Origin of the sequence: Acetobacter conturbans (genome assembly GCF_011516755.1) — a bacterium.
Lineage (GTDB): Bacteria > Pseudomonadota > Alphaproteobacteria > Acetobacterales > Acetobacteraceae > Acetobacter > Acetobacter conturbans.
Genome location: NZ_WOSY01000020.1, coordinates 1 through 43,031, shown reverse-complemented (window position 1 = coordinate 43,031; position 43,031 = coordinate 1). Strand labels below are relative to the sequence as shown.

The following is a 43,031-nucleotide window of genomic DNA, read 5'->3' as shown; positions in this document are numbered from 1 at the left end:
GCAGCGGCTGTCAGAGGATCGAGGTCGGCAGTCCTGGCGATCGCCCCAACCTCTGACCTTGCTTTCAACAGGGTCGCCCATCCGACCGTGGCATCCAGAGTTTCCATAGGATCTCTGCCGTCGCTGGCCGCCTCGGCCAAGGCATCGATGGTCGCCTGAAACAGGCGCATCAGGCGTGCGACGTTCTTCGATGTTGCCGAAAAGCTGCGGGCCTTTGTGTTCCGTGCCCGGGTAAAGATGCTGCCGACCAGCTTGTCAGCCATGTCCAGGGCGCTGTCCGTCAGACGTTCCTCGGCATCGATCAGGAAAGCGACGAGCGTGGCGTAACGGCGTGATGGCGTGTAGCGCTCGATCATCGAGGCCGGAGATATCCGGCCTTCCCGGACGTATTGGTGAAAGCGGTCGATGTGAATGCGCTTGGCGACGACGGGATCAATCCCGATCTGTCGAACCTGTCTCAACAATTCCAGAATGCGCTTGATGTGATCCGGCTTGACGGCAACCGGTATGGTCTTGAGCGAGGCAAGTTGGCTGATGCTCCCTTCAGGCGTTGTGGCGAAAAGCCGATCCAGCGCCGTGACCTGATCGCCTGTGAGGCCCTGCGTTAACGCCTGCGCGGTCTTCCGTCGGGCCCGCGCCCGTCCCGCAATGCTGGCGCGTTCGATGGTTGAAATCGAAGGGAGTGCGATTTTGGCATGGCGTAGCGCGTCCATCACGGCCCGGACGATTACGATGCCGCTGTCCGTGGCCCAGGCTGCGTTTGCCGCAGCCTCGATCATGAACGGGATATCGGCTCTCTGGGGCGCGCGCAGGCCAAGGATCGTCATCAGATCGCGGGCATGATCGGTCATCGTCTGCTCCCGCGCGGCGTAATCGGCGAGGTCGCTGCCGGAAAGCTCAAGTTGGTCTGCCACGAAGGCGACCAACGCGGATGGCGTCGATCCGACGTCCTGCACAAACTGAGCCAGTGTTGTTCCCGGGTGCCTGAGTAACGCCAGTTGCACGGCAACGCCCATCTGGGTGCGTCGCCTGCGCCGGGAACCGATGATATCCAGATCCGATGGCTCGAAAGTGTAAAGGCGGACCAGACTGTCCCGGTCTGTCGGGATGGCGAGCATCTGATCCCGTTCCTGGGCTGTCAGCAGGTGATGTTTGAGCCTGGTCACGCTGTCATTCCGTCCACAAAAGGTCAGTCTCGGCTATGGACAGCGGAGAGTAAAGAGACGCATTATGTGGACGGATATTGTCGATCCGGAATGGTCATTCACTCAGTGTCCACAGAACGGTCGTTTGGGAGACGGCGCCATGGGCGGCATTCTGGGATACGCGCGTGTCAGTACCGGTGATCAGGATGTGGCCGGGCAGCGTATGCGATTGGAAGAAGCCGGTACGATCCGTGTGTTCACCGATGTGATGTCGGGCAAGAGCATGGAGCGACCAGGACTGGACGAGCTGCTGGAATACGCACGCAAGGGCGATACGCTTGCGGTTGTGCGGCTCGACCGCCTCGGTCGTTCACTGGGAGAGTTGCTGACAACGGTGACCATGCTCCGCTCACGCGGAATAGCGTTGCTCAGCCTGGAGGAGAAAATCGACACTTCCTCCGCAGCCGGAGAGCTGATCTTCCACGTCTTCGGCGCCATTGCGCATTTTGAGCGGCGACTGATCTCAGAACGTACACGCGACGGGATTGCGGCGGCGAGGGCAAAGGGCAGGTTGCCGGGGCGGCAGCCGCTCGACAGCGACAAGGTAAGCGCGGCGCTGAAACTTATCGCGGCGAGCGTGTCGCCGGCTGAAGCGGCGCGTCAGCTCGGGATCGGGCGATCGACCGTCTATCGCGAGATGAAGCGACTTGGCGTCGCGCGGCCGACACCATCGGCTGTATCATGACAACAGACGATCAAGTGGTTCTCAGCGCGCGAGAGAAAGAAGCGCTGCGTCTGCTTCTGGTCGGCCATGACGCAAAATCCATTGCCAATACGCTTGGTCTGTCGGTGCACACAATAAATGACCGCCTACGCGATGCACGGCGCAAGCTGGGCGTTTCGAGCAGCCGTGAAGCTGCCCGACGTCTCGCCGAGATGGATGGGGGCACCCCCAATTTTGTCGGCCCCAAGGAAATTGGGGGTGTCGAAGCAGCTTCTTCGGTGGATAGGGCCAAAGAGCCAGAATTGCCGCGATCATCGGGGCATCGCCTGGCGTGGCTTACCGGAGGAATGCTTATCATGTCTCTTATCATTGCGGCCGCAGCGCTTTTGACCATCAGCGGGCAGGACGACGCCCGGGTTTCCGCCCAGAATATTTCGACAAGCATTGCCCGTCCTGCCGAAACAAAGGCATCGGCGGATGCCCGCAAATGGGTCGAATTGCTTGATGAAGGGCAGTGGGATGCAAGCTGGCAAGCCGCAGGCACACTGTTCAAGGCAAAGATCACCTCGGCGCAGTGGGCCACTACGATCCAGTCTGTACGACAACCGTTGGGACGCCCGTCATCACGCACCTTCCAAAGCGTGATGCAGACAAAAACGCTGCCGGGCACGCCGGCGGGTGACTATCAGATCATTCAGTTCCAGACGCGTTTCGCTAACAAACCCAACGCGGTTGAAACCGTCGTACTTTCTCGTGAACAGCCATATTGGCGCGTTAGCGAATATTTCATCCGCTAACTTCCGTGCTGCTTGCCGTTGTTCAACAAAGAAACAGCGACTTGCCCTCAGACAAGATCACGCTACCCAGACGTTCTTCTACTGTTCATGCTAAACGTTGTTTAGCGTACTTTCCACACGATGGCCTCAAATGCACTTTCGTGTAGTCAACCCCGCTTGGTGGAGATCGCCAAAGGAGACACGCACCAGTCCGGCCTCGTTTCGGGCTTTCTACTGGCATGGTGGAACGCCGAGGAATGCGGAGGATATGACCTTACGTGGGCCTGGGCGCTTGATCCCGAAATTGCCGACGACATAATTGCCGTTTTTTCTTACGTCACTCGTCTCCGGAAACATCCGGATCAGATTACCCCCGAACTCAACGCGCATTTTCGTTCGATCATCAGGGTTTGGCGGCCGGAACTGGCAAGGTGATGCAGTCGGCTCCGGGCCGGGATCACTGGCAGGAAATCCGGCCCATATCAATAAAGGTCGTGGTTGGCGCGACCGGGGCAGGGGAGGGCAGTAAACGGAAGCCTGTGCGTATCGCCCCTGTGCTGACTTCTTCAATTCGCGCGGTAGGGTAAACCTCCCGCACCTGTCTAAGCGCCACGTTAAACGCCTTCTTAAAGTCCTTGTCTGCTTCCCGCCCTTTGTATTCCTGACCAAACTGCGCCCGCATATTTGACCATGTGATGTTTTCACCTGATGGCCGTTTAATCCGGTGAAGACGATGTGCGAGCCAAGTATAAATATCCAAGGCAAGGCATGAGTGCTGCAAGCCTTCTAAGGCTCTGCTGTCTAAGGGCACGGCGGCTTCGCGTAGTTCTTCCCAAAACTTTTCGGACAGTTCTATAACGCTTTCCTGACCGGGCGCTCCGTTATTGGTCCAAGCATCGTATAATTCTACCGGCTTGGCATTGATATTTCGGGGGCCATAGGCAAGCTGCATCTGGCACGCGCAAAGGGCGTTCATCTGCTGACGAAACGCGGCCATGCTGCGCCCATTGGTATCCAGATTCAGACGGCGCATGAAAGAGCGAAGCGACCGACCAACCGGAATCGTGCGGGATTGCAGCCGGACGGCTTCGCTGCTGATGTGGAACAGGGCAAGACGTGGTTTCGTGCCATATGGCACGATCTGTTGCACCCAGGCATCCCCGTCATACATTTTCCCCGCCGTTATCAGGAGCGAGGCTTTGCCATTCCGGCGCTCAAAGAATAGTTCGGACGGGCGGCGACGCGGCAATCCGACCTGACACAAAACCGTATGCAAAAATTCCGGCCGCTCGGGCGGCATCGTTCGAATTTCTGCCGATAGCCTAATAATCTTCGCGGAAATCGGGCTAAGGTCCAATGACCCTTGCGCGTCGTCGTGCATGGTCTGGCCTTTCATACCCGGTTCTGCCGCTGTGCGAGCCGCGCGGCTCCGCTCCGGGCGGCTGCTTGCTGGCGTGTGTATCGCGCTACCATTGTGGGGCTTTTCCACCCGGCCGCCAGCATGATTCCCGCCATGCTGATGTCATAGGCTTCCATGTCCTGTGTGGCTCCAATCCGTGGGCTATGCGAACTAAGCCGCGCGGTAATGTCCGGCGCGAATCCGGCCTGCTGTGCAAGCCGCTTGATGATCCGCGTTACATCGTAGGGTGACAACCCTTCTCCGATCTGGCGGCCGCCTTTTCGGACGGAACGGAATAGCGGGGCATCGCCTGTTCCATCCCCCAACCCGGCGCGCGCGATCCATTCTTTCAACAGTGCAGCGGTATCCGGCGCGACATATCGGAACGTGCCCTCGCCTTCCTGATCGGTCTTACTGCGCCGGATGCGGATAACCGCATCGCCGTCCGCGTTGAACTGTAGGTCACTCTTGCGGATCGCCACCAGTTCGGAACGGCGGGCCATAGTGTCATAGGCTGTGGCGATTAGGGCTTTATCACGGGCCATCAGAAGGCTTGATCCCGGTATGTGCAAAATCAGGTCGATATAGCGCCGTGTCGCACCTAGTGCCTGGGCTTGTTCGGTGCCGCGCTGTCGAGCATGACGGGACAGGGCCAACCGCACAATTTGCTTATGGGTCGGTGTCTCAAGGTCGGCCGCTATATGCAGGTGTCCAATGCTGGCGATGTACCGGCGGATAGTTGCCGGGGCCTTTCCTTCTGCGGCCATAGCGTCAACGAAACCGGCGACGGCCTCGGGCGTGGCGGGCAAAGGCGTGATGTTGCTGACTCCGCACCAGTCAAAAAAAATCCGTGTATCGGAACGAATGGCCCGGATCGTCTGTTCAGAGAAAGCGCCTCGGGCGTGCGTGGCATATCGCTTCAACGTCTCGACGATGCGGGGGGAGATACTGGCGGGCGGGTGACTAGCTAAAAGCCCGGCCGTCTCGAAGGCGAACGAATCACGGGGACGTGATAATGATGCGGGAGCCATATCGTCACTTTCTCGCCCATATTTATGTCATATAAATCATATTCAACGCCGTTCTATGGGGGTTAGTCAAGAGTGATAATATCAGTTATCGCACATAATGGGGGTGAGAGTCGGAATTGAGATAAACTGTCCGCCATCAGAATGAGGGAAGGCGAGGCGGATGGAATCTCGGAGAACGCAACCTGTTAGCTGTCGAGTAACAAATGACAGATAATGATTTGGCGACAGAGCATGTTTTGCATTGTCTAGGTATCAATGTACGGAACAAAAGGAAGGCTCTCGGCTTCACTCAAATAGAACTGGCTGAAAAAACAGGTATCGGGCAACGCAATATCTCCCTCATAGAGCGGGGCCAAGTCAATTTGACTATCAAACAGATGCAGCGGATCGCCTCTGCACTAGCAACCACGTTGCCGATTCTCTTTGAAGGCATTGATAACAAAGAAGAATAACGGCCCAACTTTTTTAATCATAAATCCTTGCCTTTGGCGCGCAATATGATCTAAAAATCATAAAGCGGCATCGTAATGCCGTTTGGCGTTACAAGGGGCGAGCTTATGATACTGAGTGCGCTACTCTTTTCACAACTTGTCACACAATGCGCGCCGGGTGACGCGCCTCAAACGCTGGCCGCTATCGCCCGCGTGGAAAGCGGTTTCAACACTCTCTCGATTCACGACAACACGACCAGAACTCGTTACCTGCCAGAAACACCCGGCGAAGCCGTGGAATTGGCGCGTCGTCTTTTGACTGACGGTCATTCGCTCGATCTTGGGCTAATGCAGGTCAACAGTAAAAACCTGCCAGCCCTCGGCCTGTCGGTCGAGAATGCGTTTGACGCCTGCCGGTCCATTCGTGCCGGAGCGCAAGTATTGCGCGACGGCTACAAGTCGGCGTTGCGGGTAGCGTTCTCCCGATACAATACTGGCGACGACATAAAAGGTTTTTCCAACGGGTATGTAAAAAAGGTTCTCGCTGCGGGCGGGATTCCGGACATGCAGGGCCACGCGCAGGCCGGAGTAAGGGTTGACCCTCTCCCGGCGACCGCGCCGCCAGCGCCCGCGCCTGCGGGGCCGCATGTCGTCAATGACATACTCCACGGAATTGAAACGCCCGAGGAAACCGCGTCAGACGGTGCCGGGGCGTTCAACCTGTTTTCGGGGGTGGCTGTCCCAAGCGACACACTTCCGAAAAACACGCCCCTTTCCCGGGGTTGATAAAACACACGGAAGGAAAACCATGATGATCCAGAAGGATGAAACCCCCGCCCCGGTGCTCGCGCGTGTGGCGGCTGTTTGCGCGTTCGTCGCGCTCGGGGTGCTGTCGGCCAGCCCGGCAATGGCGGCCGTGTCGGGGTCCGTCGATCCGTCAACAGGTCTTACGACACTCGCGCCGTATTTTCTCGGACTTTGCGAAGCCGCAATCATCATCATCTGCATGTACAAGGGCGTCCATGCGGTCGGTGAAGGGCGCAGCCTCGGGCCGATCCTGATTGGCTTCGTGTCGGGCACGCTGCTGTGCGTCGGCGGATATTACGGCCTCACGCATATGGGTGTCACCACAAGTTCAATCTAAGGAAGGTCTATATGGCGTCGCGCTTCGATGCGGAACGGCTACCAACCGACAAGATTGCCCTGGCTGATACCCGCCCGGTTCTTGCCGCTGGTATGCCGTTACTGTGGCTCATAGTTACCATGTTCGGACCTGCCTGTGTCGTGGTCATTACCATGTTCACCGGGCATCCGAACCCGTGGTTTCTTATCATGTCGGTGCCAATGGCAATCGCGGGCCGCGCTATCGTAGCGCGGGACGTGAACCGGCCGCGCATTCTCTATCTGTGGTTCATCACGGGAAGCGCATTTGCACACCGGACAAAGGGGCGGGGCGAAGTCCTGCCCCTGCTTTCCACGAAATCCGATGCTTGGGCGGGGTACACGCATGACTAAACTTGCAAGCCAATACCTGCCGCAAATTGGTTACTGGAACGAACAGACGGGCATCATGCAGGACGGATCATTGTTCGCCATGCTGCATGTGACCGGCTTTGCGTCCGATTTGGCTTCGGCCATAGGGCTGACCAATATGCGGAACGCCATCAACATGGCGATAATCGGGGTCAGTGCCCCGGGGGTCGAAATCTGGCACCATTTCGTGCGGGCAGAACACCAAGTGCCGACCGATCTGCCGCCTTGCCGTACGTGGTTCGGCCAGCGTCTCGACGCGGCCTATCGTGAGTGCATGGTGGATGATCTATACAGGAACGACCTGTTCCTGACGATTTTGGTGAAGCCAGACTTTCAGCCGTTTACGCAACTGAAAGCATTTCTGACGGGGGCCAAAAAACCGGCCGCTAATCTGCCGTCTGCTGACGACAATTTCTTGCAGGATTTCGAGGAAATTGTTGCCCGCGTCAGCGGACAGTTAATGGGCTTCGGCGTGCGCCGCCTCGGCATCCAAACTGCCGAGAACGGCATACAATATCAGGAGATTGCCGAAGCCCTTTACTATATCATGCACGGCTATTCCCGGCGTATTCCTATGACGGCCGGGGCGTCCCGCATGGGGCGACAGATCATGACCTCGCAACCGGAGTTCGGGCATAATGCCTATGCGCTCCGAAGCGACTTAGGCGACGTTTATGCGTCGCTTCTGTCCTTTTTCGACTATCCGAAGACAGTAAGCCCGGTTCTGTTCGACGGATTACTGCGTGCGCCGTTTGGTTTTACCATGACCAATAGCTTTTGCTGCGTCCAGCGGTCGCAAGCATTGGACAAGCTGGACCGGCTGCGCCGCAAACGCATGTCCTCGCAGGACAAGGCGACGAAGGCCACGGAAGACCTGAACCGGGAAATGAACGAACTGGCCGACCGTGAGCATGTGCGGGGAAGTCACCATTTTTCCCTGTCCGTCCGGGGCCGCAACATGGAGGAAATGGATAGGGGCGTCGGCCGGGCGGTCAACCTGTGTGGTGGGCTGGGCATTACTCTAGTGCGTGAGAACGAAGCACTAAAGGCGGCGTTTTTTGCTCAATCGCCCGGGAACGCACATCTGCGGCCCCGGCCGGGCGGAATCAACAGCCGCAATTTTGCGTCGTTCGCCAGCCTCCACAACGTGCCGTATGGCCGCCCGTCATCCCGCTGGGGTGCGCCGGTCATCATGCTCCGTTCGTCGGCCGACACCGAATACGCAATGCACATGCAGGCGCAAGGGCCACATGCTCGCCCAGGCGAAGACGTGGCGAACATGCTGATTTTTGGCGGGATCGGCTCGGGCAAGACCACCCTCATGGGCCTGCTTCTGACGGCGCAAGACCGTTTGGATGTACAGCGCGTGGTGATCGACAAGGACAAGGGCCTAGCGCCCTGTGTCGAAGCGAACGGCGGCGAGTATCTGGTGCTTCCGTCCGGCGTGGATACCGGCATTGCCCCGCTGCGGGTGGCGCAGAATAATCCCGATTGGGTGTCGCACCTGCAAAAGCTGTTTATCGACCTGATTAAGAGCGGGTCGCCTTACGAACTGTCTCCCGCCGAAGACCAGTTGTTGCAGCGGGCGATTGAAATGCAAATTTCGATGCCCCCTGAAAATAGGAGCATTGGCGGCATTGCGGCGATGCTCGGCCAGCGCGACACTACGGGCGCGGCCGCCCGGCTCCGGCGCTGGTGCCGGGGCGAACGTCTCGGGTGGGTGTTCGACGGCCATTTTGATCGCCTGTCAGGCGACAAGATGCTGACCGGCTTTGATACAACGGATCTTCTGAATGCCGGATCGGCTAAGGAAGTCGCTACGCCGCTGCTGCGCCATATCTTCTATCGGACAAACCAGTATGCGGACGGAACACCGCTAGAGTTTCTGATTGATGAATTTTGGCAGGCTGGCGGTGTCGATGTGTTCACCGAGACAGTACAGGACAAGTCAAAGACGGGACGAAAGCGCGAAATTTCTATGGTTCTCGCGACACAAAGCCCGCGCGATGCCGTCGCCAGTCCTATCGGATACACTCTGAAAGAACAGTATCCGACAAAGATTTTCTTTGGAGATGCAGAAGCGTCTTTCATGGACCTGTGCGGCGACGACGAAAAGAACCCGCATATTCCGCACCTCGGCCTAACGCTCGCGGAATACAACGCCGTTACCCAAATGCTTCCGCACATGCGCCATGCGTTCCTGATGAAGCGCCCAGGCGCTTCCGTGGTGCTGCGGAACGACATGCGGAAGGCGCTCGCACAAGTGGCGGTCCTGTCGGGTCGCGACTCAACCTATGGGCTGATGCGCGAATTGCAGGAGCAGTACGGAACCGCCCCCGAACAGTGGGTGCCGCATTTCGAGCGACTGGCTCCGACGCTGGCGAAGGAACCGAAAAAGAGAGAGAGAAAGGAAGCGGCATGAGACGGTTAATGCTCCCCGTGCTGATGGCTGTTTCAGCCGTCAGCCCGTTCGCTCCTGTTCCTGCACATGCACAATGGGCGGTTATTGATACGGCCGCCATTGCACGCATGGCCGATCAGGCGAAAATTATGACAAGTCAGCTTAATACGCTGAGCGACATATCGGGTGTCTCGTCAAATACTCTGACCCAACTGCAAGGGTTTTATGGGTCTATGGCCCAAATAACCAATGCGGCCTCGGTAATTCCGACGCTCTTGCAGTCGGCACAGACGTATCCATTGCAGGACTTGGCGACGGCGGAAGGGATTTTGCGGTCGTCAAATAGCGGATTTACCGGAAACCTTGCTACATCTGCATTGCAGGTCTTGCAGCAGACACAATATTTCCAGTCGTCTGGATCATATTTCGCCGCCACGGAAATGAACGCAAATGCGCGTTCTACTGCCGGGCAGATCGCGGCCGCGCAAATCCTCTACCAGTCTTCGCAGGATCGTATTGCCGGGCTGCAACAGATGCGGGACCAGCTTGCCACGGCGCGCGATCCAAAAGTGACGATGGACCTGACGGCCCGGGCGCAGATTGAAAACAACATCGCGCAAGAGCAGGCGAACCAGACAGCGGCACTCCGGATGATGCAGGAAGCGCAAACGGAACAGGCGGCGCAACGGCAGGCCCAGGCAGATCGGTCCAGTACCGAAGCACTGGAAACAAGCCTGACCTCGGCCGGGGCGGAGTAAAGGCCATGACGACGACTGTGAAAGCACTGGCGCCGATTGGGTCTTTCGTCACGAATTTTGACACCCAAATCACCAATGCACAGACCACGGCCGTCTCGGGAGTTGTGGCGGCAATGGGCCAGCCATTGCTTGCTTGCGCCGTGATCTATCTGGCGATTGAAGGATGGAAAGTCGCGGCCGGAGATTTGGACCGCCTGAATAGCCTTACATTCAATTTCGCGAAAATCCTTTTCATATTCTACGTCGCAACAAACTTGACCGTTTTTAATCAATGGGTGGTCGGTGTTTGGGAGCAGGGTTTTCCTACGGCCATCAGTAACGCGGTCGTTTCAAACGGTAGTCAGGCCAGCACGGTTTCCGGCGTGGCCGGAAGTATTGATACGCTCTGGAATGATATGTGGCTCCGAGCGGTAAAAATCCTTAAAAACGCCGGATATACTGACATTGCATCACGTATAATCGCCGTCCTTACGGTTCTGGTCGGCGGTTTAGGCTTGGTTTTGATTGCGGGTGTCTATCTGATTGCCCGTCTTCTATTTGCCATTGTTGTTGTGTTGGGGCCGGTCTGCATCGGTTGCGCCATGTTCCCGACCACCCGCCCGATTTTTGAGCGGTGGATCGGCAAGGGCGTGTCCATGATCGTGCTGCAAGTCGCGGCCGTCATTACGATGCAAATGGTTCTGACAGGGGCGGACGGATGGGCGCACGATAATAGCCCCTTGGACGCTGCGGGCGTGGCTGGTCTCGTTCAAAACGAGGTTTCCTTTGTCGTGTGGATTTGCCTCGGGGCCTTTGCCATCTATTCGCTGCCGACGCTGGCCTATTCGATCGGCACTGGAATTGCCGTCTCCTTCGCGCCAATCGTCGCGGCCGCGCTCGCTGCTGCAACGGGCGGCATGAGCCTTTTGAGTGGGGGCGGTAGTGGGGGCGAGGCCCCTGTGCCTGCCGCCCTGCCGGGCGGCTCTGGCGCGTCAGGCGAAGGCGGCGGATCGGACGGATTCGGCGGCTATAGCCTCGATCTTGGACAGGCCCGACTCGAAAGCGCCGCCACCACGTCAATGCTGGCTGGGGGTGGTGGGGATGCTGGGTATTTGCCCCCGCCCCCGCCCGCCCTGCCGCCGCCGCCGATCATGCTCCCGCCACCCGCATAAGGAAGGAAAATACATGCGTCGTTTGGCCTTGGCCTTTCTTGGCCTGTCACTCTCGGCATGTTCCGAAATGCCGAAACTACCGAAGGCGAAAGGGCCGCAACTGTCATGGAACACCGCCATGCAGTCCATACCCGCCCCTGCGCCGTCCGGTGAGGTTCTTCCGCCCGGTTCGCCCTGGCCCCCCACTGCAACCAGCACGGAAACAAAGAAATGAACGCTTCTTCGTCAACCACAACCACAACCCTTGACCAGTCCGGCGCACCCGAAGGCATGGTGCCGCGTCCGGAGAATTATGAAGCCCTGCGCCAGCATCAGAAGGAAGTCTATTCGCTGGAACGGGAACGGCGACGCTCCGAATCCTTCCGGTTCTATACCGGATGGGGTCTGGCGGGCGTGTTCGGCCTGTTCGCACTGGTCGAAGCCGTGCGCTCTTTGACGTGGCCGCATCCCCGCGACCATTTTCAAATTGCCATCATAAATAATGACGGCACTTATTCCGCTCCGGTGGATGTGAAAGACCTAACGCCGGTAGAAAAAAAGGTCGTTCTTCAAACGTCACTGGTCAATTATGTGACGTATCGTGAGGGATATACTTTTGCGAGTTCGCAAAAGGCGTACGATATTGTTTCTGCCATGACGGCCGGGAAAGAGCAGGCGCGTTATCAAAAGCAGATGCTTGACCAGAACGACCCGGATAACCCAATCGTCAAATATGGGCTGAACGCTCAAAAGACGGTGCTGGATGTGCGGCTTGATGCCGACCCGAACAGCAAGAACTCATGGAATTTCACCTTTACGCTTCGTCTGATCGAAAAGGACGGTCAGCCGGTCGATACCCCCATGCGTGGCACCATGACCTTTGTTCCGGCCCCGGTGCCGACAAAGGTTCTCGTGCCGTACGATCCGGCCAGCGTTGCCGTGATCCAGTATGAATCCCATGAGGTGACGACGCGATGAAAAACACATTCGCTTTTGCGCTCGTGGCTTGCTCCGTTCTGTCGTCTCCGGCGTGGGCAACACAAGAGCCGGTGCCTAGCAAGGCCGATTCTCGTATCCGGACGGCCAGCTACACCATAACCGACATGATCCATGTCACCAGCACCGACTTAAACCCGGTGCAAATCGTCTTGGAGCAAGGCGAACAGGTGGTTTCATTCGCGGGCAAACTGGTATCCAGCGCCACGAAGCCGGAACAGATGAAGACTGTTCATGACTGGTTCCTGATCGCGTCCGGCAATTCGGTTGTGCTGCAACCGTTACAGCCGGAACCGAAATCATATCTGTTTCTGAACACGCAAGCGCCGGATGGAACGCCCCGGCATTATCGTTTCCAGCTTGATACGCGCAAGGAATCAGACGCGGAAGGCTCGGAATATGAGGCCGTCAATATGATCTACCCGGACGTGATCGCGGCCAAGCGTCGCGCCGCGTGGGAAGCCGGGGCGGCCGCCCGCGCGAAGGCGAAGGCCGAGGCAGAAGCGAAAGAGGCCAACGCTCTCGCTGAATGGAAGCTGAAACAGGAACAGGGGCCATACGCGGAAGGGCGTAACTGGCACTACACGGCGCAGAACATCAATGAATCGGATAATTCCTGCGACGTGATCGGGCCGGAGAAGTCAGCGGGCATTTCTGATGATGGCGTGACCACCCGCCTGCTATTCGCCCCGCATACGGCCATTCCGATGCCGTATGTGCTGGATCAAGACGGCTTGGAATCGGTCGTCCAGCACTCGCAAGTCGATACCAAGGACGGAGTTGTGATGACGCTGCACACGGTCACGAAGCGGGTAATCCTGCGCCGTGGCAAGCGCGTGTGCGCGCTGAACAATATGGCTTACGACCCTATCGGCCATCAGCCAGGCACCGGGACGATTTCAACGCAGGTTGTGAGGGAGGCGGCGCAATGAGCGATACGACCACCAATCTCCCGAAAGGGCGGGATGTGACGCGCGGCCGGTCAATCATGACCCGGCAAATGCGTTTCTCCCTGCTGGCGACCGCCCTGCTCGTGATGGTCGCCATTGCAATTTATATGTTCGCCTTCGGGAACAAACCGACGCAAGAGGAAGCGGAATACAAACCCGCTCCCGGCCGGGCGTGGATCGCACCCCGGCTTCCGCCTCTGGTGGCCGCCCGGACGGCTCCCCCGGCGAATAGCCTCCCGCCCGTCACCGGCAAGACCACAACGGCCGCTGTGGCCGCTCCTATGGGGTTTGGGGCGCTGGAAGACACCACGGCCGGGCTGGGTGCGCCGCCCCCTCGTCCGGCCGCTGCTCCGGCATCCTCGGGCGGCCCGGCCGGGGCCGCGACTGATAAGGACAATCCACAAATCGACGGCACGGCGGAACAACAGAAAGCCAATGTCGGCCGGGCGGTAATCGGTAAACCCTTCAACATGCACCTGCTGCTGCGCCGGAATACAATTTTTCATTGCGTGGTTGAAGAACCGATCAACACGGCCGTTCCCGGCCCTCTCTCCTGCGAATTGGCGGATGACGTCATGAGCGCGGACGGGACGGTTGTTCTAATCGAAAAGGGCGCGACCGTGAACGGCGAAGTCATGGACAGCCCTGTTGACGGTGAAGACCGGGTTTTCGTCGCGTTCGATGAAGTTGTAACGCAAGACGGCTTGCCGATCTATTTTGGCAATGCTTCGGGCGGTGACGAATTGGGAACGTCTGGCGTGCCGGGCGTCGTCAATGAACACCTGTGGCGCAAGCTGAAAGCTACCCTCCTGCTGGCCGCGATTCAGATTGGCGGTCAGGTGGCGCAGAACGTGACCGAGAAAAGCAGCACCGTGAATATGAACATTGGCGGTTCTTATGGCACGTCTCTGGCACAAACGGCGCTGGAACGCGATCTGAATATCCGCTCCACGCTGTATGACCCGCAAGCCAAAGTCATCACGATCACTGTCCGGCAGGATATTCCTTTCGATAAGGTCTATCGCCTGCGTGCAAAGGGTTATTGAGCCATGAATGAGATAACCGATATTGTTGCTCGTCAGCTTAATTGGCTTCTGCGCCCGCTGGATCATCTTTTGTCCGATCCAGCGGTGACGGATATTCATATCAATGGCCCCGGCCCAAACGGGCAAACGCCCGTTTTCATAAAGCGGGGCGCGGAACGGTCTGTCGAGACTGTTCCCTTGACCATGCGTGATCTGGAAAACATTGGCATCAACGCGGCCGCCTTGAACCGGCAGGACATAGCCGAGGACGTGCCGTTTTGCTCGACCAAGTTTCCAGCCGGCCAGCGCGTCCAGTTGGTCCGCTCGCCGGCGTGCCCGCCGGCACAATATGCAATCGCTGTGCGCCGTCCGAGCGCCCGCACGGGAACCCCGGAAGAACTCGAACGTGCGGGGGTTTTCTCCCGCACGCGCACGTCCGAGTCTGTGCGGAGCGCGCCCCGCAAGGTCATTGCCGATATGCTGGAACTCAAGCGGGCGGGCCGGTTCCGTGAAATGCTGGAACTGGCGGTTTCCAACGGTTTAACGGTCATTTGGGCCGGGATGGTCGGGACCGGAAAGACTTACAATCTCCGGGCCTTCATTCACGCGATTCCCCTCGATCGTCGGATTGTGACGGTCGAGGACATGGAGGAAGTGATTAACCTACCGCACAAGAACGTGGTGAACCTGCTCTATCCAAAGGGCAAAGGACAAGGCTTGTCCAAGCATACCGCCGAAGACTGCACGGAAGCCGCGTTGCGCCTTGATATGGATGTGCTGATAAATCAGGAACTCCGTGACGCGGCTGCCTGGGCTTTCCTGCGGGCGATCATTTCAGGACACCCGGGCATGTCCTCGTGCCATGCCGAGAGCGCCGAGGGCGCTTATCGGGCTATTGCCCTCATGGCTCGCCAGCATGTGGCGGCACAAACTCTGTCCAACGATGATCTTGACGCCATGCTGCGCGATCTGATCCCGGTCGTCGCATATTGCGAGACGATAGATGGCAAGCGGCGCGTGACGCAGGTTTATTTTGAACCCGAAGCCCGCCACGAAATCACGGCCGCCGCGTCGGCCGCGCTCGTGTAGGAGATCGACCATGAAATATGTCTTTCTCGGATCACTGGTGATCGTCTGCCTTGGGCTGTTTTTTGGCTATCCAAGCGCCGATATGCTTTCGCACCCGAACGCCCCGCATAGCGGGCTTGGGGGCGTCGTGGTCCTGTCGTCGTTCATCTGCCCGGTAACGGGCCTTCTCTTGCTTATCAGGGGCTATACGCGCCTGCTCGTGCGTCTTCATAGGCGCATGAGTACGGACGGCCTGTGGCACAAGGGGGAACGCTCATGACTCCCCGCCAAAAATTCTGGAATGTTGTCGGCTTGCTCGCCTTTATTGGCGGAATCGAGGCGGTTGCGGTGATCGCAACCGCCTCTCAACTTTTCATCTGGTGGCACGCCATTCCCGGGCTGACGCCGCCCGTCTCTCTCTATTGCTGGTTGCCCTACTTCATGACCTATCAGGGCGACGCCGTGATCCGGTCGCACCTGCTGATCTGCCTTGGCGTTCCTGTGGGGCTGTTCGTGCTGTTTGACACGTCCCTAGCGTGGGCTTTCTTCAACGGGCGGCGTCAGCGTCGGCTTCGTGCAGCCCGGCCGGGACAGGTGCCGGACGCGCCCGTGCGGGCGCTGTCTGATTCGTTCGGCAATGCTGACTGGCTACCGATAGACAAGCTAAAGGCCCTCTTTCCCGGGCCTGCCGAAGATTACGGCGGCATCGTCGTGGGGGAAGCCTATCGGGTGGACAAAAGCCCCGTGGCACGAATCCGGTTTGAACCGGACAAGCCCGAAACGTGGGGCCAGGGCGGGAAGGCTCCCTTGCTGATAGACCCATGCAAAAGCGGCTCCACACATGGGGCGGTTTTTGCTGGATCGGGCGGCCTAAAAACCACGGCCGTAGTGATCCCGACCTTGCTGCACTGGACCGGCTCGGCTGTGGTGTTTGATCCTGCGTGCCAGATTGGCCCGATGATCGCTCGGGCACGCCGGGAAATGGGACAGAAGATTGCCGAGGTCCGGCCGGGACGTGGCATGAATGTGCTGGCGTGGATCGACCCGGCCGACCCGCTCGCGGAAACGTATGTGCAGGAGGTTGTCGCCCAGCTAGACGGCGGCAACGAAGGGCCGGACAAAAAGAAATCCGAAAACGAAATGTTTGAGACGCGCGGCCGCGAACTGATGACGTGCCTTCTGGCTGATTTGCTATGGAGCGAAGCACCGGCCGAGCTGAAGACCCTAAAAGAATTTCGCCGCCGTCTGACCACGCCGGAAAAGGAGATGAAAAAACTACTGCAAGAAATCTATGGCGGTTCCAAAAGCGCCCTTGCCCGGCAGTTAGCCGGGTCGCTGATGGGCGTATTTTCGGAAACCTTCTCCGGTATCTATTCGCACGCAGCGGCGGCAACCCAATGGCTGGGCATCGCCGCATATGCCGATATGGTCTCGGTTGGCGACTTCGATCCGCTGGAACTACGCAAAGGCAAGCTGACGGTCCTTGTGCAAATCCCTGACGGCTCGTTGCGTAACACTCCGGCGCTCGGGCGGCTCGTGATCGGCACCTTGTTGAGCATCGTCTATCTGGCGGACGGGGCCATTAAGGGCCGCGTCCTCTACATGCTTGATGAAGTCAATCTGCTCGGCCGTCTCAAAGCACTGGCCGACGCACGGGACGGCGGCCGGAAATACGGAATCACAATGGTATTAGTCTGGCAGTCAGTCGGGCAGGTAGAAGGCACATGGGGAAGGTCCGGAAAAACGGACTGGTACACCAGTACCTCATGGCGGCTTTATGCCGCTCTGGATGATCCAGAAACGGCAAAGGAAGTATCCGCGACCTGCGGAACATACACGATCATTACGCCGAACGAAGGCGAAAGCAGGTCTTATAATTCGGGAACAAATAGTGCCGGTTCACGTTCCGAAGGCCGAAGCCGAGGCATTTCGGAACGTCCGCGCGAATTGATCCGCCCCGAGGAACTATCGACTACCATGCGGGCGGATGAACAGATTATGTTTGTTAAAAATGCCGCGCCGATCCGGTGCGGTCGCGCCGTTTTCTTTCGTCGCCCTGAAATGGCCAAACTGGTTGACGATGATAGATTTACGGCCAGTCAGACAGAAACAGCGGCATAGGAGGAACGATTATGCGGAACTGGTTGATCGGCGGTGGAATCGCTATCTGCACCCTGACAGGCGGTGCGTTCTATGTGACGCACCATACCGGCCCGGCCGCCACGGCCGCCACCCCCACAACAGTAGTGGTCAAGCCAGAGGGGTCGGACCTGCTGGAACGGGAAGCGGCCGCCTACAAGAAAGACATTGGCAATATGGAGAACCAGCTAAAGGCGGCCGGGGCGGAATAAAGCCCCGTACGATCGCCCTGGGCCTCGCGCCTCTGTTCAACGGATCTGAAAAAGGCCGCTTACGCGGCCTTTTTGCTGCTCGGGGCTTGACCCTGTATTGACCCTGTTAAGACCCTCTCGCGACCCTGTTAAATCCGCTGCAAATGCGTAAGGTGCGCCAACAGATGGGCGGCTAGAGCCTTGCCGCTCTCGGCGCTCACCTTGGCGGTAAACAGAGGACGCCGAACGTCCGCCACCATCAGATTCAGGTCGGCCGCCGTTCGTGTGTCTGGCCGGGGGCTAATGTCAAAAGACGTAATCTTGTCAAAGGGAATGATTACGCTCTCTCCCATAGCCCGAAAGACAGCAAGGCGCTCTTGCTTATCGTCAAAGAATAGCCACTGAAAATAACCTAGTGGCACTGTCTTGTTCGGAGACAGATTGCGAGAAACCGCCCATCGGACTCCCTTTTGTTCAAAATGATTCCTCAATGCGAACATGCCCGCCGCTGCTGATACGCCAAGGGTCACGGCTGTTCCTGCTACGATAGCCGGTGTCATGAGTGCCTCTCTTTGATGTGCGATATGATTTTCATATCATATCAGTTTTGCGGGATTAGGACTTTTTCGGCCGCCGGGATCACGCTTGCGTCGTCTGGTGGCGATACGTCCTCTCCGTCTCCGCAACAGTCACCCGCATGGGTAACTCTCCAATACACTTCCCGGTCCTCGCTGCCGGTCGGCCCGGGTGCAAAGCGGGTGCAAAAGCCGCTGTCTGTCCACCAGTCGGCCGGTTTGCCTTGCCCGTAAGCTGGTGACGGGGGCTTATCGTCCGGCCGCCACCAGTGCAGACAATTCCCACACGTCACGGGCTGCTCGCCGGTACCGTCGCCCACGGCCGCCCCTTCGCCACACCGATCTGTGCGGCGAACCAGCGGCCATTCGGTTGGCTGGAACTCCTCCCCGGTCGTGCCCGGGGCATGACGATGGCAAGTCTTGTTCCCGGATCGGAAATAGACGCACCCGGCGCAGTCCTGCGGTAATGGGCTTTTAGGCATGATCCTACCCCTTTGCCTTTGTGCTGGCCCGGCTGCTGTCCTGCTCGGCCGCCCTCGACCGCTGTGCGTTCTGCTGTGCCCGGCTGGCGACGGTCTTATTTGGTCCCATGCTAATATCCTTTCAAAAATCGTCGGTAAGAGCTTTCCGCATCCACTTCATGCGGCGCTGCAAATCATTCAGCAGGTCCATGGTATTCATGACGGCGTTCATGTTGGCGACGACCGCCTTGCCGTCATGGTTCAGCGTTCCGATCTCGTGGAGCGCTTGCCTCAGTTCGACCAAAGCACGCTCGATGCGAGCCTCAATTGCGCTCTTTGTTGGTTCAAAATCGGTCGCCTGTTCGTTCCGGTCGCTCATGGCTCTGTCCTTACGCTCTTGGTCCCTTGGGACGTGGTTGTGTCGGGCGTGCCGTGGGCCTTTCGCTGGCCCGGTCACTGCTACGGGGCTGCTGGTGGGCGCGGCCCCTGCTGCGGGCACTGTCTCGGGCCGCCTGATCCACGGCGGCCGGTATGGGCTGCTTCGTGATCTGCTCTCCTAACGTGGCTCCCAGCGGTTGCAGCAATAATGCTGCCCTCTCGCGGACGGCGGCTTTCCCGTTCCCGGCCGCAAAATCATTCCAGTCTGTGCCCTTGTCAGTCGGCGCAAAGCTGGGCAGCAACAGAACGCCATCAACGGCCTTCGCGGCTTCGGTGGCTTTCTCCATGCCGACATTCGGCAGGGGTTGGACCTCACGGCGCGGCAAATGGTGATCGTTGTCACCCGCCACCACAATGAGCCGTTCCGGGTTCCTCTCCTTCAAACTGGTAACAACGGATTTCAGATTGCCGGAATCAAAGGCGGCCACTGTTGGCAGGCCGGTCGCCTCCTTCATGGTGGCGGCTGTGGCATAGCCTTCCGCCACCACAATCGGCCCCTTGCTGCCAATCTCACCTAGAGGCGCGGACGTGCCTGCTTTCCGGCCGTCTTTCATGAAACGCTTTTGTCCGTCTGCTGTGATCGTTTGCAGGTTCCAAAGTTTACCGTCTGGCCCTCGCATCGGAATCAACAAATTGCCCCGACTGTCGATCCGCAACCCGTGAGAAAAAACGTCCTTCTTCGCAAGGTAAGGGTGCTGCATGGCGGGCTTCGCCCTGCGCCAAATGGCAGCGGCTTTCAGAGCAACGGATTCCTCTCGTGCCAATCGTTCCGCTTCCCGGGCCGCCCTGTTCCGCTCGATCTTCTCGCGCAATGCCGCGCGTTCTTCTTCGGACTGGCCGGTAAACGGCTGCGATGCCTTCCAGCGGATTTCCTCGCCGGTTTTGTGGTTGTGGATGTATCCGGCCGGGTAATCGTCCAGGTGGGCGATATACATGCCACTACGGCGGCCGCGCTTCTCTCCTTCAACGTCCACGCGATGCCGTCGCCCGTCCATGATCGGGGTGCCTCGCACGATAAGGCCCGCCTGTCGTAGCGCGTCGGAAAATTCGGCCAGCACCTCGGCTTCACTGAACCGAGGCCGTGCCTTGAAATTGGGATTGCTTTGTCTGTTCTCGGGTCGGCGCTCTGCTTTCTGCTGCTCATACATTGGGCCTCTGGCGTCCTTCCCCTCTCGGGATGGTTTCGCCCCTTTCGCTGTGGTTGGTGTGTCTGTGTCGGTTTTAGTCTTTTCGGATTTCCCTTTTGCTGTCTTGGCCTTTGACTTTTTATCATCGGCCTTTTTCTTGCGCGCCTTTTTTGCGGCCCGCTTAATATCAGTATCTTCCGGACCTTCGATAAGTCCAGCAACTTTCTTGATTGCGTCCGTGTTTCTTTTTACTGCCTCCTTTATTTCGTCTGCCGCTTCCGAAACGGTCTTTTCGTCCCGCTTCTCCTGATAGCGGCGATGCAGGTTAGTCGGTTCAGCGCCGTCCGCCTCGCGTTGCTGTACCTTCTGAAAACTCCTGCTCATACTGGCCGATATGTCTTCTTCCGCCTCGTTGGCTTTTTCCAGAAGGTCAACGGCAAGGGCTTTTTCCGGCTGGCGTGACAGGTTCTCGGCTATGTTCGTCCACACGTCGTCTTCGGTAATCGGGCGCTCACTCCCGAGCGCGCGCTTTTCCATGATTTCGACGCGCTCCCGGCCATCAGAAACAATAATGAATGTCGTTTCCTTGGCGCGTGAAACTCCCACATAGCCCTTGTAAGATTGAACGGCGCTGCTTCCGTCCGGCATGACGTGCATGTGTGCCGTGGATGTTGCTGACTGGATGGAATCAAGGGTGATCGCATCACCATAGGTCAGCAAAAAGGGGTCGGTTTCCTTGTTGTTGTCAAAGTCCTTTAGGGATTTCCATTTTACAAATCCCTGAACACCTTTGGCATTTTTCAGGATAAGGCCGTCTTTATGAACGCCGACCAATTCGACAACGGAACCGTTTACGCCAATGACCCCGGCCTTACCCTCGCCAAAGCTGGCCCGGGTAACACGGTACAGACGCAAGCGATCTCCACGGGCAAGGGTAATGTCATATTTCTCCGTTCCTTGCCGATCCGTGCAGTTTAGCGTGAGTTCATCCGCCCCCAGCACGCCTAACGAACGCCGCCGTTCACGGATGGCCCGCGCAATATCCCGGGCGTCCCTATTCGTCGGGGCGCTAATCGTCAGTTGATAATCTTCCCTGTCTTTGTTTGCGGTTTTGAGTTCGACCCATTTATCTGCGGTCGCCTCGATGGCTTCGGCTCGCCCCCCCGCCACCAGCAGCGCGGTGCCGTCCTCTCGAAGCCGCTTGATACCTTCTGCGGCATTGCCAGACCGGAAAATGAGAGATGTTTCCCGATCACGGGCACGTTTCATCCGCACTGTCGAGTCCAGCACTGGCACTTGATCTTCGCCCAATGCTCTTTGAAAAAGCCTAATGCTATTACCGGCAGATATGGATTGCGCCTGTTTGTCGTCACCAATTCCGACAATGCTGAAACCGTGTTCCTCTCGCAATTCGAGCAACCGCTTTATGTGGGCTGTTCCGACTTGTGAGAGTTCGTCCACGGCAAGAACTGAATCACGGTCTAGGGTAATTTTACCCTCCCCGTAGTCGTACAGAAACTTGTCGATTGCCATTGTCTTTTCGGCATCTATACCCGCATCTTCCAGCAGGTCAGATTGCCGGTGCGCGAGGGCGACACCATAGATATTCGTCCGCCCTTGTGCCTTCCAAGCCTCTATCAAAGGCCGCAAAAGGGTGGTCTTACCGGCCCCGGCCACGCCAATAGCAATCCCCAACCGGCCAGACATGCCGAGTTTGTTCATAACCTCGCGTTGCTTACGGCCATGCTCGTTCGTGAAATCAAGCCCATCTCGTTCGGAAACAAACGCCACGGCTCTATCAATTTCGGAAATCGTCAACTGACCATCTTTGTCAGCCGCCGCCTTTTGGGCCAACTCGATAACTGTTTGTTCGTCGTTTAGGTGTGCCTGGGTCGTGACCTTTTGAGAGTCACGGCGCTCTGAAAGGTTCTCGGCTTCACTATCCCCCTCGAAATCCCGCACAATCAAGGTTGTGCGCTCTCCGCTCTGGATCACGCCGTTTTCGCACATCAGGTTCACCACGGCGTCAATGTCCGCGGTCGTGTGGGTGCCTGTGGCGATAAGGCCGCGGGCGGCCGCCACCCGCAACGCGCTGCCGCCAATCACGGCTCGCCGTTCAAACTGTTCCTCCACAAACGGCAATGCAGCCTCGTAGGCGGCCTGCAACTGTTCGGCTGATGCAGGGGCCGGGGCCTCCTTCTGCCGCTCGTCTGGTGTCACCTCGTCCGCGTTTTCACGGATCACGGATTGATGGACGTATCCGGCTGCTTCGGCTTGCGCGCGCCACGCGGCAAGATCGGACATATCGTCACCTTTGCCGACCCGAGTAGCTTTCGCGCCCCCTTTCAGGAAGGCGACTTTCTGTTCCGGCGTCAGCGAATCCCAATCGGTGCCCGTCTCCTTGGCATACTCCCGGGCAGAATCTTCCCCGCCCCGTGTCCGCTTAGAGAACAGGTCCACAATCTCATCCGGAATGGCCGTCAACTTGGCCGTGCCGGTTTTGTTGTCTAACTCCACCTCAACCCCAGCTTCCCGCAAGCGGGTCGCTAGTCGCGCTTGATAGAAGGCCCCGACCTCGTGGACCCGCTCGTGTAGGGCCAGCAGATCGAGCGCCCCGACCGTGCCATCCTCGCACACCACGACATTAGGGACGGCAACATGAGTATGGGTCTGCATGTCGCCCGGGGCCGCGTTGTTGGTTTGGATGACGGTTGCGGGGCGTCCCTGCTCGTCCAGCATGGCGATTTCAACGGTCGGCCGGGACGTGTAGTGATCGAACGATAGCCAACCAATCTGGCCGGGTATCCGGCCGCCGCTGCCGCCCTTTCCTTTCCGGGCGTGCCCGACGATGCTTTCCACATGGGACATTGCATCTTGCCATGCGTCCCGGTGTGCGCGGGCCAGGACGGCCCATTCCGCATCTGTCGGCGCGAACGCCATAGCCACGCTAAGGGACTTCGGAGCGGAAAACGTGAAGTCCGTATAGGTGATCCGGTCGCGGGTGGACTCTTTGACGTTTCGCCATGCTCCGGGCAGGTCGCTACCGTCCGCCGCCTTGCCGCATAGCAAATTCACAATCTCGTCCCGGGTGGCGCTGCGCGTCTGGTCGATCTTGAGGACGTTAGCAACGGACACGTCCATATCGTGCCGAGGACGGGCCGCTGTCCCGGCTGTCGAACGCATCACATCGTGCAGGTAGTAGTCCGCCATAGAGGCCAGTTCGTCCGGCAAGGTCTGCTCAAGTAGGTGGTCGGCCATTGCGGCCGCCCCGGCCTTGAAGCTGCCGGTGCCCTTCCGGAAGGTGAGCATGGCCTATTCCTCGTCGTCTGGCTCGTGCCATGCGGCCGGGTCGGCCGGTTCACTTTCCGCGTCCTCGTCCTCATGGATGGCGGCCGCCAGTTCGGCCGGGAGCCGGGAAAGGGTTGCGTGCTGCTCGGCCAGCGCCGCTAAGATCGCCTCCAGCATCTTCGCCACGGGGCTAGGACCTGGCTCTTTCGTCGCCGCCTCAATGAGCAAGTCCGCCTTGTCATTGATGACCGAAAGCATGGTGATGATGCGTTCCCCGACGACGACGAACCGCTCTTGCGCTTCCCTCATCTCCCTCATTTCGGCGCGCAGGGCGGCCAGATCGGACGTGCCCGCAGGAGCGGATTTGCGGCCCGTTGACGCCGTTTTGTCTGCCGGTGGCATGGTTCATCCCCTTCTTTTCTTGAGGCCCTTCTACGGGCTTTAGCCCGATTATTATGCACCAAGTGGGTGCAATGGTCTGTAAAAATCTTCCCCCTCTACCTCGTCCCTTTTCCATCCCTGTTTCGACCCTCTCTTGACCCTGTTTATGACCCTGTTTCGACCTTGACATGACCCTGTTTGCGACCCTATCGTGACCCTGTTCCGGTCGGACTGACCCGGACAGACAGAGGACCATTCGACCCTATGAGCGAACCAGACGAACCACGTGAGCCGCAGGTTGCGAATGCGCTCGTGTCGTCATCCGGCCTCGTGCGGTGGCTTCACCAGCACCGGGCCGAACTGCACCAGCGCCAGCAAGCGGGCCGCATTAGCTGGCGGATGCTCGCTGACGTTCTGGAACAGCAGGGGGTGAAAGACGACGCGGGCAAACCGGCCTCGGCCGACGCGATCCGGCGGGCATGGTACCGAATCAGAAAGAAGCTGCTTGAGGTGCCCTCGCCCGCCCCGGCCCCGGTTGCTGCGACGCGACCACGGGCCGAAATTGGATTGCACAATACAGAGAAAGAAACTGTATTGCACAATCCAAAACCAACCCCGGAGCCAGCCCCCGCCCCTGCGGAACAGGCTCCGGCATTTCCAGAACAGCGCACCCGCCCGCGTCGTGCGCTGGCAACACTACGCGGGGCCACCCCGGCCGCCCCCGCCCCTGCCCCGTCTTCCGGCTCGGCGTCGGCAGCGCCCCCGAAGGACGATCAGCAGACCGTGGACCCTGACGCGGTGCTGCGGGATGCGGGCTTCAATTTCTGACAACCACAACGAAAGAGAATCATCCGATGACGACACCCCGGAAAACCCCTGCCCCCTCCACCACGGAAACACCGGCCGCGAAGCCGAGCGTTTCCCCTATCTTCGCCAGACGGCGGAACCGCTGGGAGGAAGAACCGGAAACCGATGTTTCCGCAATGAGCGCACCCCCGGCAGACAATGGCGCGGCTTTGCCCGTCGCCAAGAAAAGCGGCATCGACCTGACGGACAAGCCGAAAGCCATTTTCCTGATTGGCCCGGGCGGGACCGGCAAAACAATGGTGGCGCGCTGGGCCGGATGGAAGATGGCGGAAGCCGGTCGCGCGGCCATGCTCTCGGCCCTCGATCCGCAAAACCGCTCGCTCGCAACGTGGTTTGATGGGGTCCAGCAGCCGCCTACCACGGACGGGGCGCAGTCGGCCCGCTGGTTGCGCGAAACCCTCATGTTCCAGATGGAAGACAAGGTTTCCGGCATTTACGACTTCGGGGGCGGCGACGTGGCGCTAAGTCGCACAATCGAGGCGACGCCCGATCTTGCGGGCATGATGCAGGAAGCCGGGGTGGAGCCGGTGGCGCTCTATTTCGTCGGCCCCCGCCCGGACGATCTGGCGGTGATGGACCAGCTTGAAGGGCTGGGTTTCCGGCCGCGTGCAACCGCCATCATTATGAATGAAGGCCGGGTGGACAGCACGATGACCGTGGATGAAGCGTTCGGCCGGACGCTCCGCAACAGTGCATTCCGCAAGGTTATTGCCCGGGGTGGCCTCCCGATCCTCATGCCGCGACTGGAACAGGAGGTCGCCAGCGAAATCGAAGGCAAGCGCCTGACGTTCGGCATGGCGCGGGACGGACAGGTGCCCGAAGGATCGACCGTTTCCCCGCTCGGGCCGTTTGAACGGTCCATGACCCGGCGCTGGCTGGACAAGATGGAAACGCAATTCGCCCCGATTGCGTCCTGGCTCCCGTGAGTGAGGAAGAAAACAGCCCGGCCGATCCGGCCGGGCACGACTTCGCGGCCGCGATAGCGGCCGCGCAAGGCGAGATTGAATCAGCGGTCGAACGGGGCGGCTTGCGCGATGATCCGTTCCGTTACCCGCTGGCCGCGCTCGCTACAGTCCTCGGCACGTTCCCGGCCTTAATTGAGCAAGTCAGGAACGCGGCCGCGTCCGGCTCGCAAGTGCTTTCGCCCGAATCACTGGAACGGATCGAGGCGGCCGCCTCGGATCGGGCAAGGCGGGCAATCGAGCGGGAAGCGAAGGCAGCGGTGCAGGCCAGCCGCTGGCGGTCGATCATGCTGGCGTCCGGGGCGATCATGCTGGCAGCGGCTCTAGGCGGCGCTGTGGGCTACTGGCGCGGATATGACAATGGATCGGGCCGGGCATTAGCCACGGCGAACGGGCTGCAACAGGAAATAACCCGCGACCCGCACGCGGCGGCCGACTGGCTCCGGCTGATGCGCGCGAACGACATAGAAAAGGCACTGGCCGCCTGTCACGGCGAACGGATCAACACCACACCAGACGGACAAACAGGGTGCGCCCTGCCCGTGTGGATCACGCCCGCCCCGGTATCACCTCCCCCGGGATAGGAGAACGGCAGGCGCAAGCCTGCCGTTTCCGTTTTTAGGGGGCTGGCATCCGCCAAGCCTCATTCTTCACCCGCGCGGGCAAGCCGGGAAAAGGATCTATGCCCGTGTTTCGGGTCAGCGTGGCGACCGTCACTTGATCGCAATGCGGATGCTGTTGCGAGTTCTTGCACACGTACACGCCCGCCTTTTCCCGGGCTGGGGAATAAACGGCCTTCCATGTCGATGACGGCACAAAAACATGATCCGGCCCTATGGTCTCAACCGGGCGAAGATGAAACGCGGGGCCGGTCACGACGTATATTTCCCCTTCTTGTTCGGTCATCTCCCGCACGCGGCGCTCTATCTTCGCCCATATCCCTTCATTAAGGCTCGCGGTTTGGGGCACGACATTGGACAGCATGAAGGTTTCGGCTTGGTCCTGTGGGGTCGGCTGATCCCCGCTCGGGGCCATATGGCCCCGGTCGTAAGCCGATCTGCGATAATCGCCCAGGGCGGCGGATGCGGGCCAGCGCGGATCGGGCGTGAATTGCCCATGCCGCGCTAGGGTCCAAGCTGCTTCTATATCGTCGGACCAAAGGTGTTCGGCCGCCCAAAGCGGCCCGTGCGTCACGGGTGAGGCCATCACGACATAGCCTCTATTGCAAAGCGTCACGGCACCTCGGCCAATCTCCGGGCGAACAACCTGCGGAAGCTGGTTGCCGGGACTGAAAGCCCGGCAATCGGCTTCCTCCCCGTAGGCTGGTGACAGACAAGACACAACGGAAACAAGACAGGCGAAAAAGGCGGCTTTGTAAGTCATGACGCACGATACCCGAAATCCGAAAGGAACGACCGCCCGACCGACTACGGCGGGCGGGAGTGCTGGCAGGAAGTGGGGGCCTATGCCCCCGCAACCATGAATCGGCTCTGTTCAACATTGGCCTGACGTTCCCAGTACCGGGCGTCATCAAAGTTCACCCCCAAACGGGTGACGATCCCGGCTTCTCCGTTGTCCCGCCTGTCGATTTTCAGGGTGTTTTCCGGCAAGCCCTTGCGGATCAGCCGGGCCATGATTTTTTCTGCGAAAGCCGGGCTGATAGTGCGGCTCGTGAAGACAAAATCAGCCCCGAACGAAACCAGCTTGCAATCGGGGTCGGGCATCCATTCGCGTTCTGCGGCAATGTATCCCATGCTTCCCTGTGTGCCCGGATTACTGGCAACCCGCACGGTCCCATCCGGCAAAAGCCAGTGGCGGACACTGATTTTCATATCAATGGAGCCGTCAAACCGACCGCCTGCATAGCTTCCGACAATGCTTTCCACCAAAGTAGCGGCCGGGCCGTCCATCCATTTCACCCGGACGGACCCGCCCCCGGAATAGCTATCGCTGCGGACAGAAAACTTTGTGCGGGGGAAAGCCTTTTTGAGCCGTGCCCGGATAAGTTTTGCAGTTTCGGCAGGGGAAAGGTAGTGAGTGTTCATTGTATTGTCTCCGTTGTGGTTGCGTTCCCAACTGGTTGCCGCCAGTTCTTGGGAACACTTAGACAATACATAAATACCGCCATCTAGTCAATAGCGGTCAATAGATTTATGGTGTTTTTTATTCACGAAATTGGGATTTGAGGGGGGGGGCCAAACCTGGCCCCGCCCCATCCAGATTATGCGGCCACACCTACCAGTGCCCGCGTTGCCGCGTTATCGCTGCAATCCGCGACCAGTTCGGACCCGTCCGGCGCGTTTCCATAGATCAGCAGCGCCCACCCCACGCGGGTCGGCTTCACGTCCGGACTGGCGGCCGGACGGATGAAATCAAGGCGATCCTGCCCGGTGCTTCCAAGGTTCTTGAGAATGTCGCTTTCCTTGTCACTCCGCCGGATCGCGAAGTCTTCGCCCTCCCATACACTGACCAGATAACCGGCCGCCCGGGCCGCCCTGACCAGCTTACGCGCCGCCGTCTGTTCTCCGGGTGTCAGAAATTCCATTGCCTTGCCTCCTGTGTGGGGGCCGTCACCGGCCCCCTTGTTGCGTTATCCTTGAAAGGTGCTTCCCGCATTCCGCGCCCTGATCTGGTCCACCATGTCGAGAACCCGGGCGTCACGGGCCGCGATTGCTGCTTGGCGCTCCTGTTCTATTTCCTCTGCAAATTCTTCCAGAAGTTGCCGGTGCAGTTCTTCCCGTTCCTCGTCCGTGGGGTCATAGTCTTCGTCAGCGTCCAGTCGTTCGCACCCGGCCGGGCAGCAACCCCATTCGATCCCATGAGAACAGTAATCGAGGAACAGCGTCCTTTCCTCGTCCGGCGTCATGTAATCGCCTATCGCCTGCGCTGCTGCGATAAATGCGCGGCGCTCGCCTTCCGGCAAGCTGCCCGCCTTGTAATCGACGGCGCGGGAAAACTTGACACAAAATAACTCATAAGAAGTCCCGCAACCGAACATTACAGAACGGCGGATTTCCTCGATCATTGTGGTGTATTTTTCTGACATTCTATTGTCTCCGGTGCGGTTTCGTTCCCTGCGGTTGCCGCCACGTCTCGGGAACAATTACAAGATACACACTAGCGCCCATGTAGTCAATAGCAGTCAATAGGTTTAATAAAATAAATATCTCATTTGTTCACCTCGGCTTCGTAATAGGCCGGGCGCTTCGCAAGTTCTTGCTCTATGAGCAATTCAGCCAAAAGCGGATACTGCCTTTCAAGTCGCCGTTTTAAGCGGCCCTTCCTCACACGGGCCTTTGCCTCCCGGCTCCATCGCTTCACCGGCCGTTGTGTGACCAGTTCCCACGTTATCGCGTAACCAGCCCCAGCAACCCATTTATCCATAACCTCGGCCGGGCATTCTGTGCCCACGGGCACAATTACCGCCGCCATTACCCTGGGTCCGGATGGTGCCGTATTGGGGTTTCGCCATGCAAGCGACCAGCGCACCATATCGGGCATTTGTCTTCCTCCCTCACGGAAGCCCCGGCCGGGGCCGGGGCTGGTGGTCAGTCGATCGCGTCCAAAATCTGCTCGCGTTCGGGATGCTCAAGGGCGTAATCCCGCAACTGGTGAAACCGCTCTATCACCAGATCGCACGCGGTCGGGTTTTCGCCATAAAGCGCAAACGACAGGTGAGACAGGACGAACAGACAGCACGCAATCCCGGCCGCGTCTGGCGTCATGAAGCTGCTGTGAAAATTCTCTGGAACGGAGAACCTGACGCGCGCTTCTTCCATCTCTGGCAACATGACATGGCCGCCGTTGCTCAAGATGCCATATTTCCAATATCCGCCGGTATATTCGGCGCAAAACTTGGTCATGTGGTCGTACACCTGCGCTTCGCCTTGCAGGTAAACACTATTCCCGAACATGGCAGGCAGGAACGCAAACCGCTCGGCCTGCGGAACAATGGTGAGGGTAATCTTTCCAGACATTCTATTGTCTCCGTTGTGGTTGTGTTCCCGACTGGTTGCCGCCAGTTCTCGGGAACACTTGTAGAATATCCGGATACGTCCTCTTAGTCAATAGTAGTCAATAGATTTATATAGTCAAAACTGCTCTTTTATTTTGTCATCTTCTAGGACCAAGGCCAGAAATTCAGCCACACCCCGAGGCGTTCCCGGGTATAATCTCCGCGCCCCCGGCGCTCGCCAGACGGTCAAGAAATCCGCCCGTTCCTCGTCCGGCAGGGCCTCGACCATCCGCCGGACCTTCCGCCATGCCTTTGCCCGCCGGGTCCGGCTGTAAGCCTGCTCGCGCGTCCACAATGCCGCCCGCTTGGGCGTCTGGTGGATTGTGTCGGGAAACAGCGTCATAGGCTCCAGCGCCTCCCCACGCGCGGGAATCTGTGGGGTCTGCGTGAGGCGGGCCAGTGTGTCCGCATCCGTCACGCGCTCGCCTAGCGGCCATCGAACAAATCTCACGGCTTCCGCTCCCTGTGTGCGGGGTCGGCCGGGGCGTCGCCCCGGCCTTCCTCCTTCGGTTAGATGACTGCGACGAACAGGCAGAACAGGACGGCAAAGGCCGCAAATGCGATGCCTTCCAGCACGAAACCGCCTATTTCTTTGGCGGCCGCCCAGGCAGGAACGGGAGAGGGATTTTCATGGGTTCTGATGTGTTGGGTTGACATTGTATTGTCTCCGTTGTGGTTGTGTTCCCAACTGGTTGCCGCCAGTTCTTGAGAACACTTAGACAATACATAAATACCGCCATCTAGTCAATAGCGGTCAATAGATTTATGTTGTTTTTTATTGCGCCTCTGCGCTTAACGCCTGACGCTCGCGTTCCTCAATCGCCTTAACTTCCCGCGCGGCCGAGGGAGGCAACCACACTTCAACCTTCGTCCATCCTGCCGGAACGTCAGCCCGCGCCAACATCATTCGACGCATGATCTGCGAAAGACGCTGCTTTGTCAGGTTATATTCCTGAGCAACATCTTTTTGCTGCCGTCCATCGACCAGAACAGCCCGGGCTATTTCGAGGCTTTCAGGTTCCATACGGGTGAGTTTTTTAGCCAGAGCGGAAAACTCTGCATTGGTCATGGTTGACATGATCTTGCCTGCCGTTGTGATGACTGATCCGGTCCAGTCATATACTTATGGTCAATAGCAGTCAATATATTTTACGGGTGGCCCCGGGACCGGCAAGCCCCGGGGCCTATTTCGTCAACCACAACGAAAGCGGCCCGGTGAGCCGGAGCCGCGTGTGAGTCTTAGCGTACTTATCCATTTTCCTAAAAATTTAATTGATTGCTGTTGTTGTGCCGGTGGACTTGTGGATAGAGGGCGGCCCTGCCGCCCGGCCCCGCAGGGGCTATCCACAAATCCACGGGCTTGCTCTGCCAGCTACAGGAAAAATCTATAGGTATTTTTAGAGGTTAAGCTACCGGGTGAGTCTATCGGTTTTAGGGGGGGGGTAATGGCCCGTATCGTCCGGGGGGCGATTGCCCGCATTAGGGGGGGGTAATGGCCCGCACTAGGGGGGGGTAATGGACCGCATTTAGGGGGGGTAATGGCCCGTGGATAAATTGTTTATCCACCGACAGGGCCTCGATCTGGTGCCGGGAACATAGGGGGGGCGATTGCCCGCATTTTCCTTGCGATGGATTGTATTGTGCAATACAATTTGTATTGCACAATACAGGAGCGGGCCATGCTGAAAAACAATCATCCGACCGATACCACCTATCGCGAATTGCAAACCGCATACGATCATTTCAACGCGGATTTGTTCGATGGACAGTTGCCGCCATGTCTTATCACTCTACAGAGAGAGAAAAAGACTTATGGATATTTCTCAAGCGAGCGGTTTGAACATAGAGATAAGACGATCACGGACGAAATCGCCTTGAACCCCGCGTTTTTTGGCGTGCGTAGTATTGAGGAAAGCCTGTCAACGCTCGTGCATGAGATGGTCCACTTGTGGCAAGCCCACAACGGCAAGCCGGGACGTGGGCGATACCACAATAAAGAGTGGGCCACGAAAATGATTGATCTGGGGCTTACTCCTACGGATACGGGCGAGCCGGGCGGCAAAATGACCGGCGACCGCATGACGCACATTATCAACCCGGACGGCAGGTTTGCCGTGTCGTGTGGCTCGCTTATCGGGTCGGATTACACCCTGTCATGGATAGACCGCTTTCCGCCCCGCGTTCCGGGCGCTGCTGGCGGGAGCGAGGGCGGGGAAGGTGAGGGCGAAGGCGAAGGCGAAGGCGCGGAGCCAAAGAACAAAAGCAACCGCGTTAAGTTCGCGTGCCCGATCTGTGCGGCCCAGGCATGGGGGAAGCCGGGCTTACGGCTTCTATGTGGCGGTGAGAACTGCGAAGCGGCTCCGCTGGTCCCGGCGGACTAGAAGGCGAGGGGGGGGTGATTGCCCGCATCTCCCCCGGACATAACGAGGGGGGGGCGATTGCCCGCACTATGTTCTTGCATCGTGTAGCGTTACGCGATACAGTAACGCATGATTATCAGTTTCCGACACAAGGGGCTGGAACAATTTTTCCGTGCAGGATCAATGCGCGGGATACAGCCAGCGCACGCAAAGAAGCTGCGGAACATTCTCGGCCGCCTCGATGCGTCGGCAGGGCCGGACGACATGAACCTCCCCGGCTTCAAACTCCATGCCCTTCGGGGCGACCTGCGGGATCATTGGTCCGTGTGGGTCAATGGAAATTGGCGCGTTACGTTCCGATTCGTCGGCGCGGATGCGGAATTAGTTGACTATCAGGATTATCATTAGGAACGCGGCAATGATGCACAATCCTCCCCACCCCGGCGAAGTCCTCAAGGATGAAGTTATCGGCCCGCTTGGCTTGTCTGTGAAAGACGCTGCCGACCGGCTCGGAATGTCTCGCGTGGCCCTGTCGCGCGTTCTGAACGGGAAGGCAGCTATCAGCCCCGATCTGGCCGTGCGGCTGGAAAAGGCAGGAACGGGAACGGCCCGTAGCTGGATCGTCATGCAGGCCAATTATGACCTGTGGAACGCGATGCAGCATGAGCAACCGCCTATTCAGGCGTTGCAATCTGCGGCCCGATAGTAGGAGGGCCGCCCCGTGACCTTTGAGACTTTTAGCGAAGTCAATGGCGTCCTGTGTGGTCGTCGTTCCGACAAGTTCGGTTCCAGTTACGTGGTTGCCGATAGTAATTTCAGGAATTTCCGGCTGACGTTCGATATATCTCGCGATCGGACGCGGTATTGCATCAACATTGATGCCGAATGGAGCGATGACCACCCCGGCGAACTAGCAAGCATCATTCAGGGCGACAGATATTTTCCTTTCTCGCCGGACGATGCTGTGTCGATTACCGATGACGGCGTGCTTACCGCATGGGCGCGGCAACTGATTGTAAAGGCCGGGCTTGATATTCGAGCCGGGTTTACTGCGCGCCTACCGCCCGAATTTGTGATGCCTGTCCGACAGGCTCTTGAGCGCGTCAAGGCTGACCTCCAAGCAAAACCAGAAGGCAACCGTACATGACACCCCCCGGTTATGACGCTCTGCTCCGCTTGGGCTGACTACACGAAAGTGCGTTTTACGTACGCTTAGGGTGAACGCCTGAAGAACATCCCGTTCGAAGTCATGCAGCCAGCAAGGAAGCAGGCATCCGGAGCGGCCGCAGCTTTCCGGTTTCCGGTTGTTCCTCGACGTTCCACCGATAGTCGCCCGTCAGGGAGATATGCTCCCAGCCGAGCGGCGCGATATGCCGCGCCAGATCATCGGGAATGCCGAGTGACTGGATGGCGGCTTGCAGATAGCGCGTGTTCCAGAGAATGATTGCCGCGACCAGCAGGTTCAGGCCCGATGCGCGGTAGGCCTGATTTTCAAAACGCCGGTCCCGCAATTCACCTAACTGGTTGAAGAACAGCGCCCGGGCGAGCGCATTGCGGGCCTCGCCCTTGTTGAGACCGGCCTGGGTCCGTCGGCGCAAATCCAGATCCCGCATCCAGTCGAGCATAAAGATCGAGCGCTCTATCCGGCCGATTTCGCGCAAGGCGACCGCCAGACCGTTTTGCCGGGGATAGGATGCGAGTTTGCGCAGCATGGCCGAGGCCGCCACGGTACCGCTGCGAATGGACGTTGTCAGACGCAGAACGTCGTTCCAGTGCACCGCGACATGATCGGCCGCAATCGGATCACCGGTCATGCCGCCCAAAAGATCACCCGGGATCTGGCCGGGCAGCAGATGCAGCTTGCGCTCTTTCAGATCCCGCAGTCGGGGTGCGAACCGATAGCCGAAAAACGGCATCAGCCCGAAGACATGATCCGAGGCGCCGCCCGTATCGGTATAGTGTTCCTCGATCGATACACCGGTCGCGTGATACAACAGGCCGTCCAGCACATACGGCGCTTCCCCGGCCGTTGCGGCAATTACCCGGGTCGCAAACGGATCATACTGATCGGAGACATGGGTGTAGAAACTCACGCCCGGTTCACTGCCGTTACGCGCGTTGATGTCGCTGATCGCAGCACCCCGGCCACCGGCAAGAAACTGCTGTCCGTCGCTCGACGATGATGTGCCGTCGCCCCACAATGCCGCCAGCGGCACGGTGCGATGCGCCTCGATGAGGCGGCCGAGCGCTTCGGTATAGCCGGTCTCGCTGATGTGCCAGTCATGCAGATGGGCCAGCTGGCGCAGGGTAGCACCCTGACAGGTATCGGCCATACGAGTCAGCCCGAGATTGATCCCGTCCGCCAGGATCACCGTCAGCAGCGCGTTCTTGTCATCAGCGATACGGCTGGAGCGCCGATGGGTGAAACAGTCGGTGAAGCCGGTCCAGGAATCGACCTCCAGCAGAAGATCGGTGATCTTGACCCGTGGCAGCCGATTATACGCAGCCCGCCGCAGATCCTCGACGACTGAGGGCGTGATCGCTTTCAACGGCGAAATCACGAGGCCACTTCCGTCCAGGCGCACCTGCGGCAGTTTCCCCTGTCGAGCCAAGTCCGATACTTGCATCAACGCGGTATCCAGCGTGGCGCGCCGTTGGGAGAGGAAGGCCTCGGCTGTTCCGTTGATCGCCAGGGGCAGCAGACCACGGGTACGCATCGCTGCAAAGGTAGCCTCCGGCAAGAGATAGCTGTCGAAGGCGCGGTACTGACGGCTTTCCGTCAGCCAGACGTCACCAGCGCGCAGGCGCTCGCGTAGCTGGATCAGAGCGCATAGCTCGTAGGCTGGGCGCACGAGCACCCCATCCTGCCTGACGAAGGCGCGCCAGGACGGCGGGATGAACCGGGTCGGGCACGTTTCCGGCAAGCGACGTTTACCGGTGCGGTAGAGATCGCCAATGAGCTGCACCGCCTCCAGCAACCCCTGCATGGCATGACCACCCCGAAACTGGAACGCGTTGAGGAATGGCCCGATAGCCGGACGAATGGACCGGTGCCGATCAATGAGTTCAGCCGTGCGGTCGACCGTTTCCGGCGCCGTCAAGGTTTCAGCCTTGCCAATTGCTTCGTCCAGACGCGGCCAATCGATCGCCGTGATGGCCGACAGCGAATCAATGCCTCGGGCGCGCGCCTCGATCAGGTGACGGCACGAGGCCATCAGCAGGCGCAGTTGCGCCTGCAGTGATCGCACCGTGACGATCGCCTTGTCGCGCGTGCGGTTTTCGGCGCGACGCATCATGCTGCCGAGCAGCTTATCCATCATCGTCAGCGCGGCATCAGTCAGTATCTCTTCGAACCGGATCCCACCCGCCACCAGAATGGCATGGCGTCGACCGACGGGAAGCTCGGCCAGATGCTGGGGGGTGATCCGGGCGGCCTCGTCACTCAGGCGGTCGAACGCCATGCGCGGGATGGTCGCGGCGCGCGAGGCGTCCAGCTTCAACGCCCTCACATGATCAAGGCGTTCCAGCAGACGCAGCACATTGCGCGATGCCGGTGACAGAGGCGGATTGCGCAGCCACGACAGCCAGGAGGCACTGCGGTCGCTGCGGCGCTCCAGTATTCCGTCCAGGCGAGAGCGGGTATCGGGCGTCAGGTCGGCTGACAGCACATCCTGCACAAGCTGATCTGCCTGTTGTCGTGCGCGGCGCACCAGCGCCTCGATCACCGTCACCGACGGCAGGAGGATCTTTCGGCGGCGCATCTCGTCGATCAAGATCACGGCCAGACGGGATGGCTGCGTCACGTTCTGCGCGATCGGCATCGCGAAGAGGGTGAGATCCTGAAACGCCACCCGGTCGAAGGCACGGTAGCTGTGACGCCGCATGAGAGCGGCCAGATGCGACCGGCGCGTTTCGTCACGACGCGCACAGTGCTGCCAGATACGCCCGCTGCTCGACCGACAAGCAGGACCTCGCCGTGCAGCGTGAGACCCTGCTCAACCTCGGGATCGCCGCTGAACGGATCTATACTGACAAGGGATTCACCGGAACGACCCGGACCCGCCCTGGCCTGGATCAGGCTCTGGCAGCTGTGCGACGCGGTGACACCCTCGTCGTGCCAAAACTCGATCGGCTGGCCCGATCGGTGCCGGACGCGCGAGCGATCGGAGACGACCTCGCCGCCAGGGGCGTACGCCTCCAGCTCGGTGCCAGCGTGCATGACCCGTCCGATCCGATGGGCAAGCTCTTCTTCAATATCCTCGCAACATTCGCCGAGTTCGAGGCCGACCTGATCCGGATGCGAACCCGCGAAGGCATGGCGGTTGCCCGTGCCAAGGGCAAACTGCGCGGCAAGAAGCCCAAGCTCTCCGAGCGGCAGCAGAAGGAACTGCGCCGGATGTACGACACCGGCGATTACTCGATCAGCGATCTCGCCGCCGTCTTTTCAGTGTCACGGCCGACGGTTTACCGAACGCTTGTGCGTTTAGCTGCTGTGCCTGCAACGGAAGCATGACTGGCGGCAATTATGTTGTATGCGAAGGTCAGGGAGACAGTTCGATAGTTTCGAACGTTCCAATCTAGACAATCTCATGGATGGTTCAGAAGCTTCGGATCATTCTGGTGACACGCAATCCAGGAGAGTTATGATATGACCGAGCCCGATCAACACGACATCGTCATCATCGGTGGGGGCGCAAGCGGCACGCTGACGGCGTGGAACCTCGCCACCCGCTACGGTATGACTGCGACGCTGGTCGATCCGTCCGACCGTCCCGGCTTCGGGCTCGCTTACTCAACACCGTCATTGAAAAATCTCCTGAATGTCCCGGCCAAGGGCATGAGCGCCGACCCGGCCGACCCCGACCACTTCTTGCGCTGGCTGGCCGAGAACGTGCCCGGCACGATCGATGACGGGGAGTTCGTACCGCGCGCGCTCTATGGCCTTTATCTTCGCAACCTGCATTCTATCGCAGCTCCTGAGCACGTCCGGCAGCGCGCCGTCGGTTGTCACCGGATCGACGGCGGCTTTGCCGTGACACTCGCTGACGGGGAGGTGCTATATGCCAGACAGGTCGTGCTGGCTTTCGGGCATTTCGATCCGGCGTGCCTGCCCGGTATCCCGCGCGAACTGGACGACACCGGCCGCTATCACCACAACGCCTGGGATGAACGGGCATTGGCCAACGTTGCGCCCGATGACGCGGTGACGCTGATCGGCACCGGCCTGACCACGATCGACGTACTGCTGCGTCTGCGGGAGAACGGCCACCGCGGACAGGTGACGGCCCTGTCGCGTCGCGGCCTGTTTCCCGAACGGCATGCGGCATACACGAAGCTGCCAGCACCTGTCTTTACACCCGGAAATACAGCATCAACCGCACTCGCCTACCTGCGCGCTTTCCATGCGGCACTGAAACGCGGCACCGACTGGCGGGCGGCGGTGGACAGCATGCGTCCGGTCATCAACACGCTGTGGCTGGCGCTGCCGGATGTCGAAAAATCCCGTTTCCAGCGGCATTTGCTACGGCGCTGGGAAATCCTGCGGCATCGTATGGCTCCGCATATTGCAGATATCCTTGACCAGGAGCGTCAGGCCGGAACCTTGCGCGTGCTTGACGGGCGCGTGACCGCAATCAGCACCGGCGAAGATGGCCTGATCGTCAGGGCCGGCGACGACATGACGATCACCGCCGCCCACGTCATCAACTGTACCGGCCCCAGCCTGAAATACCAACGCGCAGACGCGCCCTTGCTGCACGATTTGTTCAATCGGGGTGAGATAGTTCCTGGTTTCAAGGGCGCGGGCCTGTCCTGCACGCCGGACGGTGCGCTCATCAACGCGGAGGGCGACGTGGCGGACGATCTGTTTACAATCGGCCCGGCGCGGCTCGGCGTGCTGCTGGAGTCCATTGCCATTCCGGAAATCCGCGTGCAGGCCCGTGAGGTCGCCGACCGGCTGGCGCAGGCCGTATGATCCCGCGCTATACCGATCACGCGGCCAATGAGCGGACCTTTCTCGCCTGGCTCCGCACGGCGCTTGCCATTGTGGCCTTCGGCGGCGTACTGGCGAAATTTGACCTGTTCCTGCGTCTGGCGGCAGACCAGCACGATGCCGCCGCACCGCGCCCTTATGGGGCCACCGCCGAACTGGGCGTCGTGTTCGTCGCGCTCGGCGTTGTTCTGTTCGCCGCAGCGTATCGGCGGTTCCAAGCCACGCGTACGGCAATCGCGGCGGATACGACGCATTACTCGGTCGGCCCTAGCATGGAGCGCGCGCTAACGATTGCGCTTGGTGCCCTTGGCTGTGCCGTGCTGGTGGCCCTGACCCGGGCGGTAGTGTCATGACGCTGGAACAACTTCGGATTTTCGCAGCTGTCGCCGAGCGCGAGCACATCACCCGGGCCGCCGAATTCCTCAATCTGACGCAATCCGCCGTCAGTCATGCCGTGACCCAACTGGAGGGCGAATTCCAGCTTGCTTTCTTCAGCCGGATCGGTCGCCGCATCGAACTGACACCGGCCGGTCGGTTGTTTCTTGAGGAAGCGCGCACCGTGCTGAACCGCGCAAACATCGCGCGCGAGCGGATGTTCGACCTCGCGGGCCTGCGCGACGGCAGCCTGCGCCTGCATGCCAGCCATACCATAGCGAGCTACTGGCTGCCCGCGCGTCTGAATGCGTTCCGCGCCGCGTATCCCGGCATTCGCCTACACGTCACGATCGCCAATACACGCGATATTGCGGCAGGGGTGCAATCGGGCGAGGCGTCGATTGGCCTGGTGGAAGGCGATCTGCCGACGCCGGACTTGCACAGCGATGTCGTCGCTCAGGATCAGCTGCTGCTGGTCGTGGCCCCCGATCACCCATGGGCGTCGACTCCGCCCGCGACCCGCGATCTCGCGCGCAGCCCGTGGGTTCTGCGCGAGGCCGGGTCGGGCACGCGTATCGAGTTCGAACACGCACTCCACGCCCTCGGCGTCGATCCGGCCGATCTCGACGTGATGCTGGAGGTCGCGTCCAACGAGGCGATGGCCAGCGCCGTGGAGACGGGGACCGCTGCTGCCGTGCTCTCGGCAAGCGTGGTGGCGGGCCGGATCGAGGCCGGGCTGCTATGCGCCGTGCCCATGAACCTGCCGGACCGGCAGTTCCGCGCGCTGCGCCACCCGCAACGCCGCCTGTCGCCGGCGGAAACTGCCTTTCTCGCCCTGCTGGGCGCCCCTGTCACAGTGAACAAGCCATGACGAAGCCGCTGCAGAACTGCGCTGGTCGCCGATGTGGTGCGTCAGCAGCAAACCAGGCAACGACGCCTGTCGAGCTTCGTTGATATCGGCTTTAACCATATTCTGGAGCCGGCAGTAACAATAAGCGGTGGTCTCGGGGGCGGTGTCGCCAGCGATCGTGGAGCTGTGCGGGTTTTCATCGGCCTGAAATAGACCTCCGGGGTGATCTTTCAGGGGCGATAACCGAAGTTACATCGCCGAATAATACAGAAAATCGAACGTTTCGTGCTTTCAAATGAGTTGGTTCGGGTGATCAAGAGAAGCGCATGATCAGGCTCTCCAAAGGAGACCGACTATGAACGACATGACTTCAAACCTTCGCGCCGACCGGCGCCATGCCCTGCTGGGTCTGATGGCGGCCACCGCCGGCGCAACGATCGCCACCACTTCCACTGCCTTGGCAGCACGATCTTCCTCGTCCCATGCGGACGGAACCGGCAATCTTGCCGTGCTGACCTCGCAGCTGGCCAGATCCCCGCGCCGCCGCGATTTCAGGACCGTGCCGATGGTGCTCGACGACCCGCTCATGTGGGACGCCCAGGCACTTGATCTGGTGATCGCCTATCGCGGCGAGCGGAAGCAGGTCTGGGACAACACAGCAATCGATAGCCCTTGGCTCAACCTGATGCGCAATTCCGTTAACGCACAGGTGTTTTCGTTCAGACACCCGGACTTTCTCGCGGTGTCGGCCACGCATGGCTCCGCTCACCTTGCCCTCTATGACCAGACAATCTGGGACAAGTATCAGCTGGCGAAGCTCGCCGGGCCGGCCTTTGCGTTTAATACGCTTATCAAAACGCCAGACGGTGCTCTCGATGCGTCGGCTCACGAGGATCCGAAGGGTCTTTTCGGAGCGGCAGGCAACACGATCCCGATTTTGCAGAAGCGTGGCGTCGTGTTCATGGCCTGCCACAACGCGATCTGGGAGCAGACGGGCAAGCTGATCGAGAAAGGTATCAATCCCGATCATCTGTCACACGAGCAGATGGCCGCCGAACTGACCAATCACCTGATCGACGGCGTCGTCCTGACCCCCGGCATCGTGGCAACGATCCCTGAACTGCAACATGCCGGTTTCGGCTACGTGAAGTGAGAACGGCTATGACACCCTCAAGAATAAGAAAAACCCTGTTGGCCACAGCTGCGGCGACTTTCGTGCTGTCGACTGCTGCGGCGTTGGCCGATCCGGTGCAATGGAACGGCAAGGCGCAGACCCCGCATTACGCAGAAGACGTGTTTCCGCCGTGGCAGCACGGCCAGAACAACGACGCGACACGGCGCGGCTTCGAATTCACCGTCCCGGAAGTCGATGTTCTGGCCGATTTTCATGGCGACATCACGAATCCGAGCCTCGTCCTGTATGTCGGGGGAAACTACTTCTTCGCCATGGCGCCGCTCGTCTCGGCGTTCGAGCATGAGCATCCCGAATTCTCCGGAAAGATCTATTGGGAGACGATCCCGCCCGGATTGCTGATCCGCCAGATCGAAGCAGGCGGGACGATCACCTCCGGCAATATGACGTGGACGGCCAAGCCCGACGCCTATTTCGCGGGCCTCAAGAAGATCGATCAGTATATCAAGAGTGGCCTGCTGGCGGCGCCTGCCGTGCCCTATGTCACGAACACGCTCACGATCATGATTCCGAAAGACAATCCCGGCCACGTCGAATCCTTGAAGGATCTCGGCCGCCCGGGCATCAGGCTTGCGATGCCCAATCCCGAATTCGAGGGCATCGCGCGCCAGATCGAGGCATCACTGGACAAGGCGGGCGGCAAAGCTTTGGCCAACGCCGTCTACAAGACGAAAATTGCCAACGGCAGCACGGTCCTGACGCATATTCATCATCGGCAAACGCCGTTATTCCTGATGCAGGGCCTCGCTGACGCCGGTGTGACATGGCAGTCCGAAGCGATCTTCCAGGAACAGACCGGGCACGCCATCAGCCATGTGGACATTCCCGCCGATCAGAACAGCACGGCGATCTACGCGGGCGCGATGGTGAAGGGAGCCGCGCACCCTCAGGCCGCAAAGCTCTGGCTCGATTTCATCAAGTCGCCAACCGCCTTGGCGATTTTCGAACGCTACGGCTTCAAGGCCTATCACGGCGGCAGCATGCCGGATCACGACAGCGAGTAAATGGAGGCGAACATGAGTATCACACACGCATCAGCGCAGCGCGCCGTTTTTGGCGCCACCGCCCGACCCCTGACCGAAGCCGAGCGTAACTGGCGCATCGGCGGCCTCGCACTGCTGGCAACGCGGGTCATTCAGGGGTTCATTTACTGGGGCGGCGGGTCGCGCCGTTTCATCTATGCGCCTTCCAAGCTCGACGCCTGGGGCGGCCACAACTGGATGGCCAACAAATTTCAAACCGCGATGCCTGGGGCGCTGTTCGGTTTTGAACACGTCATCTCGTTCCTGTTGCAGCATTTCTGGCTCCTCTACACAGGTGTCATCGTCTTCAGCGCCGCCGAGCTGATCGCCGGTGCCGCGCTGATGGCAGGGTTCATGACCCGGGCGTCCGCGCTCGTCTCGATGGGTTTTTCCGTGATCCTGATGGCCATGTTCGGCTGGCAGGGCGCGACCTGCATCGACGAATGGACGATGGCCGCGTGTAACCTGGCTATGGGAACGACCCTGCTGCTCGGCGGATCGAGTGCTTTCAGCCTCGACAATGTGTTGCTGGCCCGACGTCCGCGTCTCGCAGACAGCGCCTGGTTTCGTTGGGCGAGCGGCGCGCTTCCGCTTCCGCTGGCGGATATTCCATTCCGGAACCTGACGCTGGCTTTGTTCGGCTTTGTCCTGATCTACAACGTCAGCACCTACAGCTATTTTCGCGGTTCCGTCGTTACGCCGTTCCATAGTGGGCCGGTGAGCCCGACGAAGCATCACGTGACGCTGTCCAATGCGGTCGTTCTCGCTGATGGCGGTATTCGCGTTCATGCCTATCTGGATGCAGGAACGCCTGAAGCACCCGTGCACATCGTTGATGCAGCCGTTATCGGGCCGGACAAAGTGATCGCAGAACACTGGGATGCCAAAGTTCTGTCAGCCCTGACGAAGCAGAACTTCGATAATGATTACGCCTATAACAAATTTGGCCCGGGGCCCTACGGTATCCGTGCGCCGATGGGGGCGAAGGCGACCATTACCCTCCCGTGGCTAACGCAGGCCCATACGCCGGCAAACGGGTCGGTTATTCGCTTCACGGATGTCGACGGGCGTATATTCACGGCACCGCTTGGTGTTTCTAAATAAGTCTTGCTGCAAGGCAGGAGACTGGCGCCGTTGGTTCTTCCGGCGGCGTCTCTCATAAGGAGCACGCGCCAAGCGCGCGTACATCATCGATCAAGTTTGGTATAATATCACCATATGACGCGCGTAGACTTTAACCAAAGCAGATTAAAATTCGTCTGCGTCAGATTTTTTGGAATTTACAGTAAAGCGGCGGAGACTGAGCCAGCAATCAGATAGAGGCCATCGTGTGGATGGTACGCTAAACAACGTTTGGCATGAACAATAAAGGAACGATCAGGCGGCACGAGCCTGTTTCGACAGATTGAGCGTCTTGCGGCCCGCAGAA

49 protein-coding genes and 1 pseudogene are annotated in these 43,031 nt (G+C 59.3%); 33 read left to right on the top strand and 17 right to left on the bottom strand.

What is annotated here, in order from left to right; genetic code table 11:
• A partial coding sequence (locus tag GOB81_RS14825) for a DUF4158 domain-containing protein (protein ID WP_173571170.1) occupies positions 1-1,166 on the bottom strand: 1,166 nt, incomplete at its 3' end.
• A 64-nt stretch (positions 1,167-1,230) separates the two neighbouring features.
• On the opposite strand from GOB81_RS14825, the gene GOB81_RS14820 reads away from it, so the two are divergent.
• From GOB81_RS14820 to GOB81_RS14810, 3 genes are all read left to right on the top strand, one after another.
• Positions 1,231-1,890, top strand: coding sequence for a recombinase family protein (locus tag GOB81_RS14820; protein WP_231100957.1), 660 nt, complete (start codon positions 1,231-1,233; stop codon positions 1,888-1,890).
• The gene (locus tag GOB81_RS14815; RefSeq protein WP_173571169.1) at positions 1,887-2,666 is read left to right on the top strand and encodes a helix-turn-helix domain-containing protein; all 780 of its coding nucleotides are present in this window, start codon (positions 1,887-1,889) and stop codon (positions 2,664-2,666) included. The genes GOB81_RS14820 and GOB81_RS14815 overlap by 4 nt, the downstream gene beginning before the upstream one ends.
• 159 nt (positions 2,667-2,825) lie before the next feature.
• Positions 2,826-3,080 (top strand): DUF7673 family protein, encoded by a 255-nt coding sequence (locus GOB81_RS14810; protein WP_456304169.1) that lies wholly within the window; start codon positions 2,826-2,828, stop codon positions 3,078-3,080.
• A 22-nt stretch (positions 3,081-3,102) separates the two neighbouring features.
• Here the strand turns inward: GOB81_RS14810 and GOB81_RS14805 are convergent, their stop codons facing one another.
• Positions 3,103-4,041, bottom strand: coding sequence for a replication protein RepA (locus GOB81_RS14805; RefSeq protein WP_242010303.1), 939 nt, complete (start codon positions 4,039-4,041; stop codon positions 3,103-3,105).
• Positions 4,038-5,075 carry a tyrosine-type recombinase/integrase gene (locus GOB81_RS14800; RefSeq protein WP_173571167.1) on the bottom strand — a complete coding sequence of 346 codons (1,038 nt, stop codon included), beginning with the start codon at positions 5,073-5,075 and terminating at the stop codon, positions 4,038-4,040. The genes GOB81_RS14805 and GOB81_RS14800 overlap by 4 nt, the downstream gene beginning before the upstream one ends.
• A 203-nt stretch (positions 5,076-5,278) precedes the next feature.
• Between GOB81_RS14800 and GOB81_RS14795 the strand changes: the two genes are divergently transcribed.
• The 15 genes from GOB81_RS14795 (at position 5,279) to GOB81_RS14725 (ending at position 17,718) form a co-directional block, all read left to right on the top strand.
• The gene (locus tag GOB81_RS14795) at positions 5,279-5,527 is read left to right on the top strand and encodes a helix-turn-helix domain-containing protein (RefSeq protein WP_173571166.1); all 249 of its coding nucleotides are present in this window, start codon (positions 5,279-5,281) and stop codon (positions 5,525-5,527) included.
• Between the two features lie 105 nt (positions 5,528-5,632).
• A complete protein-coding gene (locus GOB81_RS14790; protein ID WP_173571165.1) occupies positions 5,633-6,292 on the top strand; it encodes a lytic transglycosylase domain-containing protein in 660 nt (219 codons plus the stop codon).
• A gap of 22 nt (positions 6,293-6,314) precedes the next feature.
• Positions 6,315-6,650, top strand: coding sequence for a hypothetical protein (locus tag GOB81_RS14785; protein WP_173571164.1), 336 nt, complete (start codon positions 6,315-6,317; stop codon positions 6,648-6,650).
• Positions 6,651-6,661: 11 nt separating this feature from the next.
• Positions 6,662-7,021 carry a VirB3 family type IV secretion system protein gene (locus GOB81_RS14780; protein WP_173571163.1) on the top strand — a complete coding sequence of 120 codons (360 nt, stop codon included), beginning with the start codon at positions 6,662-6,664 and terminating at the stop codon, positions 7,019-7,021.
• Positions 6,936-9,461 (top strand): VirB4 family type IV secretion/conjugal transfer ATPase, encoded by a 2,526-nt coding sequence (locus tag GOB81_RS14775; protein WP_173571162.1) that lies wholly within the window; start codon positions 6,936-6,938, stop codon positions 9,459-9,461. The genes GOB81_RS14780 and GOB81_RS14775 overlap by 86 nt, the downstream gene beginning before the upstream one ends.
• On the top strand, positions 9,458-10,198 hold the full coding sequence (locus GOB81_RS14770) for a type IV secretion system protein (protein ID WP_338421374.1): 741 nt from the start codon (positions 9,458-9,460) through the stop codon (positions 10,196-10,198). The genes GOB81_RS14775 and GOB81_RS14770 overlap by 4 nt, the downstream gene beginning before the upstream one ends.
• Before the next feature lie 5 nt (positions 10,199-10,203).
• Positions 10,204-11,349 (top strand): type IV secretion system protein, encoded by a 1,146-nt coding sequence (locus GOB81_RS14765; protein ID WP_173571160.1) that lies wholly within the window; start codon positions 10,204-10,206, stop codon positions 11,347-11,349.
• 13 nt (positions 11,350-11,362) lie between these two features.
• The gene (locus GOB81_RS14760) at positions 11,363-11,563 is read left to right on the top strand and encodes a hypothetical protein (RefSeq protein ID WP_173571159.1); all 201 of its coding nucleotides are present in this window, start codon (positions 11,363-11,365) and stop codon (positions 11,561-11,563) included.
• Positions 11,560-12,306 carry a type IV secretion system protein gene (locus GOB81_RS14755; RefSeq protein WP_173571158.1) on the top strand — a complete coding sequence of 249 codons (747 nt, stop codon included), beginning with the start codon at positions 11,560-11,562 and terminating at the stop codon, positions 12,304-12,306. The genes GOB81_RS14760 and GOB81_RS14755 overlap by 4 nt, the downstream gene beginning before the upstream one ends.
• Positions 12,303-13,256: a TrbG/VirB9 family P-type conjugative transfer protein gene (locus GOB81_RS14750; protein WP_277876928.1), complete on the top strand. Its 954-nt coding sequence runs from the start codon at positions 12,303-12,305 to the stop codon at positions 13,254-13,256. Before GOB81_RS14755 ends, GOB81_RS14750 begins: the two co-directional genes overlap by 4 nt.
• Entirely contained in the window at positions 13,253-14,320 is a 1,068-nt protein-coding gene (locus GOB81_RS14745; RefSeq protein ID WP_173571156.1) for a TrbI/VirB10 family protein, read from the top strand. Before GOB81_RS14750 ends, GOB81_RS14745 begins: the two co-directional genes overlap by 4 nt.
• A 3-nt stretch (positions 14,321-14,323) precedes the next feature.
• Complete coding sequence (locus GOB81_RS14740) at positions 14,324-15,388, top strand: ATPase, T2SS/T4P/T4SS family (protein WP_173571155.1); 1,065 nt, start codon at positions 14,324-14,326, stop codon at positions 15,386-15,388.
• Between the two features lie 10 nt (positions 15,389-15,398).
• On the top strand, positions 15,399-15,647 hold the full coding sequence (locus GOB81_RS14735) for a hypothetical protein (protein WP_173571154.1): 249 nt from the start codon (positions 15,399-15,401) through the stop codon (positions 15,645-15,647).
• On the top strand, positions 15,644-17,488 hold the full coding sequence (locus GOB81_RS14730) for a type IV secretory system conjugative DNA transfer family protein (protein WP_173571153.1): 1,845 nt from the start codon (positions 15,644-15,646) through the stop codon (positions 17,486-17,488). Before GOB81_RS14735 ends, GOB81_RS14730 begins: the two co-directional genes overlap by 4 nt.
• An 11-nt stretch (positions 17,489-17,499) precedes the next feature.
• Positions 17,500-17,718, top strand: coding sequence for a hypothetical protein (locus GOB81_RS14725; RefSeq protein WP_173571152.1), 219 nt, complete (start codon positions 17,500-17,502; stop codon positions 17,716-17,718).
• Positions 17,719-17,846: 128 nt separating this feature from the next.
• On the opposite strand, the gene GOB81_RS14720 is transcribed toward GOB81_RS14725, so the two are convergent.
• The gene (locus GOB81_RS14720) at positions 17,847-18,257 is read right to left on the bottom strand and encodes a hypothetical protein (protein ID WP_173571151.1); all 411 of its coding nucleotides are present in this window, start codon (positions 18,255-18,257) and stop codon (positions 17,847-17,849) included.
• Between the two features lie 284 nt (positions 18,258-18,541).
• On the opposite strand from GOB81_RS14720, the gene GOB81_RS14715 reads away from it, so the two are divergent.
• Positions 18,542-18,739 carry a hypothetical protein gene (locus GOB81_RS14715; protein ID WP_173571150.1) on the top strand — a complete coding sequence of 66 codons (198 nt, stop codon included), beginning with the start codon at positions 18,542-18,544 and terminating at the stop codon, positions 18,737-18,739.
• Between the two features lie 136 nt (positions 18,740-18,875).
• Here GOB81_RS14715 and GOB81_RS14710 read toward each other — a convergent pair whose 3' ends face one another.
• Genes GOB81_RS14710 through GOB81_RS14700 form a run of 3 tightly spaced genes read right to left on the bottom strand, consistent with a single transcriptional unit; the run spans position 18,876 to position 23,988 of the window.
• The gene (locus GOB81_RS14710) at positions 18,876-19,112 is read right to left on the bottom strand and encodes a hypothetical protein (protein ID WP_173571149.1); all 237 of its coding nucleotides are present in this window, start codon (positions 19,110-19,112) and stop codon (positions 18,876-18,878) included.
• A 10-nt stretch (positions 19,113-19,122) separates the two neighbouring features.
• Complete coding sequence (mobF, locus tag GOB81_RS14705) at positions 19,123-23,607, bottom strand: MobF family relaxase (protein ID WP_173571148.1); 4,485 nt, start codon at positions 23,605-23,607, stop codon at positions 19,123-19,125.
• A gap of 3 nt (positions 23,608-23,610) precedes the next feature.
• Positions 23,611-23,988, bottom strand: coding sequence for a hypothetical protein (locus GOB81_RS14700; protein ID WP_173571147.1), 378 nt, complete (start codon positions 23,986-23,988; stop codon positions 23,611-23,613).
• 243 nt (positions 23,989-24,231) lie between these two features.
• Here GOB81_RS14700 and GOB81_RS14695 point away from each other — a divergent pair, with 243 nt between their 5' ends.
• Genes GOB81_RS14695 through GOB81_RS14685 form a run of 3 tightly spaced genes read left to right on the top strand, consistent with a single transcriptional unit; the run spans position 24,232 to position 26,380 of the window.
• Positions 24,232-24,795, top strand: a complete 564-nt coding sequence (locus tag GOB81_RS14695) for a hypothetical protein (RefSeq protein WP_173571146.1) — start codon at positions 24,232-24,234, stop codon at positions 24,793-24,795.
• A gap of 26 nt (positions 24,796-24,821) precedes the next feature.
• The gene (locus GOB81_RS14690; RefSeq protein WP_173571145.1) at positions 24,822-25,760 is read left to right on the top strand and encodes a hypothetical protein; all 939 of its coding nucleotides are present in this window, start codon (positions 24,822-24,824) and stop codon (positions 25,758-25,760) included.
• On the top strand, positions 25,757-26,380 hold the full coding sequence (locus GOB81_RS14685) for a hypothetical protein (protein ID WP_173571144.1): 624 nt from the start codon (positions 25,757-25,759) through the stop codon (positions 26,378-26,380). Before GOB81_RS14690 ends, GOB81_RS14685 begins: the two co-directional genes overlap by 4 nt.
• 34 nt (positions 26,381-26,414) lie before the next feature.
• Here GOB81_RS14685 and GOB81_RS14680 read toward each other — a convergent pair whose 3' ends face one another.
• From GOB81_RS14680 to GOB81_RS14640, 9 genes are all read right to left on the bottom strand, one after another.
• Positions 26,415-27,179, bottom strand: a complete 765-nt coding sequence (locus tag GOB81_RS14680) for a DNA/RNA non-specific endonuclease (RefSeq protein WP_173571143.1) — start codon at positions 27,177-27,179, stop codon at positions 26,415-26,417.
• A gap of 80 nt (positions 27,180-27,259) precedes the next feature.
• A complete protein-coding gene (locus GOB81_RS14675) occupies positions 27,260-27,841 on the bottom strand; it encodes an LPD29 domain-containing protein (protein ID WP_173571142.1) in 582 nt (193 codons plus the stop codon).
• A 176-nt stretch (positions 27,842-28,017) separates the two neighbouring features.
• Positions 28,018-28,341 carry a hypothetical protein gene (locus tag GOB81_RS14670; RefSeq protein WP_173571141.1) on the bottom strand — a complete coding sequence of 108 codons (324 nt, stop codon included), beginning with the start codon at positions 28,339-28,341 and terminating at the stop codon, positions 28,018-28,020.
• 45 nt (positions 28,342-28,386) lie between these two features.
• Positions 28,387-28,842, bottom strand: a complete 456-nt coding sequence (locus tag GOB81_RS14665; protein ID WP_173571140.1) for a plasmid protein — start codon at positions 28,840-28,842, stop codon at positions 28,387-28,389.
• A gap of 122 nt (positions 28,843-28,964) precedes the next feature.
• The gene (locus tag GOB81_RS14660) at positions 28,965-29,297 is read right to left on the bottom strand and encodes a theronine dehydrogenase (RefSeq protein ID WP_173571139.1); all 333 of its coding nucleotides are present in this window, start codon (positions 29,295-29,297) and stop codon (positions 28,965-28,967) included.
• A gap of 47 nt (positions 29,298-29,344) precedes the next feature.
• Entirely contained in the window at positions 29,345-29,773 is a 429-nt protein-coding gene (locus tag GOB81_RS14655) for an antirestriction protein (RefSeq protein WP_173571138.1), read from the bottom strand.
• Positions 29,774-29,887: 114 nt separating this feature from the next.
• Positions 29,888-30,262 (bottom strand): hypothetical protein, encoded by a 375-nt coding sequence (locus GOB81_RS14650; RefSeq protein WP_173571137.1) that lies wholly within the window; start codon positions 30,260-30,262, stop codon positions 29,888-29,890.
• 59 nt (positions 30,263-30,321) lie between these two features.
• On the bottom strand, positions 30,322-30,468 hold the full coding sequence (locus tag GOB81_RS14645; RefSeq protein WP_173571136.1) for a hypothetical protein: 147 nt from the start codon (positions 30,466-30,468) through the stop codon (positions 30,322-30,324).
• A gap of 118 nt (positions 30,469-30,586) precedes the next feature.
• Positions 30,587-30,889, bottom strand: a complete 303-nt coding sequence (locus GOB81_RS14640) for a TrfB-related DNA-binding protein (protein WP_173571135.1) — start codon at positions 30,887-30,889, stop codon at positions 30,587-30,589.
• Between the two features lie 601 nt (positions 30,890-31,490).
• Here GOB81_RS14640 and GOB81_RS14635 point away from each other — a divergent pair.
• From GOB81_RS14635 to GOB81_RS14620, 4 genes are all read left to right on the top strand, one after another.
• Positions 31,491-32,192 carry a SprT-like domain-containing protein gene (locus GOB81_RS14635; protein WP_173571134.1) on the top strand — a complete coding sequence of 234 codons (702 nt, stop codon included), beginning with the start codon at positions 31,491-31,493 and terminating at the stop codon, positions 32,190-32,192.
• 108 nt (positions 32,193-32,300) lie between these two features.
• Positions 32,301-32,579 carry a type II toxin-antitoxin system RelE/ParE family toxin gene (locus GOB81_RS14630; RefSeq protein ID WP_173571133.1) on the top strand — a complete coding sequence of 93 codons (279 nt, stop codon included), beginning with the start codon at positions 32,301-32,303 and terminating at the stop codon, positions 32,577-32,579.
• Between the two features lie 10 nt (positions 32,580-32,589).
• Positions 32,590-32,877: a HigA family addiction module antitoxin gene (locus GOB81_RS14625; RefSeq protein WP_173571132.1), complete on the top strand. Its 288-nt coding sequence runs from the start codon at positions 32,590-32,592 to the stop codon at positions 32,875-32,877.
• A 15-nt stretch (positions 32,878-32,892) separates the two neighbouring features.
• Positions 32,893-33,318, top strand: a complete 426-nt coding sequence (locus GOB81_RS14620) for a hypothetical protein (RefSeq protein ID WP_173571131.1) — start codon at positions 32,893-32,895, stop codon at positions 33,316-33,318.
• Between the two features lie 100 nt (positions 33,319-33,418).
• On the opposite strand, the pseudogene GOB81_RS14615 reads toward GOB81_RS14620, so the two are convergent.
• A pseudogene (locus GOB81_RS14615) lies at positions 33,419-36,112 on the bottom strand (Tn3 family transposase); the annotation flags it as partial.
• 35 nt (positions 36,113-36,147) lie between these two features.
• Here GOB81_RS14615 and GOB81_RS14610 point away from each other — a divergent pair.
• From GOB81_RS14610 to GOB81_RS14580, 7 genes are all read left to right on the top strand, one after another.
• Entirely contained in the window at positions 36,148-36,684 is a 537-nt protein-coding gene (locus GOB81_RS14610) for a recombinase family protein (protein ID WP_173571130.1), read from the top strand.
• 135 nt (positions 36,685-36,819) lie between these two features.
• Positions 36,820-38,145 (top strand): FAD/NAD(P)-binding protein, encoded by a 1,326-nt coding sequence (locus tag GOB81_RS14605; protein WP_011251523.1) that lies wholly within the window; start codon positions 36,820-36,822, stop codon positions 38,143-38,145.
• On the top strand, positions 38,142-38,516 hold the full coding sequence (locus tag GOB81_RS14600; RefSeq protein WP_010516723.1) for a YidH family protein: 375 nt from the start codon (positions 38,142-38,144) through the stop codon (positions 38,514-38,516). The genes GOB81_RS14605 and GOB81_RS14600 overlap by 4 nt, the downstream gene beginning before the upstream one ends.
• The gene (locus GOB81_RS14595) at positions 38,513-39,409 is read left to right on the top strand and encodes a LysR substrate-binding domain-containing protein (protein ID WP_010510913.1); all 897 of its coding nucleotides are present in this window, start codon (positions 38,513-38,515) and stop codon (positions 39,407-39,409) included. Before GOB81_RS14600 ends, GOB81_RS14595 begins: the two co-directional genes overlap by 4 nt.
• 334 nt (positions 39,410-39,743) lie before the next feature.
• Positions 39,744-40,541 (top strand): thiosulfate dehydrogenase, encoded by a 798-nt coding sequence (tetH, locus tag GOB81_RS14590; protein ID WP_010516738.1) that lies wholly within the window; start codon positions 39,744-39,746, stop codon positions 40,539-40,541.
• Positions 40,542-40,579: 38 nt separating this feature from the next.
• Positions 40,580-41,584, top strand: a complete 1,005-nt coding sequence (locus GOB81_RS14585; protein ID WP_010510929.1) for a substrate-binding domain-containing protein — start codon at positions 40,580-40,582, stop codon at positions 41,582-41,584.
• Positions 41,585-41,596: 12 nt separating this feature from the next.
• Positions 41,597-42,706, top strand: a complete 1,110-nt coding sequence (locus tag GOB81_RS14580; RefSeq protein ID WP_011251529.1) for a TQO small subunit DoxD — start codon at positions 41,597-41,599, stop codon at positions 42,704-42,706.
• Positions 42,707-43,031: the final 325 nt, after the last annotated feature.

Bases quoted from the DNA above. Each gene is read 5' to 3' on its own strand.
- GOB81_RS14820 (WP_231100957.1), top strand. From the start codon at position 1,231: ATGTGGACGGATATTGTCGATCCGGAATGGTCATTCACTCAGTGTCCA.
- GOB81_RS14815 (WP_173571169.1), top strand. From the start codon at position 1,887: ATGACAACAGACGATCAAGTGGTTCTCAGCGCGCGAGAGAAAGAAGCG.
- GOB81_RS14805 (WP_242010303.1), bottom strand. From the start codon at position 4,041: ATGAAAGGCCAGACCATGCACGACGACGCGCAAGGGTCATTGGACCTT.
- GOB81_RS14800 (WP_173571167.1), bottom strand. From the start codon at position 5,075: ATGGCTCCCGCATCATTATCACGTCCCCGTGATTCGTTCGCCTTCGAG.
- GOB81_RS14795 (WP_173571166.1), top strand. From the start codon at position 5,279: ATGACAGATAATGATTTGGCGACAGAGCATGTTTTGCATTGTCTAGGT.
- GOB81_RS14790 (WP_173571165.1), top strand. From the start codon at position 5,633: ATGATACTGAGTGCGCTACTCTTTTCACAACTTGTCACACAATGCGCG.
- GOB81_RS14785 (WP_173571164.1), top strand. From the start codon at position 6,315: ATGATGATCCAGAAGGATGAAACCCCCGCCCCGGTGCTCGCGCGTGTG.
- GOB81_RS14780 (WP_173571163.1), top strand. From the start codon at position 6,662: ATGGCGTCGCGCTTCGATGCGGAACGGCTACCAACCGACAAGATTGCC.
- GOB81_RS14770 (WP_338421374.1), top strand. From the start codon at position 9,458: ATGAGACGGTTAATGCTCCCCGTGCTGATGGCTGTTTCAGCCGTCAGC.
- GOB81_RS14765 (WP_173571160.1), top strand. From the start codon at position 10,204: ATGACGACGACTGTGAAAGCACTGGCGCCGATTGGGTCTTTCGTCACG.
- GOB81_RS14760 (WP_173571159.1), top strand. From the start codon at position 11,363: ATGCGTCGTTTGGCCTTGGCCTTTCTTGGCCTGTCACTCTCGGCATGT.
- GOB81_RS14755 (WP_173571158.1), top strand. From the start codon at position 11,560: ATGAACGCTTCTTCGTCAACCACAACCACAACCCTTGACCAGTCCGGC.
- GOB81_RS14750 (WP_277876928.1), top strand. From the start codon at position 12,303: ATGAAAAACACATTCGCTTTTGCGCTCGTGGCTTGCTCCGTTCTGTCG.
- GOB81_RS14745 (WP_173571156.1), top strand. From the start codon at position 13,253: ATGAGCGATACGACCACCAATCTCCCGAAAGGGCGGGATGTGACGCGC.
- GOB81_RS14740 (WP_173571155.1), top strand. From the start codon at position 14,324: ATGAATGAGATAACCGATATTGTTGCTCGTCAGCTTAATTGGCTTCTG.
- GOB81_RS14735 (WP_173571154.1), top strand. From the start codon at position 15,399: ATGAAATATGTCTTTCTCGGATCACTGGTGATCGTCTGCCTTGGGCTG.
- GOB81_RS14730 (WP_173571153.1), top strand. From the start codon at position 15,644: ATGACTCCCCGCCAAAAATTCTGGAATGTTGTCGGCTTGCTCGCCTTT.
- GOB81_RS14725 (WP_173571152.1), top strand. From the start codon at position 17,500: ATGCGGAACTGGTTGATCGGCGGTGGAATCGCTATCTGCACCCTGACA.
- GOB81_RS14720 (WP_173571151.1), bottom strand. From the start codon at position 18,257: ATGACACCGGCTATCGTAGCAGGAACAGCCGTGACCCTTGGCGTATCA.
- GOB81_RS14710 (WP_173571149.1), bottom strand. From the start codon at position 19,112: ATGAGCGACCGGAACGAACAGGCGACCGATTTTGAACCAACAAAGAGC.
- mobF (WP_173571148.1), bottom strand. From the start codon at position 23,607: ATGCTCACCTTCCGGAAGGGCACCGGCAGCTTCAAGGCCGGGGCGGCC.
- GOB81_RS14700 (WP_173571147.1), bottom strand. From the start codon at position 23,988: ATGCCACCGGCAGACAAAACGGCGTCAACGGGCCGCAAATCCGCTCCT.
- GOB81_RS14695 (WP_173571146.1), top strand. From the start codon at position 24,232: ATGAGCGAACCAGACGAACCACGTGAGCCGCAGGTTGCGAATGCGCTC.
- GOB81_RS14690 (WP_173571145.1), top strand. From the start codon at position 24,822: ATGACGACACCCCGGAAAACCCCTGCCCCCTCCACCACGGAAACACCG.
- GOB81_RS14680 (WP_173571143.1), bottom strand. From the start codon at position 27,179: ATGACTTACAAAGCCGCCTTTTTCGCCTGTCTTGTTTCCGTTGTGTCT.
- GOB81_RS14675 (WP_173571142.1), bottom strand. From the start codon at position 27,841: ATGAACACTCACTACCTTTCCCCTGCCGAAACTGCAAAACTTATCCGG.
- GOB81_RS14670 (WP_173571141.1), bottom strand. From the start codon at position 28,341: ATGGAATTTCTGACACCCGGAGAACAGACGGCGGCGCGTAAGCTGGTC.
- GOB81_RS14665 (WP_173571140.1), bottom strand. From the start codon at position 28,842: ATGTCAGAAAAATACACCACAATGATCGAGGAAATCCGCCGTTCTGTA.
- GOB81_RS14660 (WP_173571139.1), bottom strand. From the start codon at position 29,297: ATGCCCGATATGGTGCGCTGGTCGCTTGCATGGCGAAACCCCAATACG.
- GOB81_RS14655 (WP_173571138.1), bottom strand. From the start codon at position 29,773: ATGTCTGGAAAGATTACCCTCACCATTGTTCCGCAGGCCGAGCGGTTT.
- GOB81_RS14645 (WP_173571136.1), bottom strand. From the start codon at position 30,468: ATGTCAACCCAACACATCAGAACCCATGAAAATCCCTCTCCCGTTCCT.
- GOB81_RS14640 (WP_173571135.1), bottom strand. From the start codon at position 30,889: ATGTCAACCATGACCAATGCAGAGTTTTCCGCTCTGGCTAAAAAACTC.
- GOB81_RS14635 (WP_173571134.1), top strand. From the start codon at position 31,491: ATGCTGAAAAACAATCATCCGACCGATACCACCTATCGCGAATTGCAA.
- GOB81_RS14630 (WP_173571133.1), top strand. From the start codon at position 32,301: ATGATTATCAGTTTCCGACACAAGGGGCTGGAACAATTTTTCCGTGCA.
- GOB81_RS14625 (WP_173571132.1), top strand. From the start codon at position 32,590: ATGATGCACAATCCTCCCCACCCCGGCGAAGTCCTCAAGGATGAAGTT.
- GOB81_RS14605 (WP_011251523.1), top strand. From the start codon at position 36,820: ATGACCGAGCCCGATCAACACGACATCGTCATCATCGGTGGGGGCGCA.
- GOB81_RS14600 (WP_010516723.1), top strand. From the start codon at position 38,142: ATGATCCCGCGCTATACCGATCACGCGGCCAATGAGCGGACCTTTCTC.
- GOB81_RS14595 (WP_010510913.1), top strand. From the start codon at position 38,513: ATGACGCTGGAACAACTTCGGATTTTCGCAGCTGTCGCCGAGCGCGAG.
- tetH (WP_010516738.1), top strand. From the start codon at position 39,744: ATGAACGACATGACTTCAAACCTTCGCGCCGACCGGCGCCATGCCCTG.
- GOB81_RS14580 (WP_011251529.1), top strand. From the start codon at position 41,597: ATGAGTATCACACACGCATCAGCGCAGCGCGCCGTTTTTGGCGCCACC.